Consider the following 57671-nt stretch of genomic DNA (forward strand, 5'->3'; position numbering starts at 1 on the left):
TAACAAGGGGGAGATTACAAAAACATTGAACTTGAACAAGTGCCGTTTTGAATAAGTAATTTTATATTTAAAAACGCTCGGAAAGGCGCATTTTACCGTTGTAACTGCATATCCAAAGCAGACAAAAATAAAGCCTTAGTATAAAATTACTAAGGCTTTATTTGAAAAGATCAGAATGAGATCCTATTCTTGTTAAATGAATTTCTTTTTTATCTTCATCAAACTGAAACCAAATAAGAAGTAAATCAGAATTAATGTGACATTCCCAATAATCTTTATAGTCGCCAATAAGTTTATGAGCTTTCATTTTTAAAGGTAGATTATCAGCACCACCTTTAATTAATAATTCTAAACACATTTCAATATCTTTCAAATTCTCTAAATTTCCCGCATATGTCAACGCATCAAGGTTGATGATTTTCGTTTCAGGATATTTTAAGATAAATTCTCTTACAACATGAGAACCGATAAATCCAGCTCCACCTGTAATTAAAATAGTTTTCATAGTATTTTATAGTGTTATTTTTAATCGTTTCCAAACAAATCGCGCGTATAAACTTTCTCTTTCACGTCAGCTAATTCAGGTGCATTTCGATTCGAGATAATCACATCACATTCTTGTTTAAAAGCTTGAAAATCATTCATCACTTTCGATCCAAAAAAAGAATCTTCTTTCAGAACCGGTTCATAAACCACCACTTCAATTCCTTTTGCTTTAATACGTTTCATTACTCCTTGAATTGCTGATGCTCTAAAATTATCCGAACCTGATTTCATAATTAAGCGGTAAACACCAACTTTCTTAGGATTTTTAGCGATGATAGAATCTGCAATAAAATCTTTTCGCGTTCTGTTTGCATCAACAATAGCTTGAATGATATTATTTGGAACTGCATCATAATTCGCCAACAATTGCTTCGTATCTTTTGGCAAACAATATCCTCCATATCCAAATGATGGATTGTTGTAATGCGAACCGATACGAGGATCCAAACCAACTCCTTCGATAATTTGCTTGCTATTCAAGTTGAAAGTTTGTGCATAACTATCTAACTCATTAAAGTAAGCGACACGCAATGCTAAATAAGTATTCGAAAATAATTTGATTGCTTCTGCTTCGGTTGAATGTGTAAACAACGTCGGAATATCTTTCTTAATTGCTCCTTCTTTCAATAAATTAGCAAAAACTTCTGCTCTTTCGCTTTGCTCACCAATAATAATTCTTGATGGATACAAATTGTCGTATAAGGCTTTTCCTTCTCTCAAAAATTCAGGAGAAAAAATAATATTTTGATATTCTAATCGTGATTTTAAATCTTCAACAAAACCAACTGGAACTGTCGATTTTATAATAACTACAGCATTCGGATTAAATTGTTTAACATCCTTTATAACCGATTCTACACTTGATGTATTAAAATAATTTGTTTTTGGATCATAGTCCGTAGGCGTTGCAACAATCACATATTCTGCATTTGTATAGGCAGTTTCTTTGTCTAAAGTCGCAAGAAAATTAAGCTCCTTATTCTGCAAAAAATCTATAATTTCTTTATCTTCAATTGGAGATTTTTTTGCATTGAGCATTGCAATCTTTTCTGGAACAACATCTAACGCCACTACCTCATTATGCTGAGCTAATAAAATTGCGTTAGACAGACCAACGTAGCCTGTTCCCACTATTGCTATTTTCATTTATGGTTATTTAAAATTAATTTAAGAGAACAAATTTAGTAAAATTCTCTCAATTCGAACACCAATTTACTAAAAATGAGCAAATAGACAAGTATATTTACGTTTATAAAATTGTAAAAATTGTTATTTCATTTTCAACGAACCAATTATCTAGTTCTTCATTTGTCAAACTAGAAAAAATTTCAGTCAAAATTAGTTCTGTTTTAATATTCAAATTAACTTTACAAAAGTTAAAAATATAAACGTAATGTCTGTAAATAAAGAAATCAAACGTATCACTACCGAAACTGTGCGTAACATGAAATTTACCGGAGAAAAAATTTCGATGTTAACGGCTTACGATTTTACAATCGCTTCGCTTGTAGATGCGGCTGGAACGGAAGTTATTTTGGTTGGTGATTCTGCTGCTAATGTAATGGCTGGTCACGAAACAACTTTGCCAATTACTTTAGATCAAATGATTTACCATGCGCAATGCGTGGTTCGTGGTGCTAAACGCGCTTTGGTTGTCGTTGATTTACCTTTCGGAACTTATCAATCTGATCCGCAAAAAGCTTTAGAATCTTCTGTTCGAATTATGAAAGAATCTGGTGCGCATGCAATCAAATTAGAAGGAGGAAAAGAAATTGAAGAATCTATTCGTCGTATCGTAAATGCTGGTATTCCTGTTATGGGACACTTAGGTCTTACACCACAATCTATTTACCAATTTGGTTCGTATAAAGTGCGTGCAAAAGAAGATGCGGAAGCAGAAAAATTAATTAGCGATGCTAAATTATTAGAAGAATTAGGATGTTTTTCATTAGTAATGGAAAAAATCCCTGCTGATTTAGCTGCTAAAGTTACTGCGTCGGTTAATATCCCTACAATTGGAATTGGTGCAGGTGCAGGTTGCGACGGTCAAGTTTTAGTTGTACATGATATGTTGGGATTAAACAACGAGTTCAAACCAAAATTTGTTCGTAAATATTTAAACTTAGAAGATCAAATTCACCAAGCAATTGGACAATATGTTGCGGATGTAAAATCGGGCGACTTTCCAAATGTGAATGAACAATATTAGAAATTGAGGTTAAGGTTGAGATTGAGGAAAAGACAAAGCAAAACTCAATCTTAACCTCTTTTAAACTTAATCTTAGTCTAAACCTTAAACTTACAACATGCCTTATCACGATTTCACAGAAATGCCAATTTGGATAAAAGCAATGAATATCGCTGTTCAAGTTTTTGAGTTAAGTTCAAATTTACCTCGAACAGAAGATTATGGATTAACATCACAAATAAGACGTTCTGCAGAAAGTATTTCAGCAAATATTGCTGAAGGTTTTGGCAAATCGAGTATTAATGATAAAGTTAAATATTATGAAATCGCAAAAGGTTCGGCTTTCGAAACAAAATCTCATTTTTATTATGGACAGAAAGTTGGATATTTTAACGAAAACACAATAAATCTTCTTCTTGAAGAATTAAATACTACAATTTTTGAGATTAATAAACTCAAAAAGCATTAAAAAATTAAATAAATTCTAATTAATTAGGTTGACTTTCCCTATGTCTAAACCTTATTCTCAATAACATGAATCCAGAAATTTTATTCGAAGATAATCATTTGTTAATCATCAACAAAAAAGCGGGTGAATTAGCACAAGGAGACGAAACAGGCGACATTCCTCTTATCGATAGTCTAAAAGACTATATAAAACAACGTGACAACAAACCTGGAAATGTTTTCTTAGGGTTAGTGCATCGTTTGGATCGTCCAACTTCTGGTGTGTTGATTTTTGCTAAAACTTCGAAAGCGTTAACACGAATGAACGAAATGTTTCAGAAACGAAATATTGACAAAGTTTACCGTGCCATTGTACAAAGTAAACCGCCTAAAGATTTCGAAAGATTAGAACATTATCTAAAGAAAAATCCTAAAAATAATAAAACAACGGTTTATTCTAAACCTACTGCTGATGCAAAAAAAGCAATTTTAGAATACACTTATTTAGGCGCTTTGGATTCGTTTCATTGTGTCGAAGTAAAGTTATTTACAGGTCGTTCGCATCAAATTCGCGCGCAACTCTCTTCTGTTGGTTGTCCTATCAAAGGCGATTTGAAATACGGCGCTAAACGTTCTAATCCTGATGGAAGCATTTGTTTACATGCGTATCGCATTACATTTGAACATCCTGTCAAAAAAGAAGAAATGACAATTGTAGCTCCAGTTCCGAAAGATGCAATTTGGCAAGCAACGAACAAATTTAATTCGTAAATTTGTCGCTTATTTGTTTGTCAAATGAATAGCATTTTTTATTTCATAATTTATCAAATTTCACGTTTACCTCTTTCGGTTTTATACAGATTCTCGGATTTTCTGTTCTTTCTGTTGTACACGGTTATTGGTTATAGAAGACGTGTCATTAGAACAAATTTAGAAAACTCTTTTCCCGAAAAATCTCAAGAAGAAATCAAAACCATTCACAAAAAATTTTATGCAAATTTTTGTGATTATTTAGTTGAAACTTTAAAAAGTTTTTCTATTTCTCAAGAAGAATTGGACAAACGATTTACATATTCTAATCTCGACATTTTTAATGAAATAAAAAGTGAAAAACGAGATGTCATGATGATGTGTGGGCATATTTTCAATTGGGAATGGTTTATTGGAACGGTAAAACATTTACCAACAAAAGAAAGTGCAGCCGTTTATCATAAAATTAGAAACCCTTTTTGGAACGATAAAATCAACGCTATGCGTGGTCGTTTTGGTACAAAAGCATTAGACATGAAAGACGTGTTGCGTTTTATGATGAAAGCTCCGAATGATGGAGAATTAGCCTATTTATTTGTCGCAGATCAAAGTCCAAAACAATCGGCTGTTCACTATTTTATTGATTTTCTCAATCAGAGAACGCCTGTTTTTAATGGTTTTGATAAAATTGCTCGACGCAAAGACATGGCTGTTGTCTTTTGTCAAACCGAAAAAATAAAACGCGGTCATTATCACACAACTTTTATTCGACTACAACCTCAACAAGAAAAATTTGAAGAAAATGAAATTGTTCATCAATTTTTTCATCATTTAGAACAAACCATTCAACAACATCCAGATAATTGGCTTTGGAGCCACAAACGTTGGAAATATGCAGATTTGTAATTTTAAATATTCATGAAAACAGCAATTGCAATCCTAAATTGGAATGGCGAAAAATTATTGCCTCAATTTTTACCTTCGGTTATTAACAATTCTAAAAACGCAACAATTTATGTAATTGATAATGCGTCGACTGACAACTCAATCGAATTGTTAACAACTCAATTCCCTTCTGTCAAAATCATTCAGAACAAAGGAAATTATGGCTTTGCACAAGGCTATAACGAAGGTTTAAAAAAAATTGATGCAGAATATTTCTGTTTATTAAATTCGGATGTCGAAGTAACTGAAAATTGGATAGAACCAATTGAAAAATTGTTTGACAACAATCTTGACATCGCCGCAATTCAACCCAAAATATTAGACTACAAAAACAAAGAGTATTTTGAATATGCCGGTGCTGGAGGAGGTTTCATTGATAAATTTGGTTATCCATTTTGTCGAGGACGTGTTTTTTCAACTTTAGAAAAAGACAATGGACAATACAACGATACCACACAAATTTTTTGGGCTACGGGTGCTAGTTTATTCATTCGAAAAAAAGATTTCTTTGAACAAAATGGTTTTGACGAAGAATTCTTTGCACACATGGAAGAAATCGATTTGTGTTGGCGATTAAACAATGCTGGGCGAAAAATTTATTATTGTGGAGAATCAACTGTTTATCATTTGGGCGGTGCAACTTTGGATAAATCCAATCCAAAAAAATGGTATCTAAATTACCGAAATAGTTTGTGGATGATGCTTAAAAATCTACCTGAAAACAAACTTTTTCCGATGCTTTTCACACGTCTTTCTATGGATGGAATTGCTGCTGTTGCCTTTTTACCAAAACAAGGACTTCCACATGTTTGGGCTGTTTTCTTATCACATATGCATTTTTATTTTGGTTTTATAAAAATGTATAAAAAACGTCAACAACATCAAATTAAAAATTATTCGGATAAAGAATTATTGCCATTTCAGTATTTCATACAAAAACGTCAGTACTTTAAGGATTTAAAATAATCTGTCTTCAAATATTAAATCATTTCTTAAAATTTATATAAATTTTTAATTCTATTATTGTAGAATATAAAAATATTACTATCATTGTAGAACAAATCAAACTACAATGAAAAAAATAGTTACATTATTTACTTATTTCGTTCTACTTACCACTATTTCTTTTGCACAAAAGCTTGAAGTGAATTATCAAGAGATTGTAAAAGTAAATGCAGAAGAATTTAAAGGTTCTGTAAAATTTTCTACAAATGGTAAAGAAAGCACAATTCCGACTGATGTTTACAATGACATGATAAAGAATATGCAAGAGCCAAAAGATTTTATCTTAACAATCAATGAAAACGAATCATCTTATAATAAAGTCGAAAAAATAGATAATCAACAAGGAGGAAACGGGATGAGAGTTTCGATGAGTTTTGGAGATTCAGGAAATGGTTTATTCAAAAATTTAACTACAAAAGATTATTTGAAAAGTGTAAAATCATTTGACAAAACTTATACAATAAAAGATAAATTAACCGAATACAAATGGCAATTAACACGCGAAACAAAGAAATTAATTGGTTTTGATGTCAAAAAAGCAACCGCAATTGTGGATAGCACAACAACTGTAACTGCGTGGTATGCTCCAAGTATTGCAATAAAAGATGGACCTGGAATTTACAATGGTTTGCCTGGTTTGATATTAGAAGTCGAAATCAAAAACTCAAAAAATAAAGGAATCGAAAGTAGCACTATTCGTGCAACAGAAGTCAAAGAAGTCCCAAATCTAAAACCAATTGAAAAGCCAAAAGATAAAAATACAATCACCAACGAAGAATATAAAGCGTTGAGTGAAAAAGCAATGGAAAGGCTAAAACAGATGAGCTCTGAAGGTGTAAGTAAGGATTAAAGAAAATATTTTCATCCTTCATTAAACATTTTATACTATTTCTTGTCTAAGAGCTATAATCACATTTAAAATGAAAAAAATAATTTCAGTTTTTATTTTACTAATTAGTTTTTCGGCCTTTGCGCAACAAGAAAAAGTAGAAATTTCGTACACAACGCGTATTATTTTACCAGACGATTTTACGTTTCAACCTCCGAGAGGTGGCAATGGACGTACGATGTCAAAAGAAATGCAAGAGCAATTCAAGAAAAATATTCAAGAGCCTCAAGAAGCTAAGTTGACTATTTTGGGAAATGAATCTTTGTATAAAATGGTTGAAAAAATATCAAACGATCAAAGTCAAGGAATAAGAGGTCCACGTGGAGGCGGAATGCGAATGATGTCGATGAATGGAGATAATATTTATAAAAATAGTACAAATCATTTGCTTTTAAAAGAACAAAACATGATGGGAAAAAGTTATGTTGTGAAAGATTCTTTGCAAAATTTTGATTGGAAATTAACACGCGAAACGAAAATAATTTTAGGGAATGAAGCTAAAAAAGCAACCGCTATTATTGATAGTGTTCAAACAACAGTTTGGTACATTCCAACATTGAAATATAAAACTGGTCCAGAAAATTATTGGGGATTACCAGGTTTAATCGCAGAAGTACAAACAGAGATTAACAGAGGAATGTTTAAAGGTTCTAAAATTATTTCTTTGACAGATATCAAAACATCAACAAATACAAAAACAATCGAAAAACCAAAAGATAAAGGTGCTATTTCGCAAGCAGAATTTGATAAATTAATGCAAGAACAACGCTCACGTTTCGAAGAAATGAGAAATTCTGGTGTAAATAAACGAGATTAAGGTTTCTTAAAATTCGATTAATTTTCATAAAAATTGGTTCAATTTCATATTATAAAACTTATATTTAATTCTAAATTAATCTTAAGAAATAAAATACTATGAAAGCTTTAATCATCGTAGATATGCAGTACGATTTTTTACCAGGAGGTTCGTTGGCTGTGAATGATGGAGATAAAATTATCGAACGCATAAACAAATTGCAAGAAAAGTATGATGTTGTTGTGGCAACGCAAGATTGGCATCCAGCAAATCACAAAAGTTTTGCTTCTCAACACACAGATAAACAACCTTTTGATGTAATCGAATTAGGTGGAAATCGTCAAGTTTTATGGCTAGATCATTGTGTACAAGGCACTAAAGGAGCTGAAATACACAAAGATATCAAGCAAAATAAAATAAGTGCAATCATCCGAAAAGGTATGAATCCAGAAGTTGATTCGTATAGTGCTTTTTTTGATGTGAATAAAAAGAATCCAACAGGGCTAAATGGATTTTTGAAAGATCATAATGTAACAAGTGTATACATATGCGGTTTAGCAGCAGATTATTGTGTGTATTATACAGCAAAAGATGCTTTAGCATTGGGATATACAACATATATTTTAGAAGGAACAACAAAGGCTATTAACCAAGAACTTTTTGATGAATTGAAAGAAGATTTTATCAAAAAAGGTGGAAATGTCTCGACGTATTTATTATAAAAAAATAATAAATTGCTAGATAAAAATGTCATTTGAAAATCCTTAACTTTTTGAATGACATTTTATTTTTTAGAATAAATTCAAAAAACATCTGTAACATTAATCTACAAAAGCAGACTAATTAGACAAATACAACAATTATGAAAAAAGCAATCTTAACATTTGCCTTAGGAATTATCACAACTACAGTTTCTATCGCACAAGACAATAAAACACAAAATATCGATGCAACTTATGTTTGCGAAATGAAATTGGATTATGACAAAACAATGGCACAAGTTCCTCAACAATATCGTTCACAAGTTGGCCCAATGTTAAAAGCTGAAATTGATGCGGGTGTTTTCATGAATTATTTCTTAAAAAGTAATTCAAAACAATCAACTTTTGTATTAGAACAAAAAGTAGGAAATGCTCAATCTCAAGGAGGAATGATTGCCCAACAAATGGCAACTTTCGATAATAAACCAACTTATAAAGACTTTACTGTAACTCCAAATTTGTATTACAAAGAAGTTGATATGGGGACAAAACAATATTTGATTAAAGATCAAATTCCTGATTACAAATGGAAAATTTCTCGTGAGAAAACTGATATTGCTGGATATAAAGCAACAAAAGCAGAAGGTGTTATGATGGATTCTATTCCTGTAACGGCTTGGTTTGCTCCAGAAATTCCAATAAAAGATGGACCAACTTCTTTAGCTGGCTTACCTGGTTTAATTGTAAAAGCTCAATTTGATTACCAAGGAACAACAATGATTTTCACATTAAAAGAATTAAAACTTTCGGATAAAGAATTAAAAGTTAACATTCCTACAAAAGGTGAAACTGTAACGCATAATCAATTCATGAAAATTATGGAAGATATGCAGAAAAAGATGAAAGAAATGATGAATAGCGGTGTAGACACCCAATAATTCATTAAACAAAATATAAAACACATCTGTTTCTAACACATAAATAGATGTGTTTTACAAAAAACTCTATTTTGAGTCATCAACTAAAAAATACATATGAAGAAATTACTCTATCTAATTTTATTTACTTCTGCTGCTCAAATCTCATTTGCACAAGAATGTAAATTGAAAGGATCTGTTGCAAATGATGCTGGAATTCCTGTTACAGATGCTTCTGTCTCTATTTTTGATAGTAAAAACGAAGGAAAAGGTTTTGTTTTTACAAGTAACATGGGTGAATTTGAATTCAAATTGCCATGTGGACAAAAATATGATATCGAAATTGAGCAAGCTGGTTACGAAACATATGTAGAAAATGTTGATTTGACTGAAAATGTCAACAAAAAAATAAAGCTTAAACAAGGAAAAGAAATTTCTTTAAAAGAAACAATTGTAAAAGCTCAACAAGCAATCAAAGTAAAAGGTGATACAATTGAGTTTGATGCAGATTCTTTCAAAGTTGGAAATGAGGAAACATTAGAAGATATTCTTAAAAAATTACCTGGAATTGAAGTTCAGAATGGTAAGGTAATGTACAAAGGTAAACCAATGTCGCAAGTAACAGTTGGTGGACGTGAAGTTTTGGGTGGTAACGAAAAATTATTGAACAAAAATTTACCTTCGGATGCGGTTTCTAAAATTCAATTAAACACTAAGTTCAAATCAAATCCTTTTGCTTCTTCCTTACAAGAAGATGACGAACAATTCTCGTTAAACATCGAACTAAAAGATGATATGAAGCGTCTTGCTTTTGGTAATGTGACGTTAGGTGGAGATGCGGACAAACATACAGATGCGCAAGCTAAAATTTTCTATTTCTCAGAAAAAACGGACGGAACTTTAATCAATGATTTTAATACATTCGGGAAACAAGTTTTTGATCAAGATGATTATATGAGCTTCTTTGGTGGGTACTCTGAATTTAATTCTGAAGGAAGTATCTATTCATTAAGAGGAAATTCGAACAATCTAAACTTAATGACAAAAAATGATGCGCCGAGTATGAATACCTATAATGGTGCTGTGCATTTTGGTGTTGAACCAAATAAGAAACTAAAAATCTCTGGGTTTGGTTTACTTAATACAAATAACATTCGTTACAATTCTAAATCAGAACGTTATTACAACAACATCGAAACACCTTATACAACTGTCGATCAGGAACAAAATAAGAGCAATATTTTGATGGGAATGTCGCGTTTGCGTTTAGATTATAATCCGAATGATAAAGGACAAATTAAATATCGCTTAAACTTTAATTATTTAGATAGCGAAAACGAACAATTGGTTGATAGCTATTATAACGATCAAAAAAATAGCTTTAGAAATGTAAATTCTGAACAAAAGAATTACTCTTTATCACAAACTTTATCTTACATCCGTAAAGTTGGACGCGATGATAATGTTGGTTTATATTTCCGTCATCAATATCAAAAAGATACGCCAGATTACAATGTTTTATCAACAGCAAATCCGTTCTCGTCTTTTAATTTGTTCAAGAATTTATCTCAAGTAAATAATCAATATAATATCAATCAAGATCAAAATTTTGTTTTGAACACTGTTCAATTATACGGAATCTACAATCACTTGTTGACAAATACATCTAACCTTAAAATTAAGGTTGGAACAAATTTTAGTACGCAAGATTTTGAAAATAAAATCTATGATTTTCAGAAATTAATGAATGATAATTCATTAATCAGTAATACAGATTTAGATTACAACGAGACTTTTGCTGATGTAACATTGACAAAAAAATTAGGAAACTTTCAAGTAGATGCTGGAGCTGGAGTTTCGTTCTTTAATGAGAAATCGAAATACCAAGATGGTGAAAAATTAAATCGTTCGGAAACGAAATTTTTACCTCACCTGAATTTGCAATACAAGTTCAACAATGCAACAAGTGTTCGCGCAAGTTATTCACAAAGCTATAGCTATCCGTACACAAAAGATTTTAATGATTCGTACACCATTCAAAGTTACCAATCTATTTTCTACGGAAATAGAAATTTAAGACAAGCTTTGACACATACAGCAAGTCTTAATTTTAGTCATTTTAACTCATTCACATTCTTTAATATTTTTGCGAATTTGAGTTATACATTACAAGAAAAAAGTATACAAACGCAATCTGTTTTAAACCGTGATTTTATCATCTCTGGAAACGATACAATTGTAAATAACTATCAATTCAATACCTTAATTAATTCTGGTAATAACCAAGAAACTTATTCAGGATATTTCATGATTGGGAAGCGTTTTGCTAAATGGTACAATGCACGATTAACAGGTAATATTTCTACTTCTAATTATTATACCATTACACGAAATATTGAATATGAAAATGGAGTTGTTAAAAATGATGATTTGAAGGATGTTAACAATAAAAGTTTTAATCAAACATATAATTTAGAGAACTCATTTACATTCAAAAAGAAATTTGAATTAAAGGCTGGGGTTAATTTAAACCTAAGTAAATATCAATCATTATCTGAACAGAAATTTACGAACTGGCGTCCATATGGGGAAGCTGCTTGGTCCGCTACAAGTAAATTATTAGTTCAGACCGATTTCTCTTATCGCTTACAATACCGTGATGGAGTAGAAATAAACACAGCAAAAGAGTGGAATGCTTCTGCACGATACAATATTGCGAAGAAAACTTATTTGACTCTTACAGGTGGAAATTTATTAGGAAACAACGTAATTGTTTCGAATGGATTTAATGATAACTACATATCGACTACAACTAAAAATGTTTTGGGAAGATATTTTATCGTGAGTTTACGATATAAGTTCTAAAATAAATGAATTAAATAGTAAAAGCCCTTCTATAGAAGGGCTTTTACTATTTAATCACTTGTGGATAATCAAACAAATTATTTGGATCATATTTCTTTTTTAATTGCTGCAATCGAGCCAAATTATTTCCGAAATAAGCATTATTTGCATCAGGAAAATTAATATCCGGGTAATTTCGGTATTGTTTTATATTCCCAATATTTCTTAATAATTGTTGTATTTCTTCAAATGATTTTGTCAACTTTTCTTCTTGCGAAGGCAAATCCCAATACGCTTGTAACTCGCTCAAATAATTAATATCGCGATGTGGATAAGCAGAATCTGAAGCTTTGACTTCATTGATTTTTCCACCCAAAGTATTTATCTGATAAATCATTCCTTTAGAAGCGACAACTTTTGCAAAAATATCTTCCAAACCTTTCTCAATATCTTCAATTCCTGTGTACAAACCAGCAGAAGAATTTTTGAAATAAATCGGCTCTGTTACGCCATAATAATTTTTGAGCGCAGCAGCCAGATTTCTATTTTTCATCGGTTTATAATCATTCGATAATGGAATTAAACTCGAAAATATTTTCTCAAAATCTGTTTGATTTACTGCAAAATTGGTAAATAAAATGGTCAAAAACTTTCCATTCAACACAAAAGCAGAAAAAGCTTCTTTAGGTAATTTTTCCGTTGCTTGGAACCAAAGTCGAATTAATTTGACAAATTTATCTGATGTTAGATTTGTAAACTTCATACGATATCCGCTGAAAGATTGTGGGACTGGATAAGTTTTGAAATGTAATTCCGTTACAACGCCAAAATTTCCATTTCCGCCGCCTTTACACGCCCAAAGTAAATCGGGATCTTTATCAGAGTCGATTGTATTTCCTTTGTAATCGATCATTTTTACACGAAGCAGATTATCACAGGTCAACCCATATTTTCGGCTAAAAAAACCATAGCCACCGCCCAAAGTCAAACCACCAATAGCCACAGTTCCACATGATCCAGCTGGAATAATTCTTTTCTTAGGTAAAAAATTCGCATAAATTTCTTGCAACAAACAAGCTGGTTGTAATTTTACTTTATTCTCTTGCAACCACGTAATTTTGTTCATCAATCCAAGATGAATCAACAATCCGTTATCAACATTCGAAAAACCTTCAAAACTATGTCCTCCACTTCGAATGGCAATTTTTAGTTTCTTCTCGTTTGCTAATACAATTGCTTTTTTTATTCCAGTTTCGGATTTACAAACTGCTATAATTTTCGGAAACTTCTCAATTCTTTTGTTGAATGATTTTCTGTATTGATTATACTTTTCATCATCTTTTGTCAAGATTATTAAATCATCATCCAAAAAATCATCAAACGAATAAAAAGACATAAAAAAAATCCCTAAACTACCTGTACCAAGTAGTTTTAGGAATTCTCTTTTTGTATAATTTGATTGTAACATAGCTAAAATTGGTTTAGCTAAAGATACAACTATTTGATATTATTCTCTTTTAACCAATTTCTATAATTCTCAGCATTTTTCAAATGTTCCTGATAATCATTGGTATAAATGTGGTAACCTGGTTTTTTAGGATCTGCAACAAAGAAAATAAAATCGTGATTTGCTGGTGATAAAACCGCATCAATTGCTCCTAAATTTGGTAAACAAATTGGCGCTGGTGGTAAACCTTTGTTACGATATGTGTTGTACGCATTCGAAGACCACGTCCATTTTTTGTACACACGTTGCACTTTTTGATCCCAACCATTTTCCATTTTGTACGCATAAATAGAAGTTGGATCGGCCTCTAAACGCATATCTTTCGCCAAACGATTCATATATGCTCGTGCAACCTTTTGTTGTTCATCCATATTATCAGACGATTCTAATTGAACAATAGATGCTAATGTTGTAACTTGTAAAGGTGTCATGTTAAGCGCTTTTGCTTTTGCTAAACGTTCTGCATTCCATACTTTGTCGTGTTGCGCTACCATTTTATCAACAAATTTTTCTGGTGTTAATCCCCAATACACGAAATACGTTTCTGGAATGAAATATTGCTTTACCGTTTCGTCGTTTAACGTTGTATCGTTTTTTTCTTTCACAAAATCGCGAATAGCTGTCAAAACTTCGATAGAATCCATATCAATTTGTTTGGAAACTGATCCCGCCAAATGGTAAATTGTTGGTTCATTTTTGATACGAAGTTTCACTTCTTCTTGCTCTCCTCCTTGCAAACGATCAATAATATCGCGGTTAGAATCTGAGCTTGAGATTTTATATTTTCCAGATTTTATCGTTGCTGGATAATCTGCATCTTCTGCATATTGTTTGAACAATTTTTCATCCTTCAAAAATGGTTTTAAAGAATCTAAAACTTGCTCAAATTTAGCTCCACGAGAGATATAGATATAACCATCTTTGGTTACATTTCCTTTGAAACCGTCTATAAATGTACATCCTACAAATGCGAATGAACAGATTAATATTAATACTAAATTTAATTTTTTCATTGGATTGAATTAAATTTCAATTTCACCTTCAAAAACTTTTACTGCTGGTCCATTTAACCAAACATTGACAAAGTTATGATTATTTTCTTCAAAATTTACAGATAAATCTCCTCCCATTGCTTTTACTTTGATATCTTTTTTGTCTACCAAATTTTTAACATAAGCAGAAATCGCAGCAGCTGTAATTCCTGTTCCGCAAGCCAAGGTTTCGTCCTCAACTCCACGTTCATATGTACGTATCGTAAGACTTTTATCTGGCATTACTTCAACAAAATTTACATTAGAACCTTTCTCAAAATAGGGCGCTCCATTGCGAATCGCTTTTCCTTTTTTATAAACATTAACATCTTTTACATTTTCCACAAATTCTACGTGATGCGGCGAACCTGTGTTCATAAATAAATATTTGTCGTGATCTTCTACTTCATTTACATCAATCATCTGTAAACGAATAACTTCTTGATCTACGATACCATGATGCAAACCATCAATCGCATTAAATGTCATTTTGTCATTAGCCACATCCAAATCATTTGCAAATCGAATAATACAACGTCCTCCGTTTCCGCACATTGTACTTTCGTTTCCATCCGAATTGAAATACACCATTCTGAAGTCTGAATTTTCATCATTTTGTAACAAAATCAAACCATCAGCTCCTATCCCAAAATTACGATCACATAGCCTATTAATCAATTCTGTAGAGATTGGAAACGTTTTTTCTCGATCATCAATCATGACAAAATCATTCCCAGCTCCTTGGTATTTATAAAATTTTAATTTCAACTTCTTAAATTTTAAACAAAGTAAAGACATTTTTGTCACTCTTAACTAATGTTATAAAAGATTTATAATATAGTGTTAACATGCGTTAAACGGTTTGAAATGTTAAAATTTTGGTCTTAAATTTGATTTAATCTAAAAACATTAAAAACTTATATAATTAAAGATGAAAAAATATACAGGATACTTATTAGTTGGATTAGTGAGCTCTATGACAACTATGGGAGGTTTTTATTTGATGAACGAAAATGGAAGTAATCCATTTATTACAAATGCAAGTAATCAGAAAAATGGAGACTTTGAATTTGTAGATTATAAAGGAAATTACAATTACGATGCGCCAAACTTTGTGCAAGCATCTAATAAAGCTGTACATACAGTTGTGAGTATCAAAAATTATTCGAATCAAAGACAGCAACAACAACAGCAATTCTTTGATCCTTTTGATTTCTTTTTCGGGCAACCAGAACAACAACAAAGAGGAAGACAACAGCAACCAGATCAAGATCAACCATCTGGAATGGGTTCTGGTGTAATTATTTCACAAGATGGTTACATTGTTACAAATAATCACGTGATACAAGGTGCTTCTAAAATTGAAGTGACTTTGAATAATCAAAAAAGTTATATTGCCGAATTAGTTGGTACTGATCCAAGTACAGATATTGCCTTATTGAAAATTAGCGAAAAAGGTTTACCATTCACAAAATTTGTCGATTCTGATGCGATTAATGTTGGAGATTGGGTGTTAGCAGTTGGTAATCCATTTGGATTGACATCTACTGTTACAGCAGGTATTGTTTCGGCAAAAGGTCGTAGCATTAATATTTTAGGTAAAAATTCTGAATCACCAATCGAGTCGTTTATTCAAACCGATGCAGCGATTAATCCAGGAAACTCTGGTGGTGCTTTGGTGAATGCAAACGGAGATTTAATTGGTATCAATACAGCTATTTCTTCGCCAACAGGAGCTTATTCTGGTTACGGATTTGCTGTTCCTGCAAACTTGGTAAAAAAAGTTGTTGAGGATATTAAATCGTACGGAATTGTACAACGTGGATATTTAGGTATCAAAGGTTTTGATTTATCGAATGAAGATGCTGTAAAACAATATAACAAACAGTTCAAAAAGAACATTAAAACCGATAATGGAGTAATGGTAACTGAATTGGTTGCGAAAGGATCTGCAATTGATTCTGGAATCGAAGAAGGAGACATCATTACAGCTGTAGATGGAAAACCAATTACATCTTTCTCTTCGTTATCATTCATCGTAGGTAGCAAACGTCCTGGTGACAATGTTGCACTTACTGTAAGACGTGGAAACTCTGAGAAAACATACAACATCACATTGAAAGATGCTAAAGGAAGCACTAAAGTGAGAAGCAAATCTGACTTAACGCCAACTGAAGTTCTTGGTGCAGAATTTGAGCCATTAACAGAACGTCAAAAAGATAGTTTCGGAATTAATTATGGTGTCATGGTAAAACATTTAGATAATGCAGGAAAATTAGCAGCAGCAGGTGTTCAAGAAGAATTTATTATCTTATCGATCAATGATAAAAATGTAAGTTCACAAGACGATATCGAAAAAATATTAAAAAATTATAAAGGTCGCGTATCAATTAAATTTGCAGATTATTACGGACGAATCTATACAAAAGGATTCACGATGGATTAAAATTTTGAGTCGATTTTAAATTTTAATAAATCATTATAAATAGCTACAACAAGATAAGTTGTAGCTATTTATCTTTACACTAAGTTTAATTTCAAAACCAAACGTATGACTTTAAGGAAAATCAGTACAATCTTCATTCTTTTATTCTCCTCTTTTGCATTCAGTCAAAACTTATTTGGCGTTTCAGGAAGTTATTCTAATCAATCTGGGAACTTTGCCAAACTAGGTCTGTTTTACACTTTTGGATTAGGTGATACATTTATCACTCCACGAATAGATGCCAACGCAAACATGGCTTATATGCGAGATAATTTTCATGTCATTCCAGAAATTGGTATTACAGGCTATTTTACCTCAGGCGGCTCATATATTTTTCCTTTTGTAGAAAGCGAGTTTACACCGTATACAATCACTCCAAAAGTTGGATTAACTTTTTTGACCATAGTTGAATTTGGAATAGGATATGGTTTTAAAATTAATGAGAAAGATAATTTCAAACCGATAAAAGGCTTTCAATTTTCTGCTGGAATTAATATTCCTTTCAATTGGAATTAGAGAAAGTAAAAACGACGAAAATTTATTTTTTTGGAAGAAAACTAAATAATTCATTAATTTTATCACATGAAAAAGTTCATCGCAATCTTTGTTTTTATCATTAGTTTTCAAGCGAAAGCACAACAAAATTTAACCGATTATTTTACAATTAATCTTGGTTATGAATATTGGAATGGAAATTATGGAAAAGTTGGAACAGATTTGTTCTTAGTACAAGATAACAACAATATTTTGACATTTAGCGCCAATGCAAATTTGGGTTATATGAAAGATAAATTTCGTGTAATTCCAGAAGTTGGAGCTGGATATATGTTCAATTTTCGCAACAATACTGGTGATCCATATAGCTCTAACTTTAACTCCGCTTTTTATGTTATCCGTACTGAAGTTTCTCCGTGGACAATTACTCCAAAAGCTGGTATCGCAGTTTTGAGCATTGTAGAGTTAAATGCTGGTTATTCTTTCGAGTTTAGAGAAAATAAAAATTTTAAAGATATGAGCGGTTTCCGAGCAGGATTAACTATTCACTTGCCGACTCAGCTTTTTTAGTTCTAATGCTTTTACGCAATTCTTTCAAACGAATATATAAATCTGAAGTCGACGCATTTTCTTCAATCGTATTAAAAATAAAAACACCTTTATCAGTATAAAAGAAGATAATAGCTTCGTGATCTGCTACTTTAAAAGCATTTGTAATCCCATTTATTTTGTTCTCAACCCAAGATAATTTGCATGTTTTCAAATCAAAAATATGATCTTCATTACCCAAAATATCTTTGAAAATTAATTGATCTCCTTGTACATATAATACACCACTTCCCTGAAAAGATTTCATTTTAAGAAATCTCCCTTGCGGACGCCCAATATTGTAACGTACAACAGCTTTTAAGTCTACCTGATCTGGTAAGCTTTTCAGTGTATGTTGTTCATTTTTCTCTCTGACTTTCGCATCAGATACGGCAATAACAAAGAATATCGAAACAAAAATTCCGAAAATCAAAAATATTATTAGGATTGATATGATTGGTGCCATAATGTACTTAAATGTTAAGTAAAGTTATAAAAAAGCTTGAATTAACATCTAAATAAACTGCTTTTTTTACCTTAGCCTAGTAAACTGATAAAAATTACGAATGAATAAATTAATTTGGTTGTTATTTCCCGCCACAATCTTTGCTCAAAAAAGAGAAACACAAATAAAAGTTAATGCGTTAACAATGCCACTTGCAATGGTAAATCTTGGTGTTGAACATGCAATCACAGATAGGATAACTTTACAAGCTGACGGTTTTATCTCTCCATGGAAATCATTTGCAGGTAATCATTTACAAATGTATATGGTTTTTGGTGAAGGTAGATATTACTTTGATAAATCTTTTAGTAAATTTTATATAGGTCCAAACATTGGAGTTGGTTTCTTTGATCTTCAAAAATGGAATTATTGGAACACTGATAAATACCAACGAGGAATAGCAATTTTAACAGGAGCTACAATTGGATATCAAGTAAAAATTAACGAAAATTGGGGATTAGATGTTTTTGTTGGTGGAGGACACTCTCAAGGAAATTACAAAGGATATTATAAAGAAGATTCTCCTAATTTCGGACGATATGATTCTGCGCAATCATTTAATAAAAGTGGGGAGTGGCTGCTTTACAAAGGCGGTGTAATGCTTACTTATAAATTTAAACGAAAAAAATCCAACTAAAATTAGTTGGATTTTTTATATCTAGTATTATTTTACTCTTACACAGGCGTATTCATATCGAAAGCCTCTAGATATTCGGCAACACGTTTTACAAACATACCTCCTAAAGCTCCATCCACAACACGGTGATCGTAAGCATGAGATAAGTACATTTTATGACGAATTGCAATCATATCTCCTTGCGGAGTTTCGATAACAGCAGGTTTTTTCACAATTGCACCAACAGCCAAAATAGCTACTTGAGGTTGAGGAATAATTGGCGTTCCTAATGTATTTCCGAAAGAACCAATATTTGTAATTGTATACGTTCCTCCCTGTATTTCTGCTGGTTTCAATTTATTATTACGCGCACGATTTGCTAAATCATTAACCTGAGAAGCTAACCCCGCTAAATTAAATTGATCTGCATTTTTGATAACAGGAACAATTAAATTTCCACTTGGTAAAGCAGCCGCCATTCCAATATTGATATTTTTCTTCTTAATAATTTTATCTCCAACAACCGAAGCATTAATCATTGGGAAATCTTGAATTGCTTTTGCTACAGCTTCGATAAAAATTGGCATGAAGGTAATTTTCTCACCATGTTTTTTCTGAAATTCATTTTTATTTTTATCTCTCCACAACACAATATTCGTCATATCAACTTCTACGAAAGACGTTACGTGAGGAGCAATTTGTTTTGCTTGTAGCATATTTTGCGCAATAATTTTACGCATTCTATCCATTTCGATAATTTCGTCTCCTTCACCAACAGAAATTGGCGCAGATTGCACTTGCGGTGCTTGAGGTTGAGCAACTGGTGCAGCAACAGAAGTCGTAACAACTGTTTTCGCTGGTTGATTTCCTCTATTTTTAACGAAATCCAAAATATCATCTTTCGTTACACGTCCGTCTTTTCCAGAACCTGAAATTTGATCTAACTCAGCCTGAGAAACACCTTCTTCTTTCGCAATAGATTTTACTAAAGGAGAATAAAATTTATCATCAGACGAAGTAATAACCGTTTCAGTTTTGATTGTTGCAACTTCAGCTTCGATAGATTTTGCTGCATCTGCAATTTCCTGATCGCTACTTGTATCTACTTCTTCTACCGAATCAGCTTGTTCTACAACTCCATCAACAGACAAAATTGCGATAGGCTCACCTACTTTTGCAATTCCATCTACCGGAACTAAGATTTCTTTTAAAACTCCTGCAACTGGCGAAGGAACATCAGAATCTACTTTATCTGTTGCGATTTCTACAACCGATTCATCTTCACTAATCGAATCACCAATATTTTTGATCCAATTTGTTACAGTAGCTTCCATTACACCTTCTCCCATAGAAGGTAGAATTAATTTATAGTCAGACATTCTTGTGTTATTTGCTAAATACAAATCTAAACATTTTTTCGATTCAAAAAAATACTGTTAAAAAGATTAATGCTTTTTATTTTTAAATTATTCGCATTAATATCATAAATAATTATCAATTTAATAATTGATCTAACTTTTATAAGATTATTTTTAATGATTTGATAGTTTTGATTACATAAAAAAATCCCCCAATCTAAGATTGAGGGACTTTTTGAAATATTAAGAATGATTCTTAAGCTTCGTAAGTTGCAGTACCGTTGTTTACTTGAGGTTCTTTGATTTCACCAAAGCTTTTCTCGAAGTTAGTTACGTTTTCTGCTAACGATTGAGATAATTGTTTTGCTTGTAATGGAGACAAAATAATTCTTGATTTTACTGATGGTCTAGCACCTGGTAAAAATTGAACGAAATCTACAACGAACTCAGATGGTGAGTGGTTGATGATTGCTCCTGTAGCATAAACACCTTGAGCTACTAATTCGTTTAACTCAATGTTTAATCCTTCGTTTTGTTGATTTTCTGACATTATAATTCTTGTTTTGCGTTTATTAATTCCTCGTATTCACGGTTAGATCCTACGATGATGTTTTGATACTCTTTTAATCCAGTTCCGGCAGGAATTAAGTGACCAACAATAACGTTTTCTTTTAATCCTACTAAACCGTCTACTTTACCAGCTACAGCTGCTTCGTTAAGAACTTTTGTAGTTTCCTGGAACGATGCCGCAGACATGAAAGATTTAGTTTGTAAAGACGCTCTTGTAATACCTTGTAAAACTGCTTCTGCTGTTGCAGGTAAAGCCTCACGAGCTGTCACTAAGTTTTTGTCTTCACGTTTTAATTTAGAGTTTTCGTCACGTAATTCGCGAACTGTGATGATTTGTCCTGGACTTAATGTGTCAGAATCACCAGCATCTTCTACGACTTTCATTCCAAATAAACGATCGTTTTCTTGCATGAAATCGTCTTTGTGCTCTAAACTATCTTCTAAGAATCTTGAATCTCCTGAGTCTACAATACGAACTTTACGTAACATTTGACGTACGATAATTTCGAAGTGTTTGTCATCAATTTTTACCCCTTGTAAACGGTATACATCTTGAATCTCGTTTACTAAGTATTCTTGAACCGCTGTCGGCCCTAAGATTCTTAAAATATCTTCTGGTGTAATTGCTCCATCTGATAAAGGCTCACCTGCACGTACGAAGTCATTTTCTTGAACTAAGATTTGTGCTGATAATTTAACTAAGTAACGACGGATTTCACCATTTTTAGATTCAACGATGATTTCGCGGTTACCACGTTTTATTTTACCGAAAGATACAACTCCATCCATTTCACAAACAACTGATGGGTTAGATGGATTACGAGCCTCTAACAACTCTGTAATACGAGGTAAACCTCCTGTAATATCGCCAGATTTAGCTGACTTACGAGGAATCTTAACTAAGATTTTACCTGCATTAATTTTTTCTCCATCATTTACCATTAAGTGTGCACCTACTGGTAAGTTGTATGTTTTTTCTTCACCATCAATCGTGATAACTCTTAACGCTGGAACTAATTTTTTATTACGTGATTCAGAAATAACTTTTTCTTGGAATCCTGTTTGCTCATCGATTTCAATTTGGAAAGTTACCCCTTGCTCTAATTGTTCGTACTCGATTTTACCAGTAGATTCCGCGATGATTACCCCGTTATAAGGGTCCCAACTTGCAATCTCTTGACCTTTTTGAACTTTAGCTCCGTTTTTAACAGATAAGATAGTACCATAAGCGATGTTAGTTTGTTGACGAACGTTTCCTAAATCGTCAATTACTTTCATCTCTGTAGAACGAGAAACAACTGTATCTACTTTGTTACCTGCATCATCTGTCGATTCAACAGTACGTAAGTCATCAAACTCAACTGTACCATCAACTTTAGCATTAATTGTATTTTGCTCAGAAACGTTACCCGCAGTACCCCCAACATGGAAAGTACGTAATGTTAACTGTGTACCAGGCTCACCAATAGATTGTGCAGCAACTACACCAACTGATTCACCTTTCTGAACACCTTTACCTGTAGCTAAGTTACGTCCGTAACATTTAGCACAAATTCCAGTTTTCGCTTCACATGTTAATGGAGAACGAACTTCTACATTTTCAATACCAGCTGCTTCTAAAGCATCACCAATATCTTCTGTAATAATGTTACCAGCAGAAATGATTAATTCACCATTATCTGGGTTGTAAATATCATTTAATGAAGTACGACCTAATACACGAGAAGATAAACTTTCGATGATTTCTTCTTTTTTCTTAAGTGCAGATACTTCTAAACCTCTTAATGTACCACAATCTTCGTGCATTACGATAACGTCTTGCGCAACGTCAACTAAACGACGAGTCAAGTATCCAGCATCGGCAGTTTTTAAGGCAGTATCGGCAAGACCTTTACGCGCACCGTGCGAAGAAATAAAGTACTCTAAGATAGACAGACCTTCACGGAAGTTAGAGATAATTGGGTTTTCGATGATATCCCCACCAGTAGAACCAGCTTTTTGAGGTTTAGCCATCAATCCACGCATACCTGATAACTGACGAATTTGCTCTTTAGATCCACGCGCTCCAGAATCAAGCATCATGAATACAGAGTTAAATCCTTGTTGATCTTCTGTCATACGTTTCATTACAATTTCAGTTAAAGTTGCGTTTGTTGTTGTCCAAACATCAATAACTTGGTTGTAACGTTCGTTATTTGTAATAAGACCCATATTATAGTTCATCTTAATGTTCTCAACTTGGTTGATCGCACCTGAGATAAGGTCTTTCTTTTGTTCTGGGATTAAGATATCTCCTAATGAGAATGATAAACCACCCTCGAAGGCATTACGGTATCCTAATTGTTTCATATCATCCAAGAAAGCAGCCGTTGTAGGGAAATCTGTAATCTTGATGATTTTATTAATAATTGTACGTAACGATTTTTTCGTTAATACTTCATTAATATAACCTACTTGTTTCGGAACGATTTGGTTAAATAACACACGTCCTACTGAAGTTTCGATTAATTGATTTTCTACTAACTCCTCTCCTACACGAATTGTTCCTTTTACACGAATTGGCGCGTTTAAGTCAACAGCTCCTTCGTTGTATGCAATTTGAACTTCTTCATCTGAATAGAAAGTTAATCCTTCACCTTTTACTGTAAATTGGTGGTCTGTACGACGAATTTTCGTCATGTAGTAAAGACCTAAAACCATATCCTGAGAAGGTACAGTAATTGGAGATCCATTTGCAGGATTCAAAATATTTTGAGAAGCCAACATTAATAATTGTGCTTCTAAAACAGCTTCTGGTCCTAATGGTAAGTGAACAGCCATCTGGTCACCATCGAAATCGGCATTGAAGGCAGTACACACTAATGGGTGTAAACGAATTGCTTTACCTTCGATTAATTTCGGTTGGAATGCTTGGATACCTAAACGGTGTAACGTAGGGGCACGGTTTAATAAAACTGGATGACCTTTGATTACATTTTCTAAAATATCCCAAACAACTGGCTCTTTTCTATCGATAATTTTCTTAGCCGATTTAACTGTTTTTACAATTCCACGCTCGATTAATTTACGAACTACGAATGGTTTGTATAATTCAGCTGCCATATCTTTTGGTAAACCACATTCGTGTAATTTAAGTGTTGGTCCAACAACAATTACAGAACGAGCAGAATAATCTACACGTTTACCTAATAAGTTTTGACGGAAACGACCTTGTTTACCTTTTAATGAATCAGATAATGATTTTAACGGACGGTTACCATCAGCTTTTACAGCAGATGCTTTACGCGTGTTATCAAATAATGAATCAACCGCTTCTTGTAACATACGTTTTTCATTACGTAAGATTACTTCTGGCGCTTTGATTTCCATTAATCGTTTCAAACGATTGTTACGGATAATTACACGACGATATAAATCATTTAAATCTGATGTTGCAAAACGACCACCATCTAATGGAACTAATGGACGTAATTCTGGTGGAATAACCGGAATAACGCGCATTACCATCCATTCTGGACGGTTTACGTGGTGCATATTTGACTCACGTAACGACTCAACAACTTGTAAACGTTTTAACGCTTCTGTACGACGTTGTTTAGAAGTTTCGTTGTGTGCTTTGTGTCTTAATTCGTAAGATAACTCATCTAAATTGATACGAGATAATAGGTCTTCTAATGCTTCAGCACCCATTTTCGCAACGAATTTATTAGGATCTGTATCTTCTAGATATTGATTCTCGATTGGAAGAGTTTCTAAGATATCTAAATACTCTTCTTCTGATAAGAAATCTAATCTATTTAATTCTTCACCTTCTGGTCCTTTTGCGATACCTGGTTGAATCACTACATATCTTTCATAGTAAATTACCATGTCTAATTTCTTAGATGGTAATCCTAAGATGTAACCAATTTTGTTTGGTAATGAACGGAAATACCAAATATGTGCAATTGGCACAACAAGATTGATGTGTCCAATACGCTCACGACGAACTTTCTTTTCAGTAACTTCAACCCCACAACGGTCACAAACGATACCTTTATAACGGATTCTTTTATATTTTCCGCAGGCACATTCGTAATCTTTTACAGGTCCAAAGATACGCTCACAGAATAACCCGTCACGCTCTGGTTTGTGCGTTCTATAGTTAATCGTTTCAGGTTTTAAAACTTCACCTTTAGATTCTTGAAGAATCGATTCTGGAGAAGCTAACCCGATACGGATTTTTGAGAATTGACTTGTTTTATTTTTTGTTGACATATAGAAATGTATCTAACAATTATATTATTATAACGAAAAAGGTAGAATAATAGGTTGCCCTATTATTCTTCCAAGTTTATGTCTAATCCAAGACCTTGTAATTCATGTAACAATACGTTAAATGATTCTGGAATACCAGGTTCTGGCATTGGCTCTCCTTTTACGATTGCTTCGTAAGTTTTCGCACGTCCAATTACGTCATCCGACTTAACTGTTAAGATTTCGCGTAAGATATTAGATGCACCGAATGCTTCTAATGCCCAAACCTCCATCTCTCCGAAACGTTGTCCACCGAATTGTGCTTTACCTCCTAATGGTTGTTGAGTAATTAATGAGTATGGTCCGATAGAACGCGCGTGCATTTTGTCGTCAACCATGTGTCCTAATTTCAACATGTAAATCACCCCTACAGTAGCTTTTTGATCAAAACGTTCTCCAGTATTACCGTCATATAAATATGTTGTACCGTGTTTTGGAATACCTGCTTCTTCTGTGATGCGATCGATATCAGCGATTTCAGCACCATCGAAGATAGGTGTAGCAAATTTTTGACCCATTTTAAGTCCAGCCCATCCTAATACCGTTTCATAAATCTGACCGATATTCATACGAGATGGTACCCCAAGTGGATTAAGTACGATATTTACTGGCGTTCCGTCTTCTAAGAAAGGCATATCTTCGTCGCGAACGATACGTGCAACAATACCTTTGTTACCGTGACGTCCTGCCATTTTATCCCCTACTCTTAGTTTACGTTTTTTCGCAATGTAGATTTTTGCTAATTTAACGATACCTGCAGGTAACTCGTCTCCAACAGAGATTGTAAATCTTTCGCGGTTAAGTGCTCCTTGTAAATCATTGTACTTAATTTTGTAATTATGTAACAATTCTTTTACTAATTCGTTCTTATCCTCGTCTGTTGTCCAAAGAGATTCTGCTCCAGTTAAATTTAAGAAATCTTCAACATTAGATAAGATTTTTTGTGTGTATTTTACACCTTTCTTGATTACTTCTTCATTCAAGTCGTTGTAAATACCTTGAGAAGTTTTTCCGTTTAATAAAACGTATAATTTCTCTAATAAAATCTCTCTTAATTCGTTGAATTTAACGTCGTACTCAGCTTCTACACTATCAATAATAGCTTTGTCTTGAGAACGTTTACGTTTATCCTTAATACTACGTGAGAATAATTTTTTGTCGATAACAACACCACGTAATGATGGAGAGGCTTTAAGAGAAGCATCTTTTACATCACCTGCTTTGTCACCAAAGATCGCACGTAATAATTTTTCTTCTGGAGTTGGATCAGATTCTCCTTTTGGAGTAATCTTACCAATCAAGATATCACCAGGTTTTACTTCTGCTCCAATACGGATCATACCGTTTTCGTCTAAGTCTTTTGTAGCCTCTTCTGAAACGTTAGGAATGTCTGAAGTTAATTCTTCCATACCTAATTTTGTATCACGTACATCTAATGAATACTCATCGATGTGGATAGATGTAAACCAGTCTTCGCGAACAGCTTTTTCAGAGATTACAATAGCATCCTCGAAGTTGTACCCCTGCCAAGGCATAAAGGCAACAACCATGTTACGACCAATTGCTAATTCTCCTCCTTCTGTTGCATAACCTTCAGATAAAACTTGTCCTTTCTCTACACGATCACCAACTTTTACAATTGGTTTCAACGTAATTGTAGTTCCTTGATTCGTCTTTCTGAATTTTGTTAAATTATATGTTTTCTCAGCAGTATCGAAGCTTACTAATTCTTCGTCTTCTGAACGATCATATTTAATTGTTATAATGTCAGCATCAACATAAGTTACTGTACCTTCACGTTCTGCATTTACTAAGATTCTTGAATCTTTTGCAACTTGTTTTTCTAATCCAGTACCTACAATTGGTGCTTGAGGTTTTAATAATGGAACTGCCTGACGCATCATGTTCGATCCCATTAACGCACGGTTGGCGTCATCATGCTCCAAGAAAGGAATTAATGATGCTGAGATAGAAGCAATCTGGTTAGGTGCAACGTCAATTAAATCAACTTCTGCTGGCGTTACAACAGGGAAATCCCCATCTTCACGAGCAGTTACACGTTCAGTAGCAATAGTACCATCGTCTGTCATGTCGATATTGGCTTGAGCAATTACTTTTGATTCCTCCTCTTCCGCAGTTAAATAGATTGGTGCTGATTCGACGTCCACTTTTCCATCTTCTACTTTTCTGTACGGTGTTTCGATGAACCCTAAGTTATTAACTTTAGCGAATACACATAATGACGAAATCAAACCAATGTTTGGTCCCTCAGGAGTTTCAATTGGACATAAACGTCCGTAATGAGTGTGGTGTACGTCACGTACCTCGAATCCCGCTCTTTCTCTTGATAAACCTCCAGGTCCTAATGCTGATAAACGACGTTTGTGTGTAATCTCTGATAATGGATTTGTTTGGTCCATGAACTGAGATAACTGGTTCGTTCCGAAGAATGAGTTGATAACAGATGATAATGTTTTAGCATTAATCAAATCGATTGGTGTAAACACCTCGTTGTCACGAACATTCATTCTTTCACGGATAGTTCTAGCCATACGAGCTAAACCTACTCCGAATTGGCTAGCCATTTGCTCACCTACCGTTCTTACACGACGGTTAGATAAGTGGTCAATATCATCCACCTCTGCTTTAGAGTTGATTAATTCGATTAAATATTTAATAATCGAAATGATATCTTCACGAGTCAATACTTGTACGTCCTCGCTAATGCTTAAGCCTAATTTTTTATTTAATCTGTAACGACCTACTTCACCTAATGAATAACGTTGATCAGAGAAGAATAATTTGTCAATAATTCCTCTTGCTGTTTCCTCATCTGGTGGCTCAGCGTTACGTAATTGTCTATAGATGTACTCTACTGCTTCTTTTTCAGTGTTAGTAGGGTCTTTTTGTAAAGTATTATGGATAATTCCATAATCAGCAGAATTGATATCTTCTTTGTGTAATAAGATCGTCTTAACACCAGAATCTACGATTTGATCGATGTGATCTTTCTCTAAGATTGTTTCACGGTCTAAGATAATTTCATTACGCTCGATAGATACAACTTCTCCTGTATCTTCATCTACGAAATCCTCGTGCCATGTATTTAATACACGTGCAGCAAGTTTACGACCTACAACTTTCTTTAAATTAGCTTTATTAACTTTTACTTCTTCTGCTAAGTCGAAAATTTCTAAGATATCTTTATCTCTTTCGTATCCGATAGCACGTAATAAGGTAGTTAATGGTAACTTTTTCTTACGATCGATGTAAGCGTACATTACGCTGTTGATGTCTGTTGCGAACTCAATCCAAGATCCTTTGAAAGGAATGATACGAGATGAGTACAATTTTGTACCATTCGCGTGGAAAGATTGTCCGAAGAATACCCCAGGAGAACGGTGTAATTGAGATACAATAACACGCTCTGCACCATTAATAATGAATGATCCTGAAGGAGACATGTAAGGAATTGTTCCTAAGTATACGTCTTGCACTACAGTTTCGAAATCTTCGTGTTCTTCGTCCGTACAGTATAATTTAAGACGAGCTTTCAATGGTACGCTGTACGTTAATCCTCTTTCGATACACTCATCAATTGTGTAACGTGGTGGATCTACGAAATAATCTAAGAATTCTAAAACAAACTGATTGCGAGTATCCGTAATTGGAAAATTCTCAGCAAATGTTCGGTAAAGACCTTCATTTTTTCGTTGGTCAGGTCTTGTTTCCAACTGGAAAAAATCTTCAAACGATTTGATCTGAATGTCAAGGAAATCTGGGAACTGAGCGACTGCTTTTGCAGAAGAGAAGTTCAATCTTTCTTTTTTCTCAGTCGAGTTGCTTAATGTTGCTTTAGTGGCCAATTTCGAATGAATTTTGGTTTATATAATGACTTTATGCGTAAAAAGGTTTAGACCTAACACGTCCTGTGTTAGGTCCAAACCTATATTTTTGAGTAATAAAAATTACTTCAATTCTACTACTGCACCAGCTTCTTCTAGCTGTTTCTTTAAAGCTTCAGCTTCGTCTTTAGAAACTGCTTCTTTAACTGTTGCTGGAGTTGAATCTACTAAATCTTTAGCTTCTTTTAATCCTTTTCCAGTTAATTCTTTAACTAATTTAACAACTGCTAATTTAGATGCACCTGCTTCTTTTAAGATTACGTCGAATTCTGATTGCTCTTCAGCAGCTTCACCTGCTCCACCTGCAGCAACAACTACAGCAGCAGCAGCTGGTTCGATTCCGTACTCATCTTTTAAGATTGTAGATAATTCATTAACTTCTAAAACTGTTAAGTTTACTAACTCTTCAGCTAATTTTTTTAAATCTGCCATTTTAATGCTTTTTGTTTTTTAAACTTTTATTTGATATGAGTGTGTCTTATTCTTCTGAAGCTCCTTCTTCTGCTTTTGCAGCCTCTTTGTTCTCTAATTGAGAAACAACAGTTTTGATTGGAGATTGAAGTAACATGATGATGTCTGCGATTAATTCTTCGCGAGATTTCAATGCTACTAATTGTGGTAATTTGTCATCACCTACGAATGTATTATCTTCAATCCAAGCTCCTTTTAAAATAGGTTTTTCAGATTTTTTTCTGAAAGTATCGATTACTTTAGCTGGTGCATTACCAACTTCAGCAGTCATTAATGCTGTATTTCCTTTTAAAGATCCGTAAAGCTCTTCGAAGTTTTTGTCTTCGATTTGCTCCATAGCTTTCTTTAATAAAGTGTTTTTTACTACGCGTAAAGATACATTGCTTTTGTAGCAAGCTCTTCTTAATTCAGTAGTATTAACAGCGTTTAATCCGTCGATATCTGCTAAGTAGATGATTTTTGCTTCTGCTAATACAGCTTGCAATTCATCTATCATATTTGCTTTATCTTGTTTTGTCATTGCCATAATCTACTAATTTTAAGCGTTTACACTTTTTGGATCTACTGATACACCTACAGATTGAGTTGTAGAAAGCGTGATGCTTTTTACATATGTTCCTTTAGCAGCTGTTGGTTTTAATTTAATTAAAGTTTGAATTAACTCATTCGCATTTTCTTTAATTTTATCAGCATCGAAAGATACTTTACCAACTGCAGCGTGGATGATTCCGTAACGATCTACTTTGAAGTCGATTTTACCTGCTTTTACTTCAGAAACGGCTTTACCTACTTCTAAAGTTACAGTACCTGATTTTGGGTTAGGCATTAATCCACGAGGTCCTAAAACACGTCCTAATGGTCCTAATTTACCCATAACAGCTGGCATAGTAACGATAACGTCAACATCTGTCCAACCTTCTTTAATTTTTTGTAAGTATTCGTCTAATCCTACATAGTCTGCACCTGCTGCTTTAGCTTCTGCTTCTTTGTCTGGAGTAACTAATGCTAATACTTTTACATCTTTACCTGTTCCGTGTGGTAATGAAACTACACCACGAACCATTTGGTTAGCTTTCTTAGGATCTACACCTAAACGAACTGCTATATCTACAGAAGCATCAAACTTAGCGTAGTTAACTTCCTTTACTAATGATGATGCTTCATCAATAGAGTAAAGTTTGTTTTTTTCTACTTTAGCTAATACTTCTTTTTGTCTTTTTGTTAACTTTGCCATTTCCTAAAATGTTTTAATTATTCTGGAGCTTGCCCACCTTTTACAGTTATACCCATAGAACGTGCAGTTCCAGCAACCATTTTCATAGCAGATTCAACAGTAAAACAGTTCATGTCCGCTAATTTGTCTTCAGCAATAGCTCTAACTTGATCCCAAGTAACAGTACCAACTTTTTGACGGTTAGGTACACCTGAAGCTTTTTTCAATTTCGCAGCTTCCATTAACTGAATAGCAGCTGGTGGAGTTTTAATTACGAAATCGAATGATTTGTCTTGATACACAGTAATAACAACTGGTAACACTGCACCTTGTTTTTCTTGTGTACGTCCATTAAATTGTTTACAAAACTCCATGATGTTAACACCTGCAGCACCTAAAGCTGGCCCTACTGGTGGTGAAGGATTTGCTTGTCCTCCTTTAACTTGAAGTTTTACAACTTTTTCAATTTTTTTTGCCATTTTTTTAATTCTTAAAATTAAGCGTTATGTGGAAGCAGCCTAAATTTCTACTTTTAATTTGTTGATAGATTGATTATGCAATCTTTTCAACTTGGTTAAAACTTAACTCTAGTGGTGTTTTACGTCCGAAGATTAAAACCATCACTTCAAGTTTACGTTTATCTTCAATGATTTTTTCAACTGTTCCGTTGAACCCATTGAATGGTCCGTCGATTACTTTTACAGTTTCTCCTACGATGTAAGATATTCCTAAGTTTGTATCAACGTTTTCTGCTAATTCGTCAACTTTACCTAACATTCGGTTAACTTCCGATTGTCTCATCGGTACAGGATCACCTCCTTTCGTTGCACTCAAAAAGCTAATTACACCTGATGTATTCTTTACCATGTGAGGAATTTCCCCTACAAGTTCAGCTTCTATCATGATGTAACCAGGAAAGTGTACTTTTTCCTTTTGATATTTTTTACCGTTACGGATTTGAATCACTTTTTCCATAGGAACAACAATTTGTCCTACATAATCATTCAAATTTTGGTACTGAATTTCTCTTTCAATATAATCCTTAACTTTCAGCTCTTGTCCAGCTACAGTCTTGATTACATACCATTTCTTTTCACTCATGATTCTAATTACTAAACGGGATATTTTACAAACTAAAAAGCGCCGTAGATAAAGTTAAGCACTTGTGTGAATAATGTATCTACCGCATATAAAAATATAGCTAACAAAACTGTAGCTATTGCAACAATAATTGTGTCTCTTTGTAGATCTGAGAATGATGGCCATGTAACATGATCTTTAAATTCTACAAAGGAATCTTTAAAATATTGTACGACTTTCATATCGTTTTCATTTAGCACGGGCACAAGGATTCGAACCCTGATCAACGGTTTTGGAGACCGCTATTCTACCATTGAACTATGCCCGTAGAATAAAAAGAGTGGTAATCATTGAAGATTACCACATCTTCTATATTATATTTTGACTAATTAGTCTAAAATTTCAGTTACCTGACCAGCACCAACTGTACGTCCACCTTCACGGATTGCGAAACGTAAACCTTCGTTTAATGCGATTGGTTGTAATAATTCAACTGTAATAGTTAAGTTATCTCCTGGTAAAACCATCTCAACTCCTTCTGGTAAGTTGATTTCCCCTGTTACGTCAGTTGTACGTACGTAGAACTGTGGACGGTAACGGTTGTGGAATGGAGTGTGACGACCACCTTCTTCTTTAGTTAAGATATAAACCTCAGCTTTGAATTTTTTGTGTGGTTTAACAGATCCTTGTTTCGCGATAACCATACCACGACGGATGTCAGTTTTATCAACACCACGTAATAATAAACCTACGTTATCACCAGCTTCACCTCTATCTAAGATTTTACGGAACATTTCAACACCTGTTACAGTAGAAGTTAATTTTTCTTCTCCCATACCAACGATGTCAACTGGATCCCCAGAGTTGATTACACCAGCCTCGATACGTCCTGTTGCAACAGTACCACGACCTGTAATAGAGAATACATCCTCTACTGGCATTAAGAATGGTTTATCTTGATCACGAACTGGTTGCTCGATCCACTCATCAACATTGTTCATTAAGTTCAATACAGTTTCAACCCATTGAGGCTCACCGTTTAACGCACCTAAAGCAGATCCTTGGATAACTGGAGTGTTATCTCCGTCATATTCGTAAGAAGATAATAAATCTCTTACTTCCATTTCTACTAACTCTAATAACTCAGCATCGTCAACCATATCAACTTTGTTTAAGAAAACAACGATACGAGGAACGTTCACTTGGCGACATAATAAGATGTGCTCACGAGTTTGAGGCATTGGACCATCAGTAGCAGCTACTACTAAGATACCACCATCCATTTGAGCAGCTCCTGTAACCATGTTTTTTACGTAATCCGCGTGACCTGGACAGTCAACGTGTGCGTAGTGACGGTTAGCAGTTTCGTACTCTACGTGAGATGTATTAATTGTAATACCACGCTCTTTTTCTTCTGGAGCATTATCGATTTGATCGAAAGCTTTTGCTTCTGAATAACCAGCATCAGCTAATACTTTAGTAATCGCTGCAGTCAAAGTTGTTTTACCGTGGTCAACGTGACCAATAGTACCAATATTTAAGTGCGGCTTATTACGGTTGAAAGTTTCCTTTGCCATTTTACTTTTTATTAATTTCTATTGTTATACTTAAATTAAAAAAATAACTTTAAATTATTTTCAAGTGTAAAAATACACTTTTTGATTTATATAAAGATATTAATTTTTGACTCGCGTTAACCTTGGTTTAAATGAGTTTCAACAACTACTTAAAAGATTAACTATACTGGACGAACCAGAATTTGAGCGGGAAACGGGACTCGAACCCGCAACATTCAGCTTGGAAGGCTGACGCTCTACCAATTGAGCTATTCCCGCATTCACTTCTAAAAAGCTTTGCAAATTTAAAGATTAAATCCTAAACCACAAAAAATTTTAAAAATTAAGTTTGTGGGGAGAGCAGGATTCGAACCTGCGAAGGTTACCCAACGGATTTACAGTCCGTCCTCGTTGGCCGCTTGAGTATCTCCCCGCCTTACTTTTTTTGTTCTTCTAAAAACTTCGAGCCGATAGAGGGACTCGAACCCACGACCTGCTGATTACAAATCAGCTGCTCTAGCCAGCTGAGCTACATCGGCATTTTTGTTTTTAAAAGCGTTATTTAAAAGAACAGTCCGTTAAATATGTTTGTTTAACGGACTGCAAATTTACGTTGTTTTTTGAATTAACCAAATTTTTAGGTTCTTTTTTTAGTCAATTCCCTATTTTTTATCTTTCGCTAATTTTTTCTTTTTTTCTGATAATTAATTTTTTTAATGTATCTACCGCTAAATCAATACATTCTTCAAAAGATTGTCCTGTTTTACTTACAACAATATCATCTCCTGGTACTTCTAACTTAATATCAACTGTCTTGTTATTTTTTTCTGCAGTATTCTCTAATTTAAAAGAAACATTCGCTGCAATGATTTTGTCTGACAAAGTTTCTAATTTTTCTAATTTTTTCTCTAAATACTCCTCTAAACCTGGTTTAGTATTGAAGTTTACTGCTTGAAAGTTAATTGTCATAATTACTCTTTTTTGTTCTCACGCGGGTGAGCTTTGTTAAACACTTTTTTTAAATTTTCTATACTCCCATGTGTATAAATTTGAGTCGATGACAAACTTGAATGCCCTAAGATATCTTTTACCGCATTCAGATCTGCTCCGGAATCTAACATATGGGTCGCAAATGAATGCCTCAACATATGAGGACTTTTTTTATGTTTTACACTTATAAGACTAAGATAGTATTTTACTTTCGAATAAACAAGATTATCATACAAAGGTTTTCCTTTTTCTGTTACAAAAACATTCGTACATTGTAAGGTAATTTCATTATGTTTTCTGGTGTTATAATTCGCCAAATCCTCTAACAGAAAGGTCGAAATAGGAATTATGCGTTCTTTGTTTCTTTTTCCAAGAACTTTTATAGAAAGTGTATTCGGATCGATATCATTTTCTTTTAAACCAATTAATTCGGCACGTCGAATCCCTGTTTGATACATTACATCAATCATTAATCGATCACGTAAACCTTCGAATGTATCTGGAAAAAACTCATCATTATTCAATAAATCATTCAACTCTGCTTCTGTAAATGGCACCAAAACTTGTTTATTTTGTTTGAGTGAATGAATTTGTTCGATTGGATTAATGGTAAGATGATTTTCTTTGATCAGATATTTATAAAATGTTCGCAAAGCGCTTAATTTGCGATTAACCGTTTTCTCAGACTTTTCTAATTCTGATAAATGCATCACAAATGCACGAATATGATTTTTTGTTGCAAGTTGTATTTCTGACGAATTTTCTTCTTGTTGATAGAACTCAACAAAATCGTCCAAATCTCTTTTGTAGCTGGTGATTGTTAGCGTAGAATAGTTTTTCTCGAGCGCTAAATAATCTAAGAATAGTTGAATAAATTCCATAAAAAAACCTATTCATCAAAGTTACAACTTTAATAAATAGGTCAACAGAAATTAATTTCTTTATATCGTTTAAAACGGCAATTTATGCTTCCTCCTTTTCGATTAAGGCTTGTTTGTAGATTGCTCTACTCATCTTAATTCTATTTGTAACAGAAGGTTTTGTAAATTGTTGACGTGCTCTTAACTGACGTACAACACCTGTTTTATCAAATTTTCTTTTGTATTTTTTTAGAGCTCTTTCGATTGACTCTCCGTCTTTTACTGGTATAATCAACATAATTTTATCTATTTCTTTTTGAGATGGCAAATATACAACTCTTTAGTAATTAAACAAATCGTTTTGTATTAATCTTTCAAAATATTTCTTCCAATCACTAATTTTTGGATCTCCGTTGTCCCTTCACCAATTGTACATAACTTAGAATCACGGTAGAATTTCTCTACTGGAAAATCTTTTGTATATCCGTATCCACCAAATATTTGAACCGCTTCATTCGAGATTTTAACACACGCTTCCGATGCATAATATTTTGCCATTGCACCTTCTGTCGTCATTGGTTTTTTATGATTTTTTAAATAAGATGCTTTACGAATTAATAATTCTGAAGCTTCGATTTCTGTAATCATTTCAGCCAATTTGAAGTTAATTGCTTGGAAATTTGCAATTGCAGTTCCAAACTGATGACGCTCCTGTGCATATTTCAATGCTGCTTTGTATGCTCCTTTCGCGATTCCTAAAGATAAAGCTGCAATCGAAATACGACCACCATCTAAAATCTTAAGCGCTTGCTTGAAACCATCACCTACGTTCCCTAAACGATTTGCGTCCGAAACACGTACATTATCGAAGATTAACTCTGCCGTTTCCGAAGCACGCATTCCTAATTTATTTTCTTTTTTACCTGATGTAAAACCTGGCGTTCCTTTTTCGATAACAAAAGCCGTCGCGTTATTTTTTGCTCCTTTCTCTCCCGTTCTTGTCATCACAACCGCAACATCACCAGAAATTGCATGTGTAATAAAGTTTTTTGCTCCGTTAATCACCCATTCATCTCCATCTTTTACAGCTGTTGTAGACATTCCTCCTGCATCAGATCCTGTGTTGTGCTCTGTTAATCCCCAAGCACCAATCCATTCTGCTGTTGCTAATTTTGGTAACCAACGTTGTTTTTGTTCTTCGTTACCGAATTCTAAAATATGATTTGTACAAAGTGAATTATGTGCCGCTACAGACAAACCGATAGAAGGATCAACTTGTGAAATTTCATCTACAATTGATACATATTCATCATATGACAAACCACTTCCTCCATATTCTTCTGGAACAACGATTCCCATGAATCCCATTTTTCCAAGTTCTTTGAAAACTTCAACTGGAAAAGTTTGAGCTTCATCCCACTCCATTATATTCGGTTGAATGTATTGTTTTGCAAAATCTCTTGCCGATTGCGCGATTAATGATAAATTTTCATTTTCTAAGAAATCCATTTTTTTGAGTTTTTTTGTTTTTTTATGACTTTCCTCCAAAAGTAATAAATTTCTATTAAGTGAAAAGTTTTTCTTTTACGATTATTTTTACTCATTAAAAATAATTGACTATCAGCGTGTTTAAGTTAATAATATCCTTAAAAAAAACAAATGTTTAAAGTCATTTTCGGAAATGATATTTGACATTTTAATTCGGATGAATTAATCCGAGTTTTGTTTCGAAAAATAAAATAAACATTATGAAAAAAGGACTATTAATATTAGGAGCAATCTTTGCATCAGCAATTTCATTTGGACAAGAGGCTAGTGAATTACATATGCGTGTAAGAGCAACTGGTGTAGTTCCTATGGAAGATGCTAAAATAGAAGCAATAGGTGGAAATGTAGCGGTTACAAACAATCTTATTCCAGAAATTGACTTTACCTATTATATTACAAAAAATATCGCGGCCGAATTAATCTTAGGAACATCTAAACACGAAGTTGTAGCGGTAAATACTGCATTAGGAAATTTAGATTTGGGACGAGTAATGCTGTTACCTCCAACTCTTAATGTACAATATCATTTGTATCCAACCAAAAACCTAAAACCTTATGTTGGTGCTGGAATTAATTATACAATCTTCTATGATCAAGGGCAAGGAAAAGGGAGAAACGCAGCCGTAACTAGTGTAGATTACAAAAACAATGTAGGTTTCGGATTTCAATTAGGATTTGATTACAAAATCAATGATAAATTATACTGGAACGTAGATGTTAAAAAATTGTACTTGAATACTGACGTTACAGTTGGTGCAGCTTTAGACAAACAAGTTTATGTACCAGCAGATGTAGATCTTAATCCTTGGTTAATCAGTACTGGTATTGGTTTCAAACTATTCTAAAATCGACCTTTTATATATATTATGATTTTTTATTAACCAACTAAAAGATCAAAAAGAGAAGCAATAGCTTCTCTTTTTTTTATTTAAATTGACTTATATCAAAATATTGCTCATAAATAGGTTTCAATTCAGTCAAATCTGTACAAGGAGTTTGTTCTAATTTTCGAATTTCGATTCCCTTTTTATAATCACTTAGAATTTCCTTATAATTATTAATGTAACCATAAGCTCCTATTCCAATTTTCTTAAAATTTAAATCTTCATGTTTTATTACAGAAACTTTTTTGTTTGTGAAATAATTCTCATTTACATATAAAATATCGATTAAATCAATGCAATTACCTTCAAAACCTTCTGGAATTCTTCTTCCAAAAATATTATCATTCATCATAAAAGATATTCCGTAGAAAATTATATTATCCTCTTTAAAAATATCAATCACAACCGCTTTAATATTATCCTCAAACAAAATAATATCTCCAAATTTGAATTTTAAATCAGAATCATCAATCTTACCATAATTTGTTTCACTTACAGCATTATTCTCTGAAACTGATGGATTACAACAGAAAAATGAAAACAAAACAATGTAAATTCCAAAATATTTCATAAGATAAAATACTACTCTTCCACTCTTTTATCTTCGATGTGATTTGTTCGAAAATATTCTCGAACCGAGACAAAAGTAGGCTCTATATGCACTAATACATCTTTTACTTGTGGCATTTTAGCTTGTACAGCATCTTTCAGATCATGACTAATTTTATGTCCTTCCACCACCGAAATCGTTCCATCGACTATTGCATGTAAATCGACATAATAATTCATTCCATTCTTACGCACATTACATTTTTCAGTCGCCATAACACCCGGAACATGCGAAGCGATTTCTCTAATTTGTTCAATTTCATTTTCGTACAATTGCTCATCCATAATTTCTCCCAACGCAGGTCGAAGGATTTTGTACGCATTATATAAAATAAAACTTGATGCAAAAAGTGCTGCAACATCATCTGCTGCCTCCCAACCTGGTCCCATTACCAATGAAATCGAAATTCCGATAAACGCCATTAACGATGTAATTGCGTCCGAACGATGATGCCAAGCATCTGCTTTTAGAGAAGAACTATTGGTTTCAACACTTTTTCGCATTACATACTGAAACGATAATTCTTTGAATAAAATAATTCCTCCAAGAACTAATAAGGTAAATGGTTTGGGCTGATGATGTGGTGTAATAATATTGTTAATACTTTCTTTTGCAATGATAATCGCAGAAACAATAAGGAAAGTAACCACTAAAAATGTGATTAACGCTTCTGCTTTTCCGTGCCCGTAAGGATGATTTTCATCTGCAGGTTTTGCAGAATACTTTAGTCCAAAGAAAACAAATATAGAAGAAAAAACATCTGCCGAAGACTCGATTGCATCTGCAATAAGTGCGTAAGAATTCCCAAAATAACCAGCCAAAAACTTAATTCCAGCCAAAGAAGCGTTTCCTACAATACTAAAAATTGAAGCTTTGATTGCTTTTTCCGAATTATCATTCATACCAAAAAAATAAGCCCTACAAATGTAAGGCTTATTCTAATTTTATATCTCGAAAATATTATTTTTCTAAGAATGGGTATTTGTAATCTTTTGCAGGAACAAATGTTTCTTTGATTGTTTGAACAGAAGTCCAACGTAACAAGTTCATTGCAGAACCTGCTTTATCATTTGTACCAGAAGCACGCGCTCCACCAAATGGTTGTTGACCTACAACTGCACCTGTTGGTTTATCGTTGATGTAGAAATTTCCACAAGCATTTTTCAATGCTTTAGCAGCTAATTCTACAGCAGCACGATCTTTCGCGAAGATTGATCCTGTTAATGCGTAAGCAGAAGTTTCGTCAACTAATTTTAAAGTTGCTTCAAATTCATTTTCATCATAAACATAAACTGATAATACAGGCCCGAAGATTTCTTCTACCATTGATTCATATTTAGGGTTCGTTGCTTTGATAACTGTTGGTTGAACAAAATATCCAACTGAATCATCATAAGTACCACCTATTACAACTTCAGCTTCAGAAGATGCTTGTGCACGATCGATATATGCTTTAGATTTTTCGAAAGAGTTTTTATCGATAACCGCTGTCATGAAATTAGAGAAATCCTCTGGAGATCCTAATGTAACAGTTGCTAACATTTCTTTCATTTGTTTCTCAACTTCGCTCCATAAGTTAGATGGAATATAAGCACGAGAAGCAGCAGAACATTTTTGTCCTTGGTATTCAAACGCTCCACGAACTAAACCTACAGCAACTTCTGTTGGACAAGCTGATTTGTGAACCATTACGAAATCTTTTCCTCCTGTTTCTCCTACGATACGTGGATAAGTTCTGTAATTGTTGATGTTATCTCCAATTTGTTTCCATAAAGTATTGAAAACTTTTGTAGAACCTGTGAAGTGTAAACCTGCGAAATCTTTGTGTTCTAAAACTGTTTTTGCAGTTTCTGCTCCATCAGTTAAGATCATATTGATTACACCATCTGGTAAACCAGCTTTTTTGAACACTTCCATTGTTACTTTAGCGGCTAAAGTTTGTTTATCAGAAGGTTTCCAAACTACAACATTCCCCATCAAAGCCATACAAGATGGTAAATTACCAGCGATTGCAGTAAAGTTGAATGGAGTAATTGCGAAAGTAAATCCTTCTAATGGACGATAATCTACACGATTCCAAATTCCTGGAGAAGAAATTGGTTGATCTGCATAAATTTCTGTCATGTATTGTACATTGAAACGTAAAAAGTCAATCAACTCACAAGCTGAATCAATTTCTGCTTGCATTGCATTTTTAGATTGACCAATCATTGTTGCAGCATTTATTTTTGCACGGTAAGGACCAGCAATCAAATCTGCAGCTTTCAAGAAAATTGCCGCTCTATCTTCCCAAGGCATTGCAACCCAAGCTTCTTTCGCTGCCAAAGCTGTATCAATAGCTTTTACAACATCTGCTTGCGTACCTTCGTGGAAATAACCAACAACTTTTTGGTGATCATGTGGAGGACGAATTTCTTTTTTATTTCCTGAAAAAATTTCTTCAGAACCAATGTATTGAGGAACTTCTGTTACCTCGTTAAACATTTTTTTGTATGCGTCTAATAATTGCGCACGCTCTGGCGTACCAGGAGCATATGATTTCACCTCTTCGTTAACAGCGTGAGGAATTTGAGCAAATGATTTTGACATTTTGATTATTTTGTTTGTTTATACTTTTCAAAGTTCAAATTTAAGAAAAATAAATGGAAATGTTTCAGTTCAGATAATTAAGTCTTTTATCACTTTAGACATAAAATTATCCATTATTCTTCCTTTTTATTTTCTTTTTTATCTTTTGTATGAAGAATTTGATTTTCGATATTTTCTAAATATTGAATCTGCATTTCCTGTATTTCTAATAATTTTTTATTCTGATGAACCAATAAATGATCTATTTTTTCACTTAATAATTTTATTTCCAATTCAGCTTTCAAGTTAATCTTATAATCATGTTCGGCTCTATCACGATCTTTATCTTCTTGACGATTTTGACTCATCATAATAATTGGTGCTTGTATTGCTGCTAAACAAGACAAAATCAAATTGAGTAAAATAAATGGATAGGGATCAAAACCTTTGTTGTGCAACATCCAAAAATTAAGAAACATCCAAGCCAATAAGAAAATAAAAAAAGAAATAATAAATGTCCAACTTCCACCAAAAGATGCTACTTTATCTGCGATTCTATCGCCTGTTGTCAATGGCTTTGATGAATTTTCTTTTATATTCTCGGAAAGAATAGAATTATCACGAATCGCTTCCACTACATCTTGATCCAATTTTTCCATTTCACCTTTTTCTTGCGAAATCAAATTTGCAAAAAATTGACGACGGTATTTGTTCAATACTTTTATCGAAACATAATCTTCTTCGGTAATTGTAGGATAATCTTGCTCAATCAATTTAAAAATTTCTTGCTGAATTTCTTTTCCTTTTACAGCTTCGTATCGATTAATTGGTTTTTGAGTTACAAAACATTTCATAATAATCTATTTTAGTCAAAAAAAACATCACAAAAAACGCTCCTAAAATTAGAAGCGTTTTAATTATTAAAAGTTATTTGTGTAATAATCGAAATATTTACAATTTGATTTTATTTCTTGATATGTTTTCGTGTCCGAATATTGTTTCAAATTTTTAAAATTAGAACGATAATTTGCCACTTTAAACCCTAAAATTTTATCTTCGTTATCATATTGATTTTCGTACAAACGTTTCAACACAGGGTCTTTTGCATTATAAAATCTTCCTTGTTCATTCTTAGACAATGCAAACAAAATTTGCGCTTTCATTTCTTTGTCTTTTGTCGAATCAAAAGCTTTTTTCAAATAATTTTCTGACGGCGTAAAATTATCTACGTAGTTTCCACCCCAACCGAAACTTTTGTAAAAGAAGTTGCTTGTCGCTTCATATTGATCACCATAATTATTAAATTTTGGTCCATTATCATTGTTTCGATCAAATGTCAACAAATAACGATAATAGCCCAAAGTCGTCGTATTGTAGAAGAAATTCCCTAACAAATAATTCGCTTTTGCAGCTTCTTCGGTATTCTTCTTTGCTATTTTATTCAATTCAATCATCGCATTTGTCAATTCTAATTTTGACATTTTTGGTTTGATAAATTTAAATTCATTCAAATAAGGAGTTGCGATCACTTGATTTTCGTCACAATTAAAACATTCAATCTTATTATATCCAAAGATTTTATTCGGAATATTATGATAACCATCAAACTGATTTTCTACCCAAGTTTTGCTTTCTTTTTCTGTTGTATAATCGTAATCATAAACAAAATAAGCACTTTCTGACGTGTGATATTTTTGATCAATCTTCTCAAATTCTTTTTTCGCCAAATCAAATTTCATTTCGCCTAAATACAATGTTCCTTTGAAATCGGCTAAATAATCTGATAATTTAAACTGAATTTCTTTTGATTTTTTTGTTCTCCAATCCCATGAACTCGATTTTACTTTTGCATTAATCAAATATTTTTCGAAAGCTGTTTTATTCGATTTTTTATCCAATTTATCTAAATCATTGATAATCGCCCAATCTGGATTTGAACCTAATTGTGTAATTTCATTATGAATCAAAAATGCTTTTCCTTTGTCACCTTGCAAAAAATATCGATTTGCTAAAACATCTAAAATCACATTTTTCAAGTTCATTTTTTGATCATCTTCATCCGAATAACCATAGACATCTTCTGGTAATTTTGGATATTCATAATTCAAAATCGACGCATATTTTTGCATCAATTGATTCTCAAAACTATCTGTAATTTTCTTTTGTTCGAAAATTTCTAATAAAATTTCAATCACTTTTTTCTGTTGTTGAAATTCTTTCGAAGTTGAATTTACTTTGGTTAAATACGTTTTTGTTTCCGCAAAATTTTTGTTCAATAAATTCAAATATGCCACCGATAATTTCCAATATTCTTTGTCGTCAGCTTTTATCGCTTGTGATTTTGCCAGAGCAATCAATTCATTAATCTGAACTTCATCTTTTGAATCTTCGGGGTTACTGTAATAATTGCCATTTGTTTTTACAGGTAAATATAAATCTGTATATTTTTTTCGTTCTTGAGAAGAATTCCAATAATAATCTTCAGGATTTTGTTGCAAATATTCGCGTTCAATTAAATTAATAGAACGTGCAAATAAAATTCTCGCTTGTGGCGCATTTACATCATTCGCAATAATTTTTTTCGCAGGAGCTAACGGATTCGAAAAATCATTATAACCAATCAATAAATACAAATCATTTTTTTCTTGAATCGTTTTGGCATTGGCTAACATTTTCTCATAATTCAAATCTTCTGTCACGCGCATCGATTGATAAGCACTCATTTTTCGATCATTCGAATGAGAAAAAACTTCGAAAAAGTCATAATTCGCCTGAATATAATTTCCAAGTGCACGCTCCGCTCCACCTTTTTGATCTAACGCATAATAATACATCGAATTTTTGAGTCCTTGCGACGCCACATACATATTAAAGTAATTGATAGCGTCTTTATATTCGTGGAAATAATGCGCAAAACGCACCAATTGATAACCGTAACGAACTTTTAATTCTTTGTCCGTTTCTGCATTCCAACTTTTCTTTAGAACCTCAAGAACTTTTCTATAGTTTAGATTATTGACATTTTTTTCTGGACGATCTACATACGACCATTCACCATTATCGATATAATAAAAAGCCATATAAGGCTCTAAATACTTGGCATACGACAAGTAAAGTAAACTTTGCTTATTCTTTTTTACCCAATCTGTTGTCGCAAAATTATAGTTCGTATTGGACGATTTTCCATTCTTTACCATCAAATCAATTTCTTGTTTCGATGCTTTAAAAACTAACTCAAATGCTTGCTGATAGCTAATTCCTAACGTTTTTTGCCAATCCAAAATATTCTCATTCTTTTGATTTGCATCCATCGTATAATATGGATTATCCAACGTCATCAAAAATGGTTGATATTGCGGAGCTTCGCTTAATGTTTGCGAAAAAAGATTGTAGTAATAATAATCTTCTCCGCCTCCATCTGCACAAGCAAATGCTTTGGTTAAACCAAAAGTTAAGCATAAAGTAAGTACTATTTTTTTCATAATTGTGTTGGTATTGTTTTCAAAAATTTTGAGTCTAAATGATAATAAATCAATCGATAATTGTAAGATAATTTTGTATCGATAAATGATTTTGCTTCAACTAATAATTCGGGAGAAATCATTTCAACTTTTATTGTAAAACCTTTGCTCACATAAAAATTTCGTACAAAAAAATCATCTTCCACTTCATAAAATCCATTTCTAATTTTCTTTACAGGTTTTCCTATCAAATCTTGCTCCGAAAAAGAATTGATTAATTTTATTTTTCCTTGATGATTTGTCAAAATTGCCCACGAATAAATTGGCAAAGCAACATCTAATTTGATTGGATAATCGTTCAAGTTTTTTAAATAATCTTTTGCTATTTTCAAATCTAAAATCGAATTATTTTCAGATTGATCAGTTGGATTTTCGGTTGCATAACACATCAAAACCATTTTATCCAAAGGCGGAACTCCTTCTTTGTCTTTAAATTTGACTTGATGCAAACGCAAAGTTGCCGAAAGTTTTTTTCCCGAAATATGTTTCAATTCCGACAAAAACATAAAATAATTCTCACGCGTAGATTTCGTCCAATCACAATCTATCTGAATTTCATTGAAACTTTTTAGATTTCCTCTTTCAGCCGTTTCACTCAAAAAATTATACACATCTTTTGCTAAAATTTTGACTTGATCTTTTGATGTATTCAGAAAAGTTTGATTGGTAATAAAAACCGTCGGAATATAATTGACATTGAGCTTCGTTGCATCAAAATTCTGAATAATTCCAACTGGAGAAATTTTATTCAACTTTTTATCCACATCAAAAAAACGAACATAAATATTTTCCACTTTTAGTGAATCAACCGCTTTTTTCTCTGTTTCATTCACCGAATAATTACTTCGCCAATAATAAAAATCAATTGGTGATTTTTTGGTTTCAGAAGTACATCCAACCAAACTAATTATCGTAAACAGTGTTAAAAATCTAAATAAAAATTTCATACTCAAATTTAACTCAAAATCTATAAATCACAATCGATGAAAATAGTGAGATTTTATCAAATTAATTGTCGAAATTTATCCTCTATAATATTCTTAAAAAATGAATGATAAAAATTTTCAGCGTGTAATCGAAATGTCTTTTGCGAGCGTTTATCCACATTATATCACGAAAGCAGAAAAGAAAAACCGAACAAAAACGGAAGTTGACGAAATTATTTTTTGGTTGACAGGTTATACTGAAAAAGATTTGGAAAAAATTTTAACGAATAAAACTAATTTTCAGGATTTTTTTGAAAATGCACCAAAGTTTAATCCAAATGCGGCTAAAATAAAAGGTGTAATTTGCGGCTATCGTGTGGAAGAAATTGAAAATCCATTGATGCAAAAAATTCGATATTTAGACAAATTAATCGATGAATTAGCCAAAGGAAAAACGATGGAAAAGATTTTGAGAAGTTAGATTATTTCCACTTTTTGATATGTTCAATTGGTTGCTTTAATTGAAAACTTAACGATTTTATTTTTGCTTTGATCAACTTTTTTCGTCCATAATAACTTCTTGTGTAATGCAATTCTGCATCGCCTACAAGTTGCAACCATTGTTGATGAAAATATTCAGCCTTTTTCTTGTGTTGACCAATAATTTCGGGAACCGAATGATAATCTCTTTGTTTGAAAAGCTTCATCAGCACACTTTTTCGTTCGATAAAATAACGTGGATTATCAATTGGATTTAAAATATTTTCGAGCGAATGTAAAAAAGTCGCCTTATCATAAGTTGTTGCCGACAATAAACTACACGAAATATTTCCCGATTTATCTACAGTTGTCAAAATATTTGTTTCTCGCAATTCATTAGACAATAAATTAAAATGTTGCAAAGTATTGAATAACGCAACAGCTATTTTCTGAAAATCTTTGGTGATATCTCTATATTGAATATAAAGTTTGATGTTTTTGTAAAAATTAACTCCGAAATACACAATTCCGACCGTTGAGAGAAAAATTATGGTTGAAAGAAAGCTTTTTTTCGACATCGAAAATAAAAGTGTTCGAATACTTTCTTCGAAAAAGAAAACGATAAAAGAGATGAATGAAAGAAGTAAACTTGTTGTTAAACTTTTTATCGACTTCGAATAATACAAATGTTTTGAGAAATCATATTCTTTTTCTCCGTCATAAAAATACTTTAATTCATTATCAATCTTTGTTCCTTCGGCAATAGAATTTGTCCAAGAATCTCTAATTTGAACATCATTTTTACTCCATTCTATCGTTTGCTGATTGTAATTTTCAATAGATTCCTCTGTAAATTGTTCAGGAAGATTCAGACGAGAAATACCATTCGAAATCGTGTTTTCTTTTTGCGAAATCCCAACAAAAGCCTCAAATCGTTGTCTCATTTTATCCAAATCTCCACCTCCATTTTGCGCAAACAAATCCAACGTAACCAAATGCCAAACGTTACTCACTTTATTTGGTTCTTCAGAATTCACACGAATCGCACGCCCACGCATCTGATTTGATGTTACAAAAGAACCTACATTACTCGCTAAAATCAAACTATTGATACTCGGCGCATCCCAACCTTCGCCCAAATAAGCGCGAGTTCCGACAATTATTTTGATAACACCTTTGTTAAATAATTTTGTTAAAACAGCCAATAAATTTCCTCTTGAATTATCTTCCGTAACAACTTCGAAAAAATTATCATCGAACATCACCGATTTAAACTGAATCGCTTCTGCTCTATCTTTGAACTGATAAATTATTTTTGGAAGAATTGTTTTCGAAACGATTACCATCGAACCTGTAATAATCGCAAGATGTGGAATTATTTCTGAATTTAGATTTCGAAGTTTTTCGAAAATTGGAAAAACGCCTAACTTTATTTTACTTGGTTCATTCTGTAAATTATCCGAATAAAATTCTTTTCGAATATAATCGGTCAAAATTACCATGTGCAACTTATCGCCCAAATGTTGGTATTCTGATTTTACAATTTCTGCAATACTATCAATCTTTTTTACACTATTTATCAGCGAATTTTTAACTTTTTGATTATAATGTAAAGTAACTTTTATCTGATCGATTGCTCCGATTCGTTTTAAATTCGTTAAAAATGGTTTCAAAAATTTCTCGTGTTCCAAATAAAATTCTTCATCTTTAAACAACAAATAATTGAACATACATTCTGCCCAATAATAATTGAAAGGCGGAAAATCTATCGTTTCGTTTTCTAATAAATCCAAATGCTGAAAATCCAATGGCGTATCAAACGATTTCAGATAAATCACAAAAGACGCATAGGCATCAAAATCTGCATAAATTTCGTCGAAACAACTTGCAGGCGTTTTGATAAAATCTAACATCAAAACAAATTCATACAAAGCTGTATTTTCTTTAACCTCTTGGAAAAAAGCTTCTACTTCTTCAAGGTTTTTGGAAATAATTTCACTCTCAAAATTTATGGGAAATGAACACAACAACAAATCTTGATGCGGACACAAATCTTTTTGTTTGACTAATTCTGGAATAGATATTTCGCAATCAATCGGACCACAAAAAGTGAGATAACGATTCCATTCTTCTTTCGCAACATCAAAAGGCGGCGTAGCAGTTAACGCCACAATCTTTGGTGATAATTCACTTTTGATTTTATTGAGACTTTTCCACCATTCATTTTTTAGATGATGCGCTTCATCTACAATCAAAGTTTTGACGTTATTTTCTTTTAATAATTGAATCAAAGATTGTTCGTCTTTTACCATCGAAGCATGTAATCCTTGATAAGTAGAAATGGTAAGAAATTTTGGTTGATGAATATCCATCGAAATCCAATCGACTTCCTGATTATCAAGAAAAAGCTCAATAAATCGATCTTTCCATTGATTACGAATCGCTAAAGTTGGCGCTAAAATAAGCGTAGGCTCATTAATTCGAAGCATTACTTCCAATCCCAAAACCGTTTTTCCAGAGCCAGGCGGTGCTACAATATTAAGATGCGCATCTTTTAAATGAAATTCTAATTCATCTAAAACACGCTGTTGATAATCGCGCCAAGAATACTTAAATTTTATTGGTTGGAAATTGAAAGTCATGATTGATAAAAAACTGAATGATTTATCTCCTCGAATTTCCAGTTCCATATCCCATTAACACATCGTATCGTTGTCCCCAAGGGCGATAGTAAAACAATGCTTGATATTGATTTTCGGTTTGCCAAAAACTTCCGCTCACATAACTTGGATCGATTTTGCCTGTTTTGGTATTTTTTACGACATATTGATAATTGTAATAACCTTGTTTCAAGAATAATTCGGTTACCCAAAATCCTGCATCGTCTTTTTCTAATTTCGAATTTTCATCAATTTCCCAATTATTAAAAGCACCTACAACATACGGAACGTATAATCCATTTTGATCTTCGAAAGCGTCTAACGCAAAATAAACCCACGAATAATCTGCTTCAGAATTTGCTGCATATTCGTTTCCATAACGGTTATTTCGGATATAAAAATTACCATTAATGTCTGGATAATCATCATAAGGTAGATTATATTTCGGAATATCTGCACGCAAAACAGTGTGATAAACACTATCTTTTCTGAATGTTTTTTCTGTTGTTAAACTCGGAACTTCTAAATTTTTGTTATCAAACCAATTGTATTCGGCACCACCGTCAAACAAAATATTGGTATCATTATATGTTAATTGATTTGGACGAGAAAAAGATGGTCGATTGATAAAATAACCTTCGTTCCAATTGTTATTTTTCATCAAAAATAATCTTGCGCCATCAGGAACTTCAGTTAAATTTTGTGTTCCACTTGAAACTTGAACTTGCAAACGCTGATTCAATTCTTTTACGGTTGGATTATTGTAACGAGAAACCATCACACCAACATCCGCAATTGGTTGATAAACGGCAAAACGTTTCGTGAAAATTGGGTTTGAATCATTTTCTAAATACACTTTTAACACATAATTTCCAGGTAATTTTACATTCATTTGATCATTCGGAAATTGAATTTGATAATTGGTATATTTTTGATACGTATTGAATGAATTCTTATATGTTCGCGCATAATCAGCATTAACACCATTTAAAAATTCGGTCTGAAAAATATTCGATTCAGACCAATCTGCATTTCTATGTTCAATAGAATATTGATAACGCTTGTAACCTGCACTGATATCATCAAAAAGAAAAATCAATCTTTCGCTAGAACCTAACTTGACAACGGGTGTATTATCGTTTGTTTGCGGATTAAAAACTTGAACCGTCTTGATATTCTTTGGAGGAATTACATCTTGAAATTGCCCAAAAAGAATTGAAGTCAATAGACAAAGTATAATCGAATAGAATTTCATTTTCATTATAATTTTGATTGTTAAAAATACAAAAAAAGCGCATGCCTTTTTGAAAAAGACATACGCTTATATAACTCTAAAATTTATTTTTTAGTACAAAGCAGGAAACTCGTTTGGTTTCGCTTCGCGCATCAATTCATAAACTTGTTCTGTAATATCATCAACAGAAGGTTTTGAAAAATAATCTCCATCAGTTGCATACGCAGGACGGTGAGCTTTCGCTGTAATCGTCAATGGTGCGCTATCTAATGTAAAATATCCACCTTGTTTCTCGATAATTTCTTGTAACAAGAATGCACTTGCTCCACCTGGAACATCTTCGTCAACAATAACTAAACGATTCGTTTTGTTCAAACTTTTTGCAACATCTGCATTGATATCGAAAGGCAATAAAGATTGTGCATCAATTACTTCAACAGAAATACCTAGTTGCTCCAATTCTTTCGCAGCATCCATCACAATTCTCCAAGTAGAACCGTAAGTTAACAACGTTACATCTTTTCCTTCTTTTGTAATTTCTACTTCACCTATTGGCGTTGTAAATTCTCCAATATTAGTTGGTGCAGGTTCTTTCAAACGATAACCATTCAAACTTTCTACAACAATTGCAGGCTCATCTGCTTGCATCAATGTATTGTAAAAACCTGCGGCTTTTGTTAAATCACGTGGAACTAAAACATTCACGCCACGAACCAAATTCAAAATTCCTCCCATTGGCGAACCTGAATGCCAAACACCTTCTAAACGGTGACCGCGCGTTCTGATAATCACAGGCGCTTTTTGACCTCCATTCGAACGATAAAGCACAGTTGCCAAATCATCAGAAATTCCTTGTAAGCAATAAAGGATATAATCTAAATATTGAATTTCTGCAATTGGACGTAAACCACGCATCGCCAAACCAATTCCTTGACCAAGAATTGTTGCTTCGCGAATTCCTGTATCCGAAATACGATCGATTCCATATTTTGCTTGAAGACCTTCTAAACCTTGGTTTACATCACCAATATTTCCCGCATCTTCACCAAAAACTAATGCCTTTGGATATTTTTCGAAAATTTTATCGAAGTTATCACGTACAATTACACGACCATCTTCTAATGTTGGATTTTCTCCAAACTCAGGTTTTACTTGCGGAACTTGTGTTGCTGTACCTGAAACTAATTTAGTCGAATAAATTTCTTCTTCGCGTTTCATTTTAACATCTAACCAAGAAATTAATTCAGTTTTTGAAGCTAAATTTTCTGAACGAGTTAAACGAATTACTTTACGAACAGCTCCATAAACATCACGTTTAAAAGGGCTTTTCTTTGATTTTAGATTACTAATTTCAATGTTGATAAAAGCTCCGTTTGCACTTTCTGAAGCAATTTTCGTTAATAATTCTAACGCTTCATTTTTCAAATCCAAAATTGGATTCAAATAATCGTCCCAACATTGTTTTTGAGAAGCTTTTACTTCAGCTTTTACTTCAGCTTCTAATTGATCCAACTCTTCCGCAGAAATAATTGCTTCTGAATGATCTGCAAATGCTAAAATATATTCACGGAATTTTGAGATTCCATCAAATTCTTTTTCCCATGTCAAACGCTCCTCTGATTTATAACGCTCGTGCGAACCAGAAGTCGAGTGACCTTGCGGTTGCGTACATTCTTGCACGTGTACAATACACGGAATGTGATGCTCACGCGCAAATCTTTCTGCACGTGTATACGCTTCAATCAAAGCAGGATAATCCCACGCTTTTACAGTAATAATTTCGTAACCTCTTTCCTCTTCCGTTCTTCCGAAACCTGATAATAATTCAGAAAGATTCGATTTTGTGCGTTGAAATTTAGCTGGTACAGAAATTCCGTAACCATCGTCCCAAATAGAAATCACCATTGGCACTTGCAAAACTCCACCAGCATTTATCGTTTCCCAAAAATGTCCTTCAGAAGTACTTGCATCTCCAATTGTTCCAAAAGCAATTTCATTTCCGTTTACAGAAAATTGTTGATCTTCGTCTGATTGAGGAACATTTCTAAAATATTTTGAAGCTTGTGCTAAACCTAATAAACGTGGCATTTGACCAGCTGTTGGAGAAATATCTGCACTCGAATTTTTTTGCTCTGTTAATTTTTTCCAAGAACCATCTTCGTTTAAAGAACGTGTTCCGAAATGAGATGTCATTTGACGACCTCCTGATGAAGGTTCTTTTTCTAAATCTGTTAAAGCGTATAATTGTGCAAAAAATTGTTCAACTGTTAATTGACCAATTGCGAACATAAATGTTTGATCGCGGTAGTATCCAGAACGGAAATCTCCATTTTTGAATACTTTTGCCATTGCAATTTGTGGTAATTCTTTTCCATCACCAAAAATTCCAAATTTTGCTTTCCCAGTAAGTACTTCTCTTCTCCCTAAAAGACTTACTTCGCGAGACATAAAAGCCGTCTTGTAATCATTAATGATTTGACTTTTAAACTCTTCGAAAGTAATTTTATTTACCTCTTTTGTTTCCATTTCTTTTGTTTGTTGCATCACAAATTTAACAAAAGATTTGTAACTTACACCATACAATTTGCGTCTAACGAATAGATTATAGAATTGTATCATCCAATTAATAACTATAAAAATAAATACATGAAAAAAACTTTACTGAGTATATGTCTGGTTTTTGCCTTTGCAAATTCACCATACTTAATGGCTCAAACGAAATCTGGAAACGCAACTTTTGTGACGCAAGTAGAAGGAATTAAGGAATACAAACTACCAAATGGATTACAAGTTTTATTGGTTCCTGATCAATCGCAAAGTAATGTTGTGGTTAACATTGTGTACAATGTTGGATCTAAACATGAAGGTTATGGCGAAAAAGGAATGGCGCACTTGTTAGAACATATGTTGTTTAAATCAACAAAAAACTTAGGCGATATCAAGAAAATGTTATCTGACAAAGGTGGACGCGCAAATGGAACAACATATTATGATCGTACAAATTATTACGAAGTTTTCCCATCAAGCGACGAAAATTTACGTTGGAGTTTAGAAATGGAAGCTGATCGAATGATTAATGCAACCATTAAACAAGAAGATTTGGACAAAGAGTTTTCAGTTGTGCGTAATGAATTTGAAATTGGTGAAAATGATCCTTCAAGTGTTTTAATGGAACGCGTTATTTCTGCTGGCTATTTATGGCACAATTACGGAAAATCTACCATTGGATCTAAAGAAGATATTGAGCGTGTAAAAACACCACAGTTGCGCAAATTCTACGAAAAATATTATCAACCAGATAATGCAACTTTAATTATTGCTGGAAAATTTGACGAAAAAAAAACAATGGAATATGTGAATCAGTATTTTGCTTCGATTCCAAAACCAACTCGTGTTTTAGACGAAATTTTAACAGTTGAGCCAGCGCAAGATGGTGAAAAATTTGTTGAAGTAAAACGTGCAGGAGATTCACAATCTGTTGGTGTAATGTATCACGTTGCAGCATATAGCGATAAAGATTATGCAGCAATTGATGTTTTAAATAATATTTTAACTTCAGATCCTTCGGGATATTTGTACAAATCTTTAGTTGACACACACAAAATTGCTTCAATTTGGGCGTATAGTCCAGAAGTTCGTGATGCAAGTTTCTTCTATATCGGAACTGAAATTCCAAAAGAGAAAAACATCGAACAAACGAAAAATGATATTCGTGCAGAATTAGACAAAGTTGCTACAATTAATTATACTGATCAAGATGTACAACGTGCGAAAGCAAGTATTGTGAAAAACATCGAAAATCAAAAAAATAATACGATTAATTATGCCATTGGTTTAACAGAAATTGTTGGTGCGGGTGATTATCGTTTAGGTTTCTTATACCGCGATAATATCGAAAAAGTAACCAAAGAAGATGTAAAACGTGTAGCTGAAAAATATTTTAAAGCGAATAATAGAACAGTTGGAACTTTTATTCCGACAAAAGATGAAATTCGTGTAAAACCAGCTGAATTAACGAATAAACAGATTACAGAATTAGTTTCGAATTACAAAGGTCGTGCAGTTGAGAAAGAAGCAAAACCATTTGAAGCTTCAATCAAAAACTTAAAAGCTCATTATGCAGAAGGAAAATTGAACAATGGTCTAAAATATGGAATCATCGACAAAGAAATTAAAGGTGAAAAAGTAATTCTTTCATTTAATTTACCTGTTTCGAATGAAAAAGATTTGGCAAACAAAGGAATGATCGGTCAATTAACGGCTGAATTGTTAATGTCTGGAACGAAGAATTTAACAAAAGAACAAATCAAAGATCAATTAGATGCTTTAAAATCTTCGGTTGGATTTAGATTTGGAGGACAAAATTTATCTGTAACAATTAATACGTACAAAAATTCATTAGACAAAACAATGGATGTCGTGCGTCAAATCATTACAGAACCAACTTTTCCTGAAGCTGAATTAGCAAAATCTGTAAATGAATACATAACATATTTAGATGCAAATACAAACGATCCGCAAGCATTTGCCTTTAACGAAATTAGTCGTTTAACATCTAATTATCCTAAATCTTCTATTTTTTATACAGCTTCTTTTACTGAAACAAAAGATGATTTAAAGAAAATCAAACAAGCTGATTTAGTTGATTTTTATAAAAATATTTTAGGTGCACAAAATGGTGTTGTTTCTATTATTGGAACAAATGACAAAGCGAAAGTTGAAAAATTATTAAACGATACTTTTGGTAAATGGAATAGCAAATCGAAGTACGAAAAAGCGTATCCAACTTTTACAGCAACGAAAAAAGAGGATAAACTTTATAACATTCCAGACAAAGAAAATGCTGCTGCAGTTGGATCAATTAACTTCAAAATGAATCGTGAAAGTGCTGATTACGCCGCAATGGTTATGGCAAATGAAATGATTGGAAGTGGAGGATTTTTATCTGCTCGTATTCCAATGCGATTAAGAGAAAAAGAAGGAATCAGCTATGGTGCAGGTTCATATGTTTCGATTCCAAACGATCCTAAAAACGATGTAGCTTCTTGGGGATATTATGCATTTTTAAACCCTACAAAACGTGAAGCAGTTGAAAAAGCATTGAAAGAAGAAGTTGCAAAAGCATTGAAAGATGGTTTCACAGCGGACGAATTGAAAACAAATATTGTAAGTTGGAAAAACGGTCGTACAACTTCTTTGGGAACTGACGGAACTTTGTTAGGCTTATCGAATGGTTATTTATTGAATGGAATTACGTTTGATGAATTTGATAATTTAGAGAAAAAAGTAGATGCTCTTAATGTAAACCAAGTAAACGAGGTTTTCAAAAAGTACATTTCTTTAGATAAATTAACTTCTGTTTACACAGGAACTTTTGATAAAAAGTAAATACAATTCATATTAATTAAAAAAAAGCTTCAGAATAATCTGAAGCTTTTTTTATGATTTATTTAGAATAAGAATCTGCATAATTATTCATTTTCGGTCTAAAATGTGAAAAAATTTGTTAAAAAATCCTCATTTTAACATCATACTAAGTTTTTGGCATCATAATTTCTTAACACTAAAAACAATAAAAAAACAATTAACCTTAAATAATAGTTCATATGCAAGGATTAGAAGAAAACAATCAACCAACAAACAAAGGAAAAAATGGTTTAGTAGTTCCTTTGGCATTAGTCGGAATCTTATTAGCAGGAAGTGTAGGATATAATATTTATCAAGCAAATCAGATCGGAAATCTTGAAAAAAATGAATCTTTAAATTCTCAAATCCTTAAAAACGAAACAGGTCAAAAGGATCAAATTCGTAAACAATATGATTCGATTTTAAACGACTATACACAATATAAAGCACGCATCGAAGATCGTAACAATTTATTGAGCGATAAAGAAAATATGATTCAGTTAAAGAATCAAGATATTCAAGAAATTTTAGATAAAGACAATCCAACTGCAGAGGAAATGAATCGTGCTCGTAAAATGATTAACGATTTAGAAGGAAGTGTAAAAAATTACAAATCTGAAGTTGCGCGTTTACAAAAAGAAAATGCAATTCTTGTACGTAGTGTTGACGAATTAAATAATAAAAATTCTGCTTTAACAACAGATAACAACAATTTAAGAGAAAACAATAAAGAGTTAACATATAACTACGAAACAGAAAAAAGTGTTCGTCAAAAAGACAATGCAATTTCGAAAGGAAAGATTAATGAATTAAGTTCAACTTTATCTGTTTCGAATCAACAAATCAAAGGAATTCGTGTAAGAAATAGCGGAAAAGAAGTTGAAAAAACACGTGCAAAACGTATAGATAAAATTCGTGTTTCTTTTGATGTAGATCGTAATTCGAGAACAGAATCTGGAGAGAAAAAATTATATGTTGCTATCTATAATCCTGATGGAACTTTAGGAAGATATGGAAATGCACAAGGTGGACAAATTGAATTGAGATCTGGAGATACAGTAAATTTCTCTGATGCAATCAACTTTAATTACACAAACGGACAAACAAAAAATATTACGTTTGATTGGGAAAACGAGGAATTCCAAAAAGGAGTTTACACGTTCAATGTTTACGAAAATGGATTTAAGATTAGTCAAGCAAAAATAACCCTAAACTAATTATTGATACAAGACTAACCAAGAAAGCTCAGCAATTGCTGAGCTTTTTTTTGATTTAATATATTTTTTAAATATTATCGTTTCAAAAGATTAATACTAACTGTTGCCAACTCATTATTTGGATATTTTTTGAACAATGTTTTATCTGGAACCAAACCTGTTTCTTGACAAATACGATGAAAAACATCTACTTCCACAATATATTGATCCGAGAATCCATGCGTCGCATCATACGCTGTTGCCGGCGTATTTCCTAAATTCTCCGCCGTTAAATCTGGAGCAATTGTATGTAATTCGATCAATAACAATCCAAATTTATCTACATAAGGCGCCCATTTTTTGAGATGATTCAATAAATTTTGTTCCACATCATTGTTTGACAATCGTTTTCCTCTAAACGCAAAAGCTCCTGTAGAAGCACTAATTCGATTTGTTTTGACATCATTTACATCTTCCCAAATTCGATTATGATCTAAAAATGTACGGATATTTAATAAATCACTCAACTCTATTGAATAATCATTTTTCAAATCCGTTGCCAAACGATCTGGATCGCCAATATCGCCCCAAATCACTTTTGCCCAAATATCATTTTTAATTAAATTGGCACGCGTTACTTTCAATGCTGCTTGATTATAATCTGCACCAACCAAGAAAAGTGGGTATTCGTCTAGATGTTTTCCGCGTAAGGTTTGACGTTCTATGACATCATACAAATGTTGCAAAAGCGCTCCATTTCCACATCCCATATCCAAAATCCCTTTCGGTTGCTCTTCTATCGGACGATTGAAAATATCTACAATAAATTCATCTATCACTTTGAAATAAGTGGAATGCGCTCCTCCACTACCCCAAACATTCATTTCGCGATTAACATGTTGCTCATCTTCACCATCGGTAATTTCACGCAATTTTGTTGGCGAACCGAAAAGTAAATCATTCAACTTTGCAAACATTGGTAAATAAGAAACTGTAACACCATACGATGTTGCACGACGCGCAAAAAACAATCCTATTTCGGTGAATTTATAGTTTTTTTCGTGTTTAGTAAACCAACCTAATT

49 protein-coding genes, 4 tRNA genes and 1 pseudogene (1 of these 54 running past the window's edge) are annotated in these 57671 nt (G+C 33.0%); 18 read left to right on the forward strand and 36 right to left on the reverse strand.

Going from position 1 to position 57671, the window contains the following annotated elements; all coding sequences use genetic code 11:
* Positions 1-157 precede the first annotated feature (157 nt).
* From B3J26_RS14860 to B3J26_RS00010, 3 genes and pseudogenes are all read right to left on the reverse strand, one after another.
* Complete coding sequence (locus B3J26_RS14860; RefSeq protein ID WP_409410935.1) at positions 158-358, reverse strand: type II toxin-antitoxin system YafQ family toxin; 201 nt, start codon at positions 356-358, stop codon at positions 158-160.
* Positions 359-505 (reverse strand): annotated as a pseudogene (locus tag B3J26_RS14865) (GDP-mannose 4,6-dehydratase); the annotation flags it as partial. It abuts the gene before it with no gap.
* A gap of 20 nt (positions 506-525) precedes the next feature.
* Complete coding sequence (locus tag B3J26_RS00010) at positions 526-1692, reverse strand: nucleotide sugar dehydrogenase (protein ID WP_291072574.1); 1167 nt, start codon at positions 1690-1692, stop codon at positions 526-528.
* A gap of 247 nt (positions 1693-1939) precedes the next feature.
* On the opposite strand from B3J26_RS00010, the gene panB reads away from it, so the two are divergent.
* The 10 genes from panB (at position 1940) to B3J26_RS00060 (ending at position 12049) form a co-directional block, all read left to right on the forward strand.
* Positions 1940-2755, forward strand: coding sequence for a 3-methyl-2-oxobutanoate hydroxymethyltransferase (gene panB, locus B3J26_RS00015; protein ID WP_291072575.1), 816 nt, complete (start codon positions 1940-1942; stop codon positions 2753-2755).
* A 97-nt stretch (positions 2756-2852) separates the two neighbouring features.
* Positions 2853-3203: a four helix bundle protein gene (locus B3J26_RS00020; RefSeq protein WP_114998885.1), complete on the forward strand. Its 351-nt coding sequence runs from the start codon at positions 2853-2855 to the stop codon at positions 3201-3203.
* Positions 3204-3268: 65 nt separating this feature from the next.
* The gene (locus B3J26_RS00025) at positions 3269-3952 is read left to right on the forward strand and encodes an RluA family pseudouridine synthase (protein WP_291072577.1); all 684 of its coding nucleotides are present in this window, start codon (positions 3269-3271) and stop codon (positions 3950-3952) included.
* 24 nt (positions 3953-3976) lie between these two features.
* Entirely contained in the window at positions 3977-4837 is an 861-nt protein-coding gene (locus B3J26_RS00030) for a lysophospholipid acyltransferase family protein (protein ID WP_038331093.1), read from the forward strand.
* A 12-nt stretch (positions 4838-4849) separates the two neighbouring features.
* On the forward strand, positions 4850-5842 hold the full coding sequence (locus tag B3J26_RS00035) for a glycosyltransferase family 2 protein (RefSeq protein ID WP_291072578.1): 993 nt from the start codon (positions 4850-4852) through the stop codon (positions 5840-5842).
* Positions 5843-5948: 106 nt separating this feature from the next.
* Positions 5949-6731: a GLPGLI family protein gene (locus tag B3J26_RS00040; protein WP_280045507.1), complete on the forward strand. Its 783-nt coding sequence runs from the start codon at positions 5949-5951 to the stop codon at positions 6729-6731.
* 70 nt (positions 6732-6801) lie between these two features.
* Complete coding sequence (locus tag B3J26_RS00045) at positions 6802-7587, forward strand: GLPGLI family protein (RefSeq protein WP_280045506.1); 786 nt, start codon at positions 6802-6804, stop codon at positions 7585-7587.
* Positions 7588-7685: 98 nt separating this feature from the next.
* Positions 7686-8288 (forward strand): bifunctional nicotinamidase/pyrazinamidase, encoded by a 603-nt coding sequence (pncA, locus tag B3J26_RS00050; protein WP_180905826.1) that lies wholly within the window; start codon positions 7686-7688, stop codon positions 8286-8288.
* A gap of 140 nt (positions 8289-8428) precedes the next feature.
* Positions 8429-9205, forward strand: a complete 777-nt coding sequence (locus tag B3J26_RS00055) for a GLPGLI family protein (RefSeq protein WP_180905825.1) — start codon at positions 8429-8431, stop codon at positions 9203-9205.
* A 96-nt stretch (positions 9206-9301) separates the two neighbouring features.
* Positions 9302-12049 (forward strand): TonB-dependent receptor, encoded by a 2748-nt coding sequence (locus tag B3J26_RS00060; protein ID WP_291072581.1) that lies wholly within the window; start codon positions 9302-9304, stop codon positions 12047-12049.
* A gap of 46 nt (positions 12050-12095) precedes the next feature.
* On the opposite strand, the gene B3J26_RS00065 is transcribed toward B3J26_RS00060, so the two are convergent.
* From B3J26_RS00065 to dapF, 3 genes are read right to left on the reverse strand one after another with little or no spacing between them, the layout of a single operon-like run.
* Positions 12096-13496: an FAD-binding oxidoreductase gene (locus tag B3J26_RS00065; RefSeq protein WP_280035295.1), complete on the reverse strand. Its 1401-nt coding sequence runs from the start codon at positions 13494-13496 to the stop codon at positions 12096-12098.
* 29 nt (positions 13497-13525) lie between these two features.
* Entirely contained in the window at positions 13526-14548 is a 1023-nt protein-coding gene (gene mltG, locus B3J26_RS00070; protein ID WP_291072584.1) for an endolytic transglycosylase MltG, read from the reverse strand.
* A gap of 9 nt (positions 14549-14557) precedes the next feature.
* A complete protein-coding gene (gene dapF / locus B3J26_RS00075) occupies positions 14558-15334 on the reverse strand; it encodes a diaminopimelate epimerase (protein WP_125349427.1) in 777 nt (258 codons plus the stop codon).
* A 163-nt stretch (positions 15335-15497) separates the two neighbouring features.
* Here dapF and B3J26_RS00080 point away from each other — a divergent pair, with 163 nt between their 5' ends.
* The 3 genes from B3J26_RS00080 to B3J26_RS00090 all read left to right on the forward strand — a co-directional run bounded on the left by B3J26_RS00080 (position 15498) and on the right by B3J26_RS00090 (position 18116).
* Complete coding sequence (locus B3J26_RS00080; protein WP_125349428.1) at positions 15498-17012, forward strand: Do family serine endopeptidase; 1515 nt, start codon at positions 15498-15500, stop codon at positions 17010-17012.
* Between the two features lie 105 nt (positions 17013-17117).
* On the forward strand, positions 17118-17567 hold the full coding sequence (locus tag B3J26_RS00085) for a hypothetical protein (RefSeq protein WP_038331079.1): 450 nt from the start codon (positions 17118-17120) through the stop codon (positions 17565-17567).
* Positions 17568-17633: 66 nt separating this feature from the next.
* Entirely contained in the window at positions 17634-18116 is a 483-nt protein-coding gene (locus B3J26_RS00090; protein ID WP_291072586.1) for a hypothetical protein, read from the forward strand.
* Here the strand turns inward: B3J26_RS00090 and B3J26_RS00095 are convergent.
* Positions 18088-18600, reverse strand: coding sequence for a hypothetical protein (locus B3J26_RS00095; protein ID WP_291072588.1), 513 nt, complete (start codon positions 18598-18600; stop codon positions 18088-18090). The genes B3J26_RS00090 and B3J26_RS00095 overlap by 29 nt on opposite strands.
* 100 nt (positions 18601-18700) lie before the next feature.
* On the opposite strand from B3J26_RS00095, the gene B3J26_RS00100 reads away from it, so the two are divergent.
* Positions 18701-19276, forward strand: a complete 576-nt coding sequence (locus B3J26_RS00100) for a DUF3575 domain-containing protein (protein WP_291072590.1) — start codon at positions 18701-18703, stop codon at positions 19274-19276.
* Between the two features lie 38 nt (positions 19277-19314).
* Here B3J26_RS00100 and B3J26_RS00105 read toward each other — a convergent pair whose 3' ends face one another.
* The 19 genes from B3J26_RS00105 to B3J26_RS00195 form a co-directional block, all read right to left on the reverse strand.
* Positions 19315-20634, reverse strand: coding sequence for a dihydrolipoamide acetyltransferase family protein (locus B3J26_RS00105; RefSeq protein WP_291072592.1), 1320 nt, complete (start codon positions 20632-20634; stop codon positions 19315-19317).
* Positions 20635-20869: 235 nt separating this feature from the next.
* Positions 20870-21163 (reverse strand): DUF3467 domain-containing protein, encoded by a 294-nt coding sequence (locus B3J26_RS00110; protein ID WP_038331074.1) that lies wholly within the window; start codon positions 21161-21163, stop codon positions 20870-20872.
* A complete protein-coding gene (rpoC, locus tag B3J26_RS00115) occupies positions 21163-25440 on the reverse strand; it encodes a DNA-directed RNA polymerase subunit beta' (protein WP_125349433.1) in 4278 nt (1425 codons plus the stop codon). Before rpoC ends, B3J26_RS00110 begins: the two co-directional genes overlap by 1 nt.
* Before the next feature lie 62 nt (positions 25441-25502).
* A complete protein-coding gene (rpoB, locus tag B3J26_RS00120; protein ID WP_125349434.1) occupies positions 25503-29345 on the reverse strand; it encodes a DNA-directed RNA polymerase subunit beta in 3843 nt (1280 codons plus the stop codon).
* Between the two features lie 102 nt (positions 29346-29447).
* On the reverse strand, positions 29448-29816 hold the full coding sequence (rplL, locus tag B3J26_RS00125) for a 50S ribosomal protein L7/L12 (protein ID WP_019974307.1): 369 nt from the start codon (positions 29814-29816) through the stop codon (positions 29448-29450).
* 46 nt (positions 29817-29862) lie between these two features.
* Positions 29863-30375, reverse strand: coding sequence for a 50S ribosomal protein L10 (rplJ, locus tag B3J26_RS00130; RefSeq protein WP_115001950.1), 513 nt, complete (start codon positions 30373-30375; stop codon positions 29863-29865).
* 18 nt (positions 30376-30393) lie between these two features.
* Positions 30394-31089 (reverse strand): 50S ribosomal protein L1, encoded by a 696-nt coding sequence (rplA, locus tag B3J26_RS00135; RefSeq protein WP_038331070.1) that lies wholly within the window; start codon positions 31087-31089, stop codon positions 30394-30396.
* A gap of 17 nt (positions 31090-31106) precedes the next feature.
* Entirely contained in the window at positions 31107-31547 is a 441-nt protein-coding gene (gene rplK / locus B3J26_RS00140; protein ID WP_038331069.1) for a 50S ribosomal protein L11, read from the reverse strand.
* Between the two features lie 73 nt (positions 31548-31620).
* A complete protein-coding gene (gene nusG / locus B3J26_RS00145; protein ID WP_219033762.1) occupies positions 31621-32169 on the reverse strand; it encodes a transcription termination/antitermination protein NusG in 549 nt (182 codons plus the stop codon).
* Positions 32170-32201: 32 nt separating this feature from the next.
* Positions 32202-32390 (reverse strand): preprotein translocase subunit SecE, encoded by a 189-nt coding sequence (gene secE, locus B3J26_RS00150; RefSeq protein WP_038331172.1) that lies wholly within the window; start codon positions 32388-32390, stop codon positions 32202-32204.
* 15 nt (positions 32391-32405) lie between these two features.
* Positions 32406-32476: transfer RNA gene (locus B3J26_RS00155), tRNA-Trp, on the reverse strand.
* 61 nt (positions 32477-32537) lie between these two features.
* The gene (tuf, locus tag B3J26_RS00160; RefSeq protein ID WP_038331067.1) at positions 32538-33725 is read right to left on the reverse strand and encodes an elongation factor Tu; all 1188 of its coding nucleotides are present in this window, start codon (positions 33723-33725) and stop codon (positions 32538-32540) included.
* Positions 33726-33910: 185 nt separating this feature from the next.
* Positions 33911-33983 (reverse strand) — tRNA-Gly (locus B3J26_RS00165).
* 73 nt (positions 33984-34056) lie between these two features.
* Positions 34057-34137: transfer RNA gene (locus tag B3J26_RS00170), tRNA-Tyr, on the reverse strand.
* Between the two features lie 32 nt (positions 34138-34169).
* Positions 34170-34243 (reverse strand) — tRNA-Thr (locus tag B3J26_RS00175).
* A gap of 130 nt (positions 34244-34373) precedes the next feature.
* A complete protein-coding gene (hpf, locus tag B3J26_RS00180; protein ID WP_038331066.1) occupies positions 34374-34673 on the reverse strand; it encodes a ribosome hibernation-promoting factor, HPF/YfiA family in 300 nt (99 codons plus the stop codon).
* A 2-nt stretch (positions 34674-34675) separates the two neighbouring features.
* The gene (locus B3J26_RS00185) at positions 34676-35575 is read right to left on the reverse strand and encodes a tyrosine-type recombinase/integrase (protein ID WP_038331065.1); all 900 of its coding nucleotides are present in this window, start codon (positions 35573-35575) and stop codon (positions 34676-34678) included.
* Between the two features lie 82 nt (positions 35576-35657).
* Positions 35658-35852 (reverse strand): 30S ribosomal protein S21, encoded by a 195-nt coding sequence (gene rpsU / locus B3J26_RS00190; protein ID WP_038331168.1) that lies wholly within the window; start codon positions 35850-35852, stop codon positions 35658-35660.
* A gap of 68 nt (positions 35853-35920) precedes the next feature.
* Entirely contained in the window at positions 35921-37063 is a 1143-nt protein-coding gene (locus B3J26_RS00195) for an acyl-CoA dehydrogenase family protein (RefSeq protein WP_038331167.1), read from the reverse strand.
* Between the two features lie 239 nt (positions 37064-37302).
* Between B3J26_RS00195 and B3J26_RS00200 the strand changes: the two genes are divergently transcribed.
* Positions 37303-37947 (forward strand): OmpW/AlkL family protein, encoded by a 645-nt coding sequence (locus tag B3J26_RS00200; RefSeq protein ID WP_125349437.1) that lies wholly within the window; start codon positions 37303-37305, stop codon positions 37945-37947.
* A 79-nt stretch (positions 37948-38026) separates the two neighbouring features.
* Here the strand turns inward: B3J26_RS00200 and B3J26_RS00205 are convergent, their stop codons facing one another.
* The 6 genes from B3J26_RS00205 to B3J26_RS00230 form a co-directional block, all read right to left on the reverse strand.
* Positions 38027-38557, reverse strand: coding sequence for a hypothetical protein (locus B3J26_RS00205; RefSeq protein WP_291072595.1), 531 nt, complete (start codon positions 38555-38557; stop codon positions 38027-38029).
* Between the two features lie 11 nt (positions 38558-38568).
* Positions 38569-39498, reverse strand: coding sequence for a cation diffusion facilitator family transporter (locus B3J26_RS00210; protein WP_125349438.1), 930 nt, complete (start codon positions 39496-39498; stop codon positions 38569-38571).
* Between the two features lie 58 nt (positions 39499-39556).
* Complete coding sequence (pruA, locus tag B3J26_RS00215; RefSeq protein ID WP_280035320.1) at positions 39557-41185, reverse strand: L-glutamate gamma-semialdehyde dehydrogenase; 1629 nt, start codon at positions 41183-41185, stop codon at positions 39557-39559.
* Between the two features lie 113 nt (positions 41186-41298).
* Entirely contained in the window at positions 41299-42018 is a 720-nt protein-coding gene (locus B3J26_RS00220) for a DUF1003 domain-containing protein (RefSeq protein WP_180905814.1), read from the reverse strand.
* A gap of 66 nt (positions 42019-42084) precedes the next feature.
* Positions 42085-44646, reverse strand: a complete 2562-nt coding sequence (locus tag B3J26_RS00225; RefSeq protein WP_291072598.1) for a hypothetical protein — start codon at positions 44644-44646, stop codon at positions 42085-42087.
* On the reverse strand, positions 44643-45632 hold the full coding sequence (locus B3J26_RS00230) for a hypothetical protein (RefSeq protein WP_038331057.1): 990 nt from the start codon (positions 45630-45632) through the stop codon (positions 44643-44645). The genes B3J26_RS00225 and B3J26_RS00230 overlap by 4 nt, the downstream gene beginning before the upstream one ends.
* Positions 45633-45732: 100 nt before the next feature.
* On the opposite strand from B3J26_RS00230, the gene B3J26_RS00235 reads away from it, so the two are divergent.
* A complete protein-coding gene (locus B3J26_RS00235; protein ID WP_125349442.1) occupies positions 45733-46092 on the forward strand; it encodes a DUF2200 domain-containing protein in 360 nt (119 codons plus the stop codon).
* 1 nt (position 46093) lies between these two features.
* On the opposite strand, the gene B3J26_RS00240 is transcribed toward B3J26_RS00235, so the two are convergent.
* From B3J26_RS00240 to B3J26_RS00250, 3 genes are all read right to left on the reverse strand, one after another.
* Positions 46094-48781 carry a DEAD/DEAH box helicase family protein gene (locus B3J26_RS00240; protein WP_125349443.1) on the reverse strand — a complete coding sequence of 896 codons (2688 nt, stop codon included), beginning with the start codon at positions 48779-48781 and terminating at the stop codon, positions 46094-46096.
* Positions 48756-50012 (reverse strand): type IX secretion system plug protein domain-containing protein, encoded by a 1257-nt coding sequence (locus tag B3J26_RS00245; protein WP_221853987.1) that lies wholly within the window; start codon positions 50010-50012, stop codon positions 48756-48758. The genes B3J26_RS00240 and B3J26_RS00245 overlap by 26 nt, the downstream gene beginning before the upstream one ends.
* 84 nt (positions 50013-50096) lie before the next feature.
* Entirely contained in the window at positions 50097-52511 is a 2415-nt protein-coding gene (locus B3J26_RS00250; protein WP_291072601.1) for an alpha-ketoacid dehydrogenase subunit alpha/beta, read from the reverse strand.
* 180 nt (positions 52512-52691) lie between these two features.
* Here B3J26_RS00250 and B3J26_RS00255 point away from each other — a divergent pair, with 180 nt between their 5' ends.
* Positions 52692-55373 (forward strand): M16 family metallopeptidase, encoded by a 2682-nt coding sequence (locus B3J26_RS00255; RefSeq protein ID WP_291072603.1) that lies wholly within the window; start codon positions 52692-52694, stop codon positions 55371-55373.
* A 218-nt stretch (positions 55374-55591) separates the two neighbouring features.
* Entirely contained in the window at positions 55592-56608 is a 1017-nt protein-coding gene (locus B3J26_RS00260; RefSeq protein ID WP_291072605.1) for a hypothetical protein, read from the forward strand.
* 74 nt (positions 56609-56682) lie between these two features.
* On the opposite strand, the gene B3J26_RS00265 is transcribed toward B3J26_RS00260, so the two are convergent.
* Positions 56683-57671, reverse strand: the 3' portion of a protein-coding gene (locus B3J26_RS00265; RefSeq protein WP_291072607.1) for a class I SAM-dependent methyltransferase. The gene runs 613 nt beyond the window's last position; only the last 989 of its 1602 coding nucleotides appear in the window; its start codon lies off the right edge, out of view; its stop codon occupies positions 56683-56685.

The sequence above is a fragment of the Empedobacter sp. UBA5987 genome, from assembly GCF_002429865.1.
GTDB classification, from domain to species: domain Bacteria; phylum Bacteroidota; class Bacteroidia; order Flavobacteriales; family Weeksellaceae; genus Empedobacter; species Empedobacter falsenii_B.

Coding starts and splice junctions, on each gene's coding strand:
- B3J26_RS00185 (WP_038331065.1), bottom strand. CDS start 35,575: ATGGAATTTATTCAACTATTCTTAGATTATTTAGCGCTCGAGAAAAAC.
- B3J26_RS00245 (WP_221853987.1), bottom strand. CDS start 50,012: ATGAAAATGAAATTCTATTCGATTATACTTTGTCTATTGACTTCAATT.
- rplJ (WP_115001950.1), bottom strand. CDS start 30,375: ATGACAAAACAAGATAAAGCAAATATGATAGATGAATTGCAAGCTGTA.
- B3J26_RS00100 (WP_291072590.1), top strand. CDS start 18,701: ATGAATAAATTAATTTGGTTGTTATTTCCCGCCACAATCTTTGCTCAA.
- B3J26_RS00060 (WP_291072581.1), top strand. CDS start 9,302: ATGAAGAAATTACTCTATCTAATTTTATTTACTTCTGCTGCTCAAATC.
- hpf (WP_038331066.1), bottom strand. CDS start 34,673: ATGACAATTAACTTTCAAGCAGTAAACTTCAATACTAAACCAGGTTTA.
- B3J26_RS00020 (WP_114998885.1), top strand. CDS start 2,853: ATGCCTTATCACGATTTCACAGAAATGCCAATTTGGATAAAAGCAATG.
- B3J26_RS00255 (WP_291072603.1), top strand. CDS start 52,692: ATGGCTCAAACGAAATCTGGAAACGCAACTTTTGTGACGCAAGTAGAA.
- B3J26_RS00065 (WP_280035295.1), bottom strand. CDS start 13,496: ATGTTACAATCAAATTATACAAAAAGAGAATTCCTAAAACTACTTGGT.
- B3J26_RS00040 (WP_280045507.1), top strand. CDS start 5,949: ATGAAAAAAATAGTTACATTATTTACTTATTTCGTTCTACTTACCACT.
- panB (WP_291072575.1), top strand. CDS start 1,940: ATGTCTGTAAATAAAGAAATCAAACGTATCACTACCGAAACTGTGCGT.
- secE (WP_038331172.1), bottom strand. CDS start 32,390: ATGAAAGTCGTACAATATTTTAAAGATTCCTTTGTAGAATTTAAAGAT.
- B3J26_RS00090 (WP_291072586.1), top strand. CDS start 17,634: ATGAAAAAGTTCATCGCAATCTTTGTTTTTATCATTAGTTTTCAAGCG.
- B3J26_RS00230 (WP_038331057.1), bottom strand. CDS start 45,632: ATGAAATTTTTATTTAGATTTTTAACACTGTTTACGATAATTAGTTTG.
- B3J26_RS00105 (WP_291072592.1), bottom strand. CDS start 20,634: ATGTCTGACTATAAATTAATTCTACCTTCTATGGGAGAAGGTGTAATG.
- B3J26_RS14860 (WP_409410935.1), bottom strand. CDS start 358: ATGTGTTTAGAATTATTAATTAAAGGTGGTGCTGATAATCTACCTTTA.
- B3J26_RS00025 (WP_291072577.1), top strand. CDS start 3,269: ATGAATCCAGAAATTTTATTCGAAGATAATCATTTGTTAATCATCAAC.
- B3J26_RS00045 (WP_280045506.1), top strand. CDS start 6,802: ATGAAAAAAATAATTTCAGTTTTTATTTTACTAATTAGTTTTTCGGCC.
- B3J26_RS00010 (WP_291072574.1), bottom strand. CDS start 1,692: ATGAAAATAGCAATAGTGGGAACAGGCTACGTTGGTCTGTCTAACGCA.
- B3J26_RS00210 (WP_125349438.1), bottom strand. CDS start 39,498: ATGAATGATAATTCGGAAAAAGCAATCAAAGCTTCAATTTTTAGTATT.
- B3J26_RS00110 (WP_038331074.1), bottom strand. CDS start 21,163: ATGTCAGAAAATCAACAAAACGAAGGATTAAACATTGAGTTAAACGAA.
- B3J26_RS00200 (WP_125349437.1), top strand. CDS start 37,303: ATGAAAAAAGGACTATTAATATTAGGAGCAATCTTTGCATCAGCAATT.
- pruA (WP_280035320.1), bottom strand. CDS start 41,185: ATGTCAAAATCATTTGCTCAAATTCCTCACGCTGTTAACGAAGAGGTG.
- B3J26_RS00250 (WP_291072601.1), bottom strand. CDS start 52,511: ATGGAAACAAAAGAGGTAAATAAAATTACTTTCGAAGAGTTTAAAAGT.
- B3J26_RS00080 (WP_125349428.1), top strand. CDS start 15,498: ATGAAAAAATATACAGGATACTTATTAGTTGGATTAGTGAGCTCTATG.
- B3J26_RS00030 (WP_038331093.1), top strand. CDS start 3,977: ATGAATAGCATTTTTTATTTCATAATTTATCAAATTTCACGTTTACCT.
- B3J26_RS00240 (WP_125349443.1), bottom strand. CDS start 48,781: ATGGAACTGGAAATTCGAGGAGATAAATCATTCAGTTTTTTATCAATC.
- pncA (WP_180905826.1), top strand. CDS start 7,686: ATGAAAGCTTTAATCATCGTAGATATGCAGTACGATTTTTTACCAGGA.
- B3J26_RS00035 (WP_291072578.1), top strand. CDS start 4,850: ATGAAAACAGCAATTGCAATCCTAAATTGGAATGGCGAAAAATTATTG.
- B3J26_RS00220 (WP_180905814.1), bottom strand. CDS start 42,018: ATGAAATGTTTTGTAACTCAAAAACCAATTAATCGATACGAAGCTGTA.
- B3J26_RS00225 (WP_291072598.1), bottom strand. CDS start 44,646: ATGAAAAAAATAGTACTTACTTTATGCTTAACTTTTGGTTTAACCAAA.
- rpsU (WP_038331168.1), bottom strand. CDS start 35,852: ATGTTGATTATACCAGTAAAAGACGGAGAGTCAATCGAAAGAGCTCTA.
- B3J26_RS00235 (WP_125349442.1), top strand. CDS start 45,733: ATGAATGATAAAAATTTTCAGCGTGTAATCGAAATGTCTTTTGCGAGC.
- B3J26_RS00095 (WP_291072588.1), bottom strand. CDS start 18,600: ATGGCACCAATCATATCAATCCTAATAATATTTTTGATTTTCGGAATT.
- rpoC (WP_125349433.1), bottom strand. CDS start 25,440: ATGTCAACAAAAAATAAAACAAGTCAATTCTCAAAAATCCGTATCGGG.
- B3J26_RS00055 (WP_180905825.1), top strand. CDS start 8,429: ATGAAAAAAGCAATCTTAACATTTGCCTTAGGAATTATCACAACTACA.
- rplL (WP_019974307.1), bottom strand. CDS start 29,816: ATGGCAGATTTAAAAAAATTAGCTGAAGAGTTAGTAAACTTAACAGTT.
- B3J26_RS00205 (WP_291072595.1), bottom strand. CDS start 38,557: ATGAAATATTTTGGAATTTACATTGTTTTGTTTTCATTTTTCTGTTGT.
- nusG (WP_219033762.1), bottom strand. CDS start 32,169: ATGAGTGAAAAGAAATGGTATGTAATCAAGACTGTAGCTGGACAAGAG.
- rplA (WP_038331070.1), bottom strand. CDS start 31,089: ATGGCAAAGTTAACAAAAAGACAAAAAGAAGTATTAGCTAAAGTAGAA.
- B3J26_RS00195 (WP_038331167.1), bottom strand. CDS start 37,063: ATGGATTTCTTAGAAAATGAAAATTTATCATTAATCGCGCAATCGGCA.
- tuf (WP_038331067.1), bottom strand. CDS start 33,725: ATGGCAAAGGAAACTTTCAACCGTAATAAGCCGCACTTAAATATTGGT.
- mltG (WP_291072584.1), bottom strand. CDS start 14,548: ATGAAAAAATTAAATTTAGTATTAATATTAATCTGTTCATTCGCATTT.
- B3J26_RS00260 (WP_291072605.1), top strand. CDS start 55,592: ATGCAAGGATTAGAAGAAAACAATCAACCAACAAACAAAGGAAAAAAT.
- B3J26_RS00085 (WP_038331079.1), top strand. CDS start 17,118: ATGACTTTAAGGAAAATCAGTACAATCTTCATTCTTTTATTCTCCTCT.
- rplK (WP_038331069.1), bottom strand. CDS start 31,547: ATGGCAAAAAAAATTGAAAAAGTTGTAAAACTTCAAGTTAAAGGAGGA.